This window comes from Streptomyces sp. NPDC057743, from assembly GCF_042798755.1.
In the GTDB taxonomy this organism is placed as follows: domain Bacteria; phylum Actinomycetota; class Actinomycetes; order Streptomycetales; family Streptomycetaceae; genus Streptomyces.
In genome coordinates this window covers 1-55,346 of the sequence record NZ_JBHVJX010000001.1, presented here as the reverse complement: position 1 = coordinate 55,346, position 55,346 = coordinate 1, and the positions used below count along the sequence as shown (strand labels likewise).

Below are 55,346 nucleotides of genomic sequence, written 5' to 3'. Positions count from 1 at the left end.
GTGCCCGGCGCCGACTACGGTGCCGGGCACGGCGCGTTCGCGTGCGCTCACGCACCGCACTGCCTCACGGGCGCCTCAGAACGCGCCAAGTCCGCGTAAATCCCCACACCTTGGCAAAGGTCCCCCGAAGCCCGTCCCGGCACCCACGACCTGGCGAAACCCGGCCATGCGCCCACCAGGCGATCTTCCGGTGCGCACCGGACCGCGTGACCGCGGAATGGAGACACCGGCACGCCACCTTCACCACGCCTCCCCGATCACTTTCCAGTTGCTTTACCAGTTCGAGGGCATGCTGATCGGCACGCTGTCGCCCGGTACGGCGTCTAAGCAGGTGTCCTCACTCACACCTCGACAATTTCGCAAGCAACTAGAGAGATGGATGGCTGGCGGCGTGACTGAAGTAACGCTGTTCCTGCGGGAATACGCGAAGAGCCGTCGGGACGTGGGGGCCATCGCCCCCAGCAGCGCCCGGCTCTGCAGGGCCCTCACCCGGTACATGATCCCCAACCCGGGCCGCTCCCGCGCGGTCCTTGAGGTGGGGCCCGGTACCGGGGCGGTGACGCGGTACATCACCGGCTCGCTCGGCGGCCAGGACACCCTGGACCTGATCGAGGCCAACCCGCGCTTCGCCACCCTGTTGCGGCAGACCTATGCCGACGACCCGCGGCTGCGCATCCGGACGGGCCTGATCCAGGAGCACGAGCTCGGCTCCTACGACACCATCGTGTGCGGCCTGCCGTTCGCCAACTTCGATGCGCGGACGACGGAGGACATCTTCGACCGGCTCCTCGGGTCCCTGCGGCCCGGCGGCACGCTGTCCTTCTTCGGCTACGTAGGCGGCGAAACCATGCGCCGGACGCTCGCCGACGGGGACGACCGCGAGCGCACCCTTGCCGGTCTCGGCGTACTGCGCCGCATCCTGCGCCGGCACACCTTCCGCACGGAGACCGTGTTGGGGAACCTGCCGCCGGCCCGGGTCCATCACCTGGCGCCGATCAGCCCGCCGGCGCAGCCCGAGCGGGTGGGCGCCTGCGACTGCGGCAAGCCCTCGTCCTGAGCGCAGAGCAACTCCCGCCCGCAGTACGGCCCGAGCCCGGCCGCTCCTGCCCCGGGCACCGCGCACCGGAACGTGCGGTCGGTGCTCGGGCCGGGCCTCCAACGGCGGGGCGGTGCCCGTCGGTTCAGGCGGTGGGGAGGGCGAGGGTCGCGAGGGCGCCGCCGTCCGGGGCGTTGGCGAAGGTCAGCGTGGCGCCGAGGGTGCGTGCCTGGCCGAGGGCGATGGTCAGGCCCAGGCCGTGTCCGCTGCGGCCGGCGTGGGTGGTGTTGGTGCGGAAGCGTTGGGGGCCGTGTTCCAGGAGGTAGCCGGGATAGCCGCCGCCGTGGTCGCGCACGGTCACGGTCGGGCCATCGACGGTGAGGGCGACCGGGGTGGCGCCGTGCTTGTGGGCGTTGGCGATCAGGTTGCACAGGACGCGTTCCAGGCGGCGGCGGTCGGTCCTGACGAGCGCCTCGCGCAGGACGGTGACCTCGGTCGCCAACCCCGAGGCGAGGACGGCCCGTTGGGCGATCGGGCCGAGCTCACAGGCGTCCAGGTCGGCCCGTTCGGCGTCGGCGTCCAGGCGGGATATTTCCAACAGGTCCTCGGTGAGGCGGCACAGCGCCCGGACGCGGTCCTGGACGAGTTGGGTGGGGCGGGACGGCGGCAGCAGTTCGGCGGCGGCGTGCAGTCCGGTCAGCGGGGTCCGCAGTTCGTGGGCGACGTCCGCGGTGAAGCGCTGTTCGACCTGGAGGCGGTTCTGGAGGGCGGCGGCCATGGTGTCCAGGGCGTTGGAGACGACGGTGACCTCGTCGTGGGAGCGGGCGGGGCATCCGGCGCGCTGGTCGTCGACGCGGGCGTCGAGGTCGCCGGCGCTGATCCGGCGGGCGACGCGGGCGGTGGAGTGCAGCCGGCGGGTGATGCGGGAGACCGCGAAAAAGCCGATGAGCAGGGTCAGCGCGATGGCCAGGGCGGAGGAGCCCATGATGGAGCGGGTCAGGGCGGTGCTGCTGCGTTCCTGGGCGCTGTAGTCGAGCGCGTAGGCGAGCACCCGGGCGTCGGCGGGGCCGGCCGCCCACATGGTGGGTATGCCGTGGTAGGTGCCGAGTTGGGTGCCGCGGCGGCCGCTGAGGGCGATCCGGCGCAGGGGTTCGGGCAGTTCGGCGGGGTCGATGCGGGCGTCCTTGCCGATCGACTCGCCCGCGACATAGGCGTCGGTGGCGCGGGCGAGGCCGGCGAGGGCCTCCTTCTGGGCCTGTTGGACGGTCTGTCGGGTGACCGAGGTGTGCACCAACAGGCCGAGGACCAGGGCCAGTCCGCAGCACATGACGGTGATGAAGAGCGCGAACTTGCCGTAGAGGGTGGCCGTCCAGCCGGGCAGGCCGGGGCGCACCAGCCGCAGCAGGCGGGTGGCGCGGCGCAGCAGGATGCGGATCATGAGCTGCGGTCCGCGGGGGTGGGGTGGATCTTGCGGATCTCCTGGCGGGCCAGTCGCATGCTGTGCAGGGCCGCGTCCCAGGCCCAGACGTAACGGGTCTCGTAGCCGGCGAGTTGGGCCGGGCTGCGCACGATCAGCTCGCGGCCGGCCACCTCGACCGAGAACGGGATGTCGGAGGTGGCGAGGATGCGGATCAGGTGCCCCTCCGGGTCGAGGGTGTAGGCGCGCAGGCCGACGGAGCCCTCGGCCATGTCGAAGCCCACGATCAGGTCGTCGCGGCCGTTGCCGGTCAGGTCGTGGTACTGCGGGGTCCGCAGCGGGCAACCGGCTCCGGGTGCGGTGCAGTCCAGGATCTTGCGGGCGGTGTCGTCGTCCATCCCGTCGGGGCCGCTGTAGGTGTGCGGCCGCGCCGTGATCTCGGCCTTGACGATGTCGAGGGCGGCGAGCGCGTGGATGTTCCCGTCGGGGTGGGCGGGGATGCCGGGGACGCGTTCGCCGGCCTGCGGGCCCGGTTCGACCGGCGGGGTGGTGGCGGCCTTCTGGCCCGGCCACAGCCGCACCGGGGCGGAGGCGGTCGGGGCGGGGCCGGCGCTGTGGGCCTCGCCGGGGGTGCCGCAGCCGGTGAGCAGCCAGGCGGCGCAGGCGGCCAACGCCGCGACGGTCGCGGTCAGGGCCAGGGCACGGGCGATCGGGTGCGTACGGGTCACTTCACTACCGGGCATGTTCGGGCGCGGGGCACACTGCGGCTCACTTCACGAGGTCGGCGTAGAAGATGATGTTGGCGGAGCGGTGGCCGCCGACGATCTCGCCGCCGCAGGTGAGCAGGCGCAGTTCGGCGCGGTCGGTGTCGCCGTAGACCTTCTGGGTCGGGAAGGCGTCCTTCTTGACCTGCTGGCGTTCGCGGATCTTGAAGGTGGCGGTGGAGCCGTCCTCGCGCTGCACCTTGATCTCGTCGCCGACCTTGATGTTCTTGACGTTGCGCATCAGGGCCGGGCCGTTCTTGGTGTCGTAGTGGGCGACGATGACCGAGGCGCCCTTCTCGCCCGGGGTGGGGCTCTTGGTCCACCAGCCGGGCTGCTCGGCCTTGTTCACCGGCGGCACGCCCAACTCCCCGTCGTCGCCCACCTCCAGCGGTACGAACGGTCCGGCGTTCACGCCCGCGGAGGGGATCTGAAGCCGCTTGGGCTTGGCGGGGGCCATCGGCGGTGCGGTCTCCTTGGCCGGTGTGGTCGCGGCGTTCTTGACGTTGACGTCGGGGCCGGGGGCTCCGCCGCTGCCGCAGGCCGTCAGCCCGCCGGCGACGGCGAGGGCGAGCGCGGCACAGGTCGCGATGCGGCCGAGGCGGGGGGCGGGGGTGGGGTTCACGACGACTCCAGGTGCAGGCGGGACGGACGGTGCGGGGAGTGGGCGGGAGGGCGGTGGCCCGCTCCGGTGAGGGAGGAGCGGGCCACCTCAATTCCCGGGCGTTTCCGGGGTGGTTCAGCCGTTGTCGCCGGAGCGACCGGCGACCCGGCGGCGGTGCAGCACGGTGAAGCCGAGGCCCGCGGCGGCCGCGGCGGCACCGCCACCGGCGGCGAGCAGGGTGTGGTCGGCGGGCTCGACGCCTTCGGCGCCGGCCTTGACGCCGCCCTTGGGAATGACTTTGCCCTGGCTGTTCTTCGTGCCGTTGCCGTTCTTGCCCTTGGCGTCCTTGTGGCCGGACTTGTTGTGGTCGGGCTTCTTGTGGTCCTGCTTCTTCCCGCCCTCGACCCAGGAGCTCATCGAGCCGTCGGGCTGGAGCACGAAGTGGGCGCCGTTGTGCTGGCCGTAGGCGGGCTTACCGCCCTTGGTCTCCAACGTGTCGTACTTGACCAGCTTTCCGGTGTCGGGGGCCTTGGCGTACATGTCGGCCTGGAAGTGGTTCTGGCCCAGCTTGTAGACCTTGGCGGTGAAGCCGCCGGCGAGGTTCTGGGTGCGGATCAGCTTCCGCTCCGCCTTCTTGTCCTTGTCCTGGCCGCTCTTGTCCCGGCCGTTCTTGTCCTTGTCCTGGCCGCTCTTGTCCTGGCTGCCCTTGTCCTGGCCGTCCTTCTCCTGACCGCCCTTGTCCTGGTGCTGGGCGTCGTCCTGCTTCTTGCCCTGCTCGGCATTCGGGATCGTCGAGTTCTCGGGCGCCGGATTGTCGGCGAACGCGGCGGCGGCCGGGAGCAGCAGCGCCGAGCCCGCGACGGCGGCTATTGCGGAAGTACGGACGAGGTTGCGGCGACGCATGGTCGTGCGCGGGGAGGAAGTCATCGGGAGTTCCTTTGCAGGTCCGAGTCGGTGGTCATCCGCCCCGGTGGGCGGCGACGTCTCGGAAGTTATTCATCCCACATCACGGCAATCCGTCGGGTTTGTAACAGCGGATCGAAGAAAGGGGCGCGGTAACACAATCAAGACACTTCGCGGGACTTTGGTCCCGCGCCTTCCCGGAATTCCCTGGGCCAAAAGACGGAGAAACCCAAAGGCGACCTATTATTGAACGCGCAACGATTGATAATTAACCTAATTTGCCTGCGGATTACCGTGCCGGGAGCGCGCCGCCCCGGGAGCGCGCCGCCAGGGCTTTGTCGGCGCTCCGTCAGCGAGTCGACAGCCTGCTCGCCGGAGGCGTCGGTCAGGGCGCGTGGCCCGCGCACGGCAGGGGTGCGCACACCGCCTCCCGCGACGTCAACCCGGCGCATATCGCAGACGGGGGCGCGTAGTTGTGCGCTCGCGCGCTGAACGCAACGACTTGGGGTTTATGACTTCCGGATGCGAAGCCGCCCCCCTTCGCGCCGTACCGAGATGATCTCCAGCCTGTTTCGCTGGTAGCTGCGCACGGCCAACTCCCTTACGGCCGGCCTTCTTTGCTCACTTCTGTTTCATGTCCCGGGAGGGAAAGTGCCCGTGCCGGACAACGCCACCGGTTCCGCTACCGACGAGCCCGACCTCGTGCCGCCCGCAGACAGTGCGCTCACCAGCCTCAGTACCCAGGCCGCGCGGCAGCTCGCGACCACCACCAAGTCCGAGCCCCAGATGCAGGGCATCACCTCGCGCTGGCTGCTCAAGTCGCTGCCGTGGGTGGACGTCAAGGGTGGCACCTACCGGGTCAACCGGCGCCTCACGCTCCGGATCGGTCGCGGCCGGGTCCAGTTCGACCACAACGGCGCGGACGACATCAAGGTGATTCCCGAGACCCTCACCGAACTGCCGGTGCTGCGCGGCTACGACGAGCCCGACGTCCTCCGGGAGCTCGCCGGCCGCTTCACCGTCCGGGAGGTCCGCCCCGGGCAGGTGCTCTTCGAGACCGGTCAGCCCGCCACCGAGGCGTACCTGGTCGTCCACGGGCGGTTCACCCGCTACACCGCCGGCAAGTACGGCGGGGAGGAGGTCACCGGCGTCGTCACCGACGGCGACCAGATCGGGGAGGAGGCGCTCGGCCAGGCCGACCCGAAGTGGCGCAGCTCGGTCCGGGCGGAGACCCCGGGCGTGCTCATGGTGCTGCCCTGGGACGTGCTGAGGGAGTTCACCGACCGCGTGCCGTCCCTGGCCGCGCACCTGACGGCCTACGCGGAGCGCCAGCAGCGCCCGATGAACCGCAAGGGCGAGGCGGACGTACCGGTGCAGGCGGGGCACGTCGGCGAGCCGACGCTGCCCGGCGGCTTCGTCGACTACGACCTCGCCCCGCGCGAGTACCCGCTCTCGCTGACCCAGACCGTGCTGCGGGTGCACAGCCGGGTCGCCGACCTCTACAACCACCCGATGGACCAGACCCAGCAGCAACTCCGGCTCACGGTCGAGGAGATCCGCGAGCGCCAGGAGTGGGAGCTGGTCAACAACCGGGAGTTCGGGCTGCTGCACAGCGCCGACTACGGCCAGCGGATCAGCACCTACACCGGTCCGCCCACCCCCGACGACATGGACGAGCTGCTGTCCATGCGCCGCAAGACGAAGCTCTTCCTCGCCCATCCCAAGGCGATCGCGGCCTTCTTCCGGCAGTGCAACAAGCGTGGCCTGGTGCCCGGTTCGGCCAGCGTCGACGGGCACGAGGTGCCCGCCTGGCGGGGCGTCCCGATCTTCCCGTGCGGCAAGATCCCGATCAGCGACGTGCACACCAGCAGCATCATCGCGCTGCGCACCGGCGAGGCGGACCAGGGCGTCGTCGGCCTGCACCAGACCGGTATCCCCGACGAGTTCCAACCCGGCCTGAACGTCCGCTTCATGGGCATCGACGACGCCGCGATCGTCAAGTACCTCGTCACCGCCTACTACTCGATGGCCATCCTCGTGCCCGACGCCGTCGGCATCCTGGAGAACGTCCAGATCGGCCGGAGCGCTGACTGACCGGTGGCAGCACCTAGGGAGCACCAACCATGAGCACGCCCCCCACCGCCGCCGGGTTCTCGCTGCCCGGCCCGCCGAACCTCGTCAGCTCGCTGCGGGCCCGCCGCACCGGGGCGGTCCCCGGGCTGAGGTATCGTCCCGTCGCGCCGGCCGACCCGGAGAAGGCCGCGGAGATCGACCGCAGACTGGAAGCCTGGGCCCGCCAGTTGGACCTCTTCCCGGCCCAATGGTCCGGGGACTTCGCCCAGTTCCAGTGCGGCCGGGCCGTCGTCCTCCAGCACCCCGCCGCGGCCGACCTCGAACGCCTCACCGTAGCGGGCAAGTTCCTGCTGGCCGAGAACATCGTCGACAGCTGTTACTGCGAGGAGGACGAGGGGCGCGGCGCCGTGCGCGACCGTCTGGGCGGCCGGCTGATCCTGGCGCAGTCGGCGCTCGACCCGTTCCACGGCGCCCCCGCGCAGGAGGCGGAGTGGCGCCGGGGCATGCAGGCCGACGGGCCGCTGCGCTCCTACCACGCGGCGATGCAGGACTTCGCGGCCGTCGCCACGCCCAGCCAGACGGACCGTTTCGTCCACGACATGGCCCGGCTGCACCTGGGCTATCTGGCCGAGGCGTCCTGGGCCCAGACCCGGCATCTGCCGCACGTCTGGGAGTACTTGGTGATGCGGCAGTTCAACAACTTCCGCCCCTGCCTGTCCCTGGTCGACGCCATCGACGGCTACGAACTGCCCGAGGCGCTCTACGCCCGCCCGGAGGTCCAGCGGGTCACGGCACTGGCCTGCAACGCCACCACCATCGTCAACGACCTCTACTCCTTCACCAAGGAGCTGGCCAGCGATCCCAGCCACCTGAACCTCCCGCAGGTGGTGGCCGCCAACGACAAACGCGGCCTGAAGGCCGCCTACTTGAAGAGCGTGGAGATCCACAACGAGGTCATGGAGGCGTTCGAGACCGAGTCAGCACCGCTGGCCGCCGGCTCGCCCCTCCTCGCACAGTACGTCCGGGGCCTGTCCGACTGGGTCGCCGGCAATCACGAGTGGCACGCCACCAACACCGATCGCTACCAGCTGCCCGACTACTGGTAGACCGAACAGCGCACCGCCGCAAGGAGTCAGCCTTGACCATCGCCCACGCCGACACCGCCCGTACGCCGGTGCCGACCCAGTCCACGTACCAGTCCCGGGTCGCGGACTACTGGAACGCCGAGGAGAACCCGGTCAACCTCGAACTGGGGAAGATCGACGACCTGTACCACCACCACTACGGCATCGGGGACGCCGACCGGTCGGTACTGGACGAGCCGGACCTCGCCCTGCGCCGCGAGCGGATCACCGGCGAGCTGCACCGACTGGAGCACACCCAGGCCGAGTTGCTCGCCTCGCACCTCGGTGACCTCTCGCCCACCGACCGGGTCTTCGACGCCGGTTGTGGCCGCGGCGGCGGCAGCGTCACCGCGCACCTGCGCTACGGCTGCCACGCCGACGGGGTCACCATCTCCGCCAAGCAGGCCGAGTTCGCCAATGCGCAGGCCCGCAAGCGCGGGATCGACGACAAGGTGCGCTACCACCACCGCAACATGCTCGACACCGGCTTCGACTCCGGCGCGTTCGCGGCGTCGTGGAACAACGAGTCGACCATGTACGTCGAGCTGGACCTGCTCTTCGCGGAGCACGCCCGGCTGCTGCGGCGCGGGGGCCGGTACGTCACGATCACCGGCTGCTACAACGACGCCTACGGGCGCGCCTCCCGCGAGGTGTCGTTGATCAACGCCCATTACATCTGCGACATCCACCCCCGCTCGGAGTACTTCCGGGCGATGGCCAACAACCGGCTCGTCCCGGTGCACGTCGAGGACCTCACCCAGTCGGCGCTGCCGTACTGGGAACTGCGCCGGGAGGCGGACCACTTGGTCACCGGCATCGAGGACACCTTCCTCAACGCCTACCGCAACGGCAGCTTCCAGTACCTGCTGATCGTCGCCGACCGGGTGTGAGGCGCCGGGGCCGCGTCGTCCCCGGCGCGGCCCCCGCCCGAGGGGCGTAGGGTCCACCGGGGCCGGGGCCGGGGCGTGAGGCGCTGGCGGGTGGAGGAGAATCGCGGCATGCGGGTGTTGATCGTGACCATCGGATCGCGGGGCGATGTCGCGCCGTTCACGGGGCTGGGGCAGTGTCTGCGGGAGGCCGGGCACGAGGTCGTGCTGGCCGCCCATCCGCCGTTCGCCGGGCTCGTCGGCGAAAGCGGGCTGGAGCACCGGCCGTTGCCGGGGGACCCACAGGAGTTGATCCTCGCCAGGGACCGGGCCGGGTCGCCCGAGGAGGCCCGGGCGGTGACCAAGGCGTTCCTGGACGGGTTCGCCGACGGGGTGGCGACGGCCGTGGCGGACGGCGCGGACCTGGTGCTCACCCCGTACGGTGCCGCGCCGTTGAGTCTGACGGCCGGCGCGGCGTTCGGCGTCCCGGTCATCGGCAGCTACCTCGTACCGGCGTTCGCCACCGGGGAGTTCCCGCCGCCGGGGTCGCCGCGCGCCGACGACCTGGGGGCGGCGGGCAATCTGGCCGCGGGCCGGGCGGCGCTCGGGCGCGCGCAGGAGCTCTACGCGGGCGCCGTGGCCCGCATGCGGACCCGCCTCGGGATGCCCGCCGACGCCCCACCGCCCCAACTGTCCGACCTCCGGCCGGTGTTCCACGGCGTCAGCCCGCTGGTGGTGCCGCGCCCCGCCGACTGGCCCGAGCGGGTCGAGATGACCGGCTACTGGTGGCCCGTCCGACCGCGCGGTTGGCGGCCACCGGCCGAGCTCGTCGACTTCCTTCAGGCGGGCCGGCCACCGGTGTTCATCGGGTTCGGCAGCATGGCGCCGGGCCAGGGGGAACGGCTCAGTGCGCTGGTGGCCTCGGCGGTGCGGCGGGCCCGGGTGCGGGCGGTGGTGCAGGCGGGCTGGGCCGGGATGAGCGGCGGGGGCGATCAGATCCTGGCCATCGGTGACGTGCCGCACGACTGGCTGTTCCCGCGCACCGCCGCGGTGGTGCATCACGCCGGCGCGGGCACCACCGCGGCCGGGCTGCGGGCCGGGGTGCCCGCCGTCCCGGTCCCGGTCATGGCCGACCAGCCGTTCTGGGCCGCCCGGTTGCACCGGTTGGGGGTCGCTCCCCGCCCCCTGCGGTTTCGGGAACTGACCGCCGAGGCACTCGGCGCGGCGATCGCGGCCTGCCTGGGCGACGAGAACCACCGCCGCCGCGCGGCCCAACTCGCCCGGGGGCTCGCGGCGGAGGACGGCGCCGCGGCGGTGCTCGCCGGAATCGAGTCGGCGCTGTAGGGGCGTTGCTGGCGAAAAGCCCCCGCCACCAGTGTCACCCCACGTGCGGGAAGGGGCCCGGAGGCGTCGGGACGCCGAGGAAGGGGGCGAGGCGTTCGTAGCCCTCTCCCGCGCAGGGGCGTAGGAGCAGCAGGTCGTCGTCGCGACCGGCGAAGTAGCGGCGCACGGCGTCCACATGGTGGCGGTGCACGGTCCGGAAGCGGTCCTCGTGGAAGTCGTAGCCGCCGTAGACGGCCGCCCGCAGGAAACGCTTGACCTCCAGTTTGATGCGGGCCTTCTCGGTGGTGGGGGTGGTGTCGACGGGGTGTCGCGCCCAGTGTGTGCGGCAGGAGCGCAGCCAGTCGTCCTCGTCGCGGAGGGTGAGGACGAAGCGGCTGCCGGGCCACAGTCGGTCCAGTTGGGGGTAGTACGGCACCACGGTGATGTCGGCCAGGCCGGCGCAGTGGTCGAGGTGGGGGAAGCGCGCGTCGCCGCGGTGCAGGGTGTCGAGGGCGGCGCGGTCGCTGGGGTAGTGCAGGACGTGGTGGCCGAGGGTGCGCAGGGCCTCGGCCACCGAGCGGGTGCCGGTGCGGGAGAGGCCCAGGCAGAAGACCTTGCGGCGCGGCGGGGCGGCGTCGGGCGTCACCGGTGGCCGCCGAGCTGGTGGCTGCGCAGCCAGTCGAGTTGCCGGGCGAGTCCGTCGGCGAGGGCCGTCTTCGGCCGCCAGTTCAGCCGCGAGCGGGCCCGGCCGGTGTCGGCCCAGGTGCCGGGGACGTCGCCGGGCTGGTCCGGGACGGTCCGGGTGGGCACCGGCCGGCCGGTCAGTGCGGCGATGGTGGCGAGCACCTCGGCGACCGAAGCGCTGTGGCCGCCGGCGACGTTGAGGACCTCGGCGGTGCCGGGCGCGGCCGCGGCCCGCAGCGTCGCCCGCACCACGTCGCCGACGTAGGTGAAGTCGCGGCGCTGGTTGCCGTCGCCGTAGACCAGCAGCTTCTCGCCGCCCGCCGCGGCCCGCAGCGCGCGCTGGATGAGCATGTCGGGCCGCTGGCGGGGGCCGTAGACGGTGAAGTAGCGCAGCGCCACGACCGTGGTGCGGGGCTGTGGCAACGTGCCGTAGGCGAGGGCGAGTTGTTCGGCGGCGAGTTTGGTGACGCCGTACGGCGAGGCGGGGTGGGTGGGGGCGTCCTCGGTGACGGGGCGGTCGCCGACCGGTCCGTAGACGCTGGAGGACGAGGCCACCACCAGGCGGGGGACGCCGAGTTGGTGGCAGGCGGCGGCGATCCGGTGGGTGGCGAGGATGTTGCCGGCCACATAGTCGGGGAAGCGGGTGCCCCAGGAGGCCCGGACGCCGGGGATGCCGGCGAGGTGGAAGACGACGTCGGCGGCGTCGAGCAGCGGGGCGAGCGGGCAGTCGAGGAGGTCGGCGCGGGCCAGGGTGAATCCGGGCCGGTCCAGGCAGCCGGCCAGGTTGGTGGCGGCGTCGGCGTCGGTCTCGGGGGATCGTCGGTCCACGCCGGTGACGCGGGTACCGCGGTCCAGCAGGGCCTGGGCGAGGTGTGAGGCGATGAAGCCGGCGACGCCGGTGACCAGGGCGGTGCGCGGCAACGGCACGGTCATCGGGCCCCCTTGTGGTCGCCGGCGGGCTGCGGGGCGGGGTGGTCGAGGTGGCGCCGGAACCAGTCGATGGTGCGTCGCAGGCCCCGGTCGAGCTCGACCGTCGGCTCCCAGCGCAGCACGGTGCGGGCGAGGGTGATGTCCGGGCAGCGGACCCGGGGGTCGTCGATCGGGCGGGGCACCAGGGTGACCGTGGAGGGCGAGCCGGTCAGTGCGATGATGCGCCGGGCCAGGTCGACGATGGGTAGTTCGTGCGGGTTGCCCAGGTTCATCGGCCCAGGGTGGTCGGAGCCGAGCAGCCGGAACACCCCCTCGATCAGGTCGTCGACGTAGCACATGGAGCGGGTCTGTCGGCCGTCCCCGGCGACGGTCAACGGCTCACCGCGGAGCGCCTGTTGCACGAAGGCGGGGACGGCGCGGCCGTCGTCCGGGCGCATCCGGGGCCCGAAGGTGTTGAACAGCCGCGCCACGGCGGTGTCGACGCCGTACCGCTGCCGGTAGGCGACGGTCAGCGCCTCGGCGAACCGCTTGGCCTCGTCGTAGACGCCGCGCGGTCCGACCTGGTTGACGTGCCCCCAGTAGCTCTCGGGCTGCGGGTTGACGAGGGGGTCGCCGTACACCTCCGAGGTGGAGGCCAGCACGAACCGCGCCCGGTGCTCCCGGGCCAACTCCAGGGCGTGCAGCGTGCCGAGGGAGCCGACCTTGAGCGTCTCGACGGGCAGTCGGCCGTAGTCGGCGGGCGCGGCGGGCGAGGCGAGGTGCAGCACCGCGTCGACCTCGCCGGCGACCGGGACGCCGGTCGTGGCGTCGGCTTGGGCGAACTCGAAGGGGCCGAGCCGCGGGAGGTGGGCGACGTTGTCGGCCCGGCCGGTCGAGAGGTTGTCCAGGCACACCACCGCGAACCCCTCGGTCAGCAGCCGTTCGCACAGGTGGGAGCCGAGGAATCCGGCACCGCCGGTGACCACCGCCCGTCGTCTGCGCCTCATCGTCGGCCTCCTGTACGCCGTCGTGGCCGCGCCGCGTGCCGGCACAGTGTCCCTTCGGTCCCGGGGGCCTCGGGCGGCAGTTCCGGGGGCCGGAACCGCTCGGTGGGGCCCTCGTGGCGGAGCAGCGCCGCGTACAGGGCACGCTGGCCGGGGGTGGGCGGCGCCTCGTCGGGCGGTGTGGTCTCGTGGTGCAGCGCCGGGTCGACGAACGCACGGAGTTCTTCCGGCAGTTCGGGGCGCCAGGTGATCCGGGCGCCGAGCGGGGCGAGGAAGCCCTCGGCCGTCCGCGCCCACTTCACCGGGTCGGCCAGCAGCGTCTCGTACCGGGTGACCAGCACGGGCCGGCCGGCCGCCGCCGCGAGGGCGTGCCGCAGGTACCGCTCCCACATGCACAACGCCACCTTCCACGGGGTGCCGTCCCGTCGCCGGAGCGATGCGGCCACCTCCAGCGGGTCCCGGACGCACAGCACCAGGGCGAGGGGCAGGTCGTGCAGGGCGGCCAGCCAGAAGGGCAGGGTGAGGCTGGTGCGGGGGTCCTTCCACACCCACTGGGGGGTGGGGTGGAGGCGTTCGAGGAGGCGGCGGGCGCGTTCCGGCGGCAGGTCGGGGAGGTGCGGGCCTCCGGCCCAGGCGTCGAGCGGGGGCGGGCACCAGGAGCTGCGGCCAAGGGCGTTGAGGAGGGCGTTGTTGAACTGGACCAGCGAGCGGCTCTCCCAGTGGCCGCGCTGGTTGCCCAGCCCCGCCGGGGTCAGGTCGGAGGGCACGCAGGTGGGCACGCCGAGCAGGTTCACCGCGCGGGTCACCGCCGAGGTGCCGCTGCGGTGCATGCCGAGGACGAGGACGCCCAGCCGCTGGGTCATGACGGGTCCTCCCTGGTCGGTCGGCCGCCGCGGTGCGGGAACGGCCGGGCGGGCGCCGGTACGCCGAGGAACGCGGCGAGTTCGGGGTAGCCCTGACCGCGGGCGAGGTCCAGTACCAGCAGGTCGTCGGGGCGGTCGGCGAAGTACGCCGCGGTGCGCCGCACATGGTCGGGGCGCTCCGGCGCCCGCACGGTCAGCACGAATCTGCTGCCGGGCCAGGTCCGGTCCAGCTCCTGCACGCGGGCGGCGGCGCTCGCGCCGGTCAGCCCGTCGTAGTGGGGCAGCGCCGGGATGTCGGCGAGCGGGCGGGGGGTGGCGTGCGGATCGTGCAGCGCGCTGAAGCCCAGCGCGTGCAGGGCGCGGTTGAGCGACCGGGTGCCGGTGCCGGGCAGGCCGACGCCGAAGACCCTGAACGGGGCGGTGGGCGGGGCGAGTTTGACGGGGTCGGCGGCGAGCGCGGCGGTCACGTCCGCGAGGTCGGCCTCGCCGTCGCGTTCGGTCAGGCCGAGCGCCGCCACCTCGCCCGGGGCGATCAGCGGCAGGCGGCGGAGGTAGCGGGCGATCTCGTCCGCCCCGGCGCCCTCGCCGATCGTCGTCGCCGCGTGCCGCACCGCGTGCCGGACGACGGTGAACTCCGGTCCCGGGCCCCATCGGGCCAGGGATTCGGCGAGCAGCTGTCTGCGGTCGCCCTCGCGGCTGCGCAGCTGGCACAGGGCGTACTTCACGAACAGGTCGCGATAGCGCTGGAAGTGGTCGTGCAGGATGTGGAAGTCCTTGTACTGCCAGTCCAGTCCGAGGTCCCGCAGGACCGCGCCGACCAGATAGCCCTCGGGCCACAGCGTCACCCCCCGGGCGTCGGACGGCGGTTGGCGGGCGGCCATCGCCCGGACCACGTCGATCCGGCTGATCCGGGCACCGCCGTGGATGCGCCCGCGGAACCGGTCGTGCCCGTAGGCGTCGACGCACGGCAGGTCGTTGGCGTCCAGGAAGGGCCGGAGGTCTTCGAGGATCAGGCAGTCGGCGTCCACGAAGACCACGTGCGAGCAGGAGTGGTCCAGCTCGTCGAGCATCCGGCGGACGGCACGGGCGAACGGCTTGACGTTACGGACGACATGGGCGCGCTGCGGCCTCACGTGCCGGAGCGCGAGGTCGAGCGCGAGGGCGCTGGTGCGCTCCCCCACGGTCCGGAAGACCAGTTCCACGGGGCGGGAGCCGGGCGGGGCCCAGGTGCCGGGGAGGGTGGTGATCTGCTCTTCCTGAACGGCCTGATGCATGGTGTGCGGTCCTCACGGCTCCGGGTGCACGACGACGCCGAGCTGGTCGGCGAGCGGAACGCAGATCTCGGCGATGGCCTTGCGGTCGTGGGCGTTCAGCACCCCGCGGTCGCGGACGGGCGCGCGCCGCGGTGGGTCGGCGGGCGGGCGCCCGGCGTCCAGCCCCGCCAGGACCGGGGCGAGCGCGGCCCGCGGAGCGGTCAGCAGCTGCTCGTGGTCGACCAGCACGGTGTTCGTGGGCCGCTTGAGGAGGTAACGGGCCCACCAGGCCCACCGCAGCGCCAGGCGTTCGGCCCGGTCGGGGGCGGCGTCGATGCGGTGCAGTGCCGCCCGTTCCGCCTCCGGTAGCAGGGGATTGGGCGGTGGGGGGCGTTCGGCGGTGCGCTTCCAGTCGGCGATGGTGTCGTACGGATCGCGGACGCAGAGCGCGACCCGGGTGTGCGGGAGCACCGCGCGGACCGCGTCGGCGCGGGCGAGGACGGCGCCGTCGCGGTTGGCCACGGCGAACAGGAAGTCGGGGGACGCGGGCCGGAAGTCGGTACGACCGTCGGCGATGTACCCCCTGTTCTCCCGTAGGAACACCGGGATGCCCCAGGGTCGTTGGTGCTCCGACAGCGAGGTGTGGACCGCCGGCGGGTCGGTCAGCGCGACGGCGTCGTCGTAGCCGTTGAGCAGCTCGGCGAGCGTGCCCGCGCCGGCGCCCGGGATGCCGGAGATCAGCAAGTCCGGTACCGGTGCCGGCCGTTCGCTCCGGGCGCCGGTGACGAACGGCGCCCACGCGGGGTGCGCCCGCAGCACCCGGGCGACCTCCGGGTGGCGCGCCGCGCAGTCGGCGACGACGCCGCGCAGCACCGGGTCGATGCGGATCACCCGCGGGCGGTGGTAGTGGCACAGCAGCGGCGGCGCGCCCTCGGGCAACGTCCGTACGTGGGCCGGGTAGTTGAGCCGTTCGGTGGCCGGCTCGACGGTGAAGCCGCCCTTGTGGACCGCGACGGCGAAGGCCGGCTGGTCGTCCCAGCGGTGGGCGGCGAACGGCAGTCCTTCGGTGGCGGCGAGGGCGCGTGCGCAGCCCTCCCAGACGTCGGCCAGTTCGCGCGGGCGGCGGGTGATCACCATGCCGGAGTTGAAGAACGGCGGGCCGTGGTGCCCGGAGACGGTGCTGGCGATCCGGTGCGACGGGACGTCGGCGTCGCAGGCGGCATAGGTGCGCGCCCAGTCGGCGGGGTCCCGGGTGTAAGTCTGGAAGTCGGCGGGTTTGGCCACCACATCGGCGGTCGAGCGGAGCAACGGGTCGTCCAGCAGCGGTCCGAGGACCAGGATGTCGCTGTCCAGCAGCGCCAGTCGGTCCGCGGCCACCGGGACGCGCAGCGCCCCGATCTTGTTGGTGAGCGGCCGGTCCCGGCCGAACGGGACCTCGACGGGGGCCACGTCGATGCCGAAGCGGGCGAACGCGGCGAGGGTGTGCTCGGCCGGCGCGCCCCAGGTGGCCTCCGGCTGCGGCACGGCGACGACGGCGGGGACGTTTGGCGCGTACCGGCGGAGCGAGGCGGCCAGGAGGACCGCCTGTGGTTCCAGCGGGCCCGCGTGGCAGACGAAGGTGAACGCCAGGGGTGTGGTCGCCATGGGCACTCCCTAAGGTGTCGGGGATCCCTTGCTGTTGGTCAGGATGGGGCCGGTCACCGTGCCGTTGGCCTTCTGGAGCAGTTGGCGCAGGATCCGGAAGAGCACCACGTCGAACCACTGGACGACGGCGAGCAGCGGCAGCAGGCGCTTCCCCGCCGCCGGCAGACCGGGATCCGCGCGCAGCCGGCGGCGGACCCGACATCGGCGGGACCAGACGGAGAAGAGCGAACGCTGCCGGGAACTGCGCGAGTCGGGCGTGGCGAGGTAGCTGCGCCCGGGGTGGTGGGTCAGCACGATCCGCCCGCGGAAGGCCAGTGCGCTGGTGAGCGCCCAGTCCTCGCCGCCGTCGTCGGTGTCGTCGTAGCCACCGACCTCGCGGACGACGGCGGTGCGCATCAGCACGCTGCCCAGGCCGGGGTAGAGCGGGCGGACCGTGTGACAGAGGGCGAACAACCGGGGCCGTGGGGCGAGTCGGTAGGCCCAGCGGGGCGGGAAGGGATAGCGCTTGCCGGTCAGCGGGTGGTGCATGGCGGTGGCCGCGGCCACCGTGTCGTCGGCCCGGCCCATCGCCTGGTGGAGGTCGTGCAGGGTGCCGGGCGGCATGACGTCGTCGGAGTCCCAGAAGACGACATAGGGCGTGGTGACCGCGCGCAGGCCGAAGTTGCGCGAGGCGCCGAGGGTGAGCCGGTGCGGCGCGCTGACCTGGCGGGTGTCGGGGAACGGTGGCAGCGGGACGGTGGAGGCGTTGTCGACAAGGATGATGTCGACGGGCCAGCCCTGATCCTGGATGCTGCGGACGGCGGTGTCCAACCGGGCGTCCACGTAGGCGTCCCACACCGGAATGACCACGCTGGTGTCCACGCTGGTGTCGCTCCCCACGGCCACTCTCCTCAACTCTCGCCCCTCGTCCCTCATCTCCCGCCTCCCGTCCGCGCGTTCATCCGGCGGCCGGTCGGCGGTCGGGCGCGCGGGGGCCGCGGCACGACGCGCCAAGGGTGTTCGTCATCGACGCGCAGGCTCCTGAGAAGGTGGTGGCGGACGACCCGCGACTCGGCGCCCCATGCCCCCGCGCATGCGATCAGGCGACTCCCGGAGAAAGGAAACGACCATGGTCGGCGGCCTCACACAAAGGCATCAACAGCGGTAATCTCGCGCGCCGTTCAATTGGCGGCGCAATCACCTGGAGAGCGAAGATCTCCGGATGTGGTGATCGGTGGTTACGTAACTGCGCACGTGCGGAGGCCAGATGAGCGGCGCGCTCGTCATGGCTTTCCTGCCGTCCACCTCGGAAGACGGTAGCGGTACCGAGTTGCCGTCGGCCAGCGTATCCACCCCCGGGAAAAGGCGAAAGGGGGCCCTTTCCGGCCAGTTGAGCGGCGCGGGACTTCCCGTGGACATTCCGGAAGCGGCCCGTACTCTGGGGTTCGAGATCCCGTTCTGTACGGTAATTCGCGGCGGCCGGATCAAGGGCGCGTCATGGATTCCCGCTGCGCTCAGGCGTTCCCCGCGCGCCCCGCTGGTGGTACGCGCGCCGTCGCCGGGTCTTCCCCCGTCGCCGGTGTTTGACGCCGACTCCGTTAGCTCGAAGGGGGGTTGCTCCTCCCACGTCGTGTCGTTTCTCCGCCTTGGTGGTTGATCCGTACGGAGGAACCATGAACACGCCACGATCCCACGGCATCCCGCCGCACCCGGAATCCCGGGACGACACTCCCCGGGCGCTGTCGACGGTGCTGGACGCCGATCTGGCGGCGACCTTCGCGACGGACGTCGCCACCGAGGCCGCCGGCCTGCGCACCTGGCAGATAGTGCGGCGGCTGCCCCGGCTGCTGCGGCGGATCGCCGCGCTGTGCTGGGCCGCGCACCCACGGGCGACCGCCGGCGTGCTGCTGGCCGAGGCGGGCGCCGGCTGTGCCACCGCGCTCGGGCTGCTCGCCACCCGCGGCATCCTGTCCCACCTCTTCGCCGAGGCCCCCACCCCGGACCGGGTCCACGGCGCGTTGCCCGCCCTGCTGGCCGTGGCGCTCTGGTACACGGTGCGCGGCGCCCTGGTGTCCGCGGCGGCGCACTTCCGTGCGGTGCTGGTCCCCGCCGTGCAGCGCTTTCTGGAGGAGCGGCTGTGCCGGAGCGCGGTGGAGGTCGAGTTGGCGGCCTTCGAGGACGCCGGCTGGCACGATCTGCTGAACCGGGTCAAGGACCGCGGGATGCGCTTCGTGCCGGCCGCCGCCGAGCAGTTCTGCGCCTGGGTGGGCTCGGCGGTGACGCTGCTGGGCGCGGCGGCGGTGCTCGGCGCCCTGGATCCGCTGCTGCTGCCGCTGCTCACGCTGTCGCTCCTGCCGCAGGCGTGGGGCATGTTGAGCGCGGCCCGGCTGGAGTACGCCAACGGTCTGGCGGTGTGGCTGCTGCGCCGCCGGCTGCGGATGTCCACCGAGCCGCTCACCGACCCCGACTTCGCCGCCGAGATCCGGGCCTGCACCGCGCGCGAGGCCCTGCTGGCCGAGTACCGGCGGCTCGCCGCGACCGTCGAGCGCGAGGAGGCCCGGGTGGGGCTGGCGCAGGCCCGCCGCTCCGCCGTCGGCCGCGCGCTCGGCGGTATCGGCACCGCCGCCTCCTACACCGCCCTCGGCGGCCTCCTGGCCACCGGTGCGCTGCCGCTCTCCTTGGCCGGCGCGGCGGTGCTGGCGACCAAGTCGGCCCAGGCCGCGCTGATCGGCGTCATCGAGGGCACCCGGGAGCTGTTCACACTCGGCCTGCACGTCGAGGAGTTCACCGCCTTCCTCCGCGACTCCGACGGCCGCAGCTATCTCCGCCCGGGGCTGCCCTGTCCGCCCGCGTTCGCCGAGATCCAGGTCCGCGACCTCACCTTCGCCTACCCCGGGACGAGCACGCCGGCCCTGCGGGAGGTGTCGTTCACCATCCGTCGCGGCGAGGTCGTCGCCCTGGTCGGGGAGAACGGGTCCGGCAAGAGCACGCTGGCGAAGCTGCTGGCCGGCCTGTACCGGCCGACGCAGGGCACGATCTGCTGGGACGGCCAGGACATCGCCGGCTTCGCCCCACAGTCCCTGCACGAACGCGTCGCCTTCGTCATGCAGAGCCCGGCCCGCTGGCCGAGCACCGCCCGGGACAACATCACCATCGGCCGGCACGACCGCACCGACCCGGCCCATGAGCTCTCCACGCAGGCCGCCATCACGGCGGGCGCGGACCGGGCCATCGCGTCGCTGTCGGACGGCTACCGGACCCTGCTGTCGAAGAAGTTCGCCCAGGGTTGCGAGCTGTCGGGCGGTGAGTGGCAGCGCATCGCGGTCGCCCGCGGGTACTTCCGCGACGCCCCGCTGCTCTTCTTCGACGAGCCCACCTCCGCGATGGACGCCCGCGCGGAGGCCCGGGTGATCGACCAGATCCGCCGGCTCGCCGACGACCGCACCGTGTTGATCATCACCCACCGGCTCGCCAACGCCCGGCACTGCGACCGGATTCTGGTCCTGCACCGCGGCCGCCTGGTCGAACAGGGCACCCACGACGAGCTCCTGACCTTCAATCAAAGGTACGCAGCAGCCTACGAGTTGCAGCGCTCCGCGCACAGTTGAACGCCGCCGCGACCCACGGAGAAGCGATGATCCCCGCGCACGGCCTCCCCCGCATCGCCGTCCAGTGCGCGGCGACGCTCGCGCTCTACCGCTGCCTGCTCGCGCCCGCGGCCCGCTGGTGCGCCGGGCGCCTGGGCGCGGGCGTCTTCCCGGCAAAGGCGCTGAACGGCACCCACCCCGAACGCCCCGCGCGCCCCGCGGACGTCCTGTGGGTCTGCCTGCTGCTCGCCCCGCTCACCGCCCTCGCGTGCGGCTACGCCCACACCCCCGCCGGCGGCGTCGCGCTGCTGCCGCCGGCCGCCCTGGCGATCCTCCTCTGGAAGCACCTCACGGCCGACTACGACGCGGCCCGCGAGCTGGGGTGGCAGCGGGCGGACCGGATCGCGGGCGGCCTGCTGGGCGTTGCCGCGCTCGTCTGGCCGGCGCTGTCGTACGCGGCCGTGATCGCGCTCTGCGGCCGGCTGGGCGGTTGGACGCACCACTCCAAGGCGTGCGTGCGCGTCGTCAAGGTGGCCTTCGGCTGGTCGCTGGTCGGCGCCGGGTACGACGCGCTGGCCGGCCCGCAACCGACGGACGACACGGCCGGGTTGCTGATGCTGCTCGGCCTGGTGCATCTGTCGCACTACGTGGTGCCCGCGCGGACCAAGGTCCGATTGGGCCCGCGGCCCTGGTCCTGGGTCACCCGCAACCGCACCGAGATGCTGATCGCCGCGGCCTACGCCCGCGGCTGGGCCCGCCTCCTGCCCGAACCGACCGCGGCCCGCCTCATCGGCGCGCTGGCGCCCTTCACCGTCGGGCTCAACGCCGCCACCCTCGTCGTCGAGGGCATGGGCCTGGTGGCCTACGCCCACCGCTGGCTGCTGCTGGCGGCCGTCGTCGGCGCGGTGCTGTTCAACCTCACCGTCGCGCTGACCTCGGGGCTGCTGTTCTGGGAGCACATCGCCCTCGGCGCGCTGCTGGCCGTGCTGATCGTCCGGGCCCCGGCGCCCGTGCGGGCCGAGCTGTGCGGGCCCGGGCCGTGGCTGCTCAGCGTCGCGGTGCTGGCCCTGGTGCTGTGCGGGGTGGCCTGGCGGCCGACCGAACTGGGCTGGTGGGACACGCCGTTCACCGCCCGGGTGTACTGGTGCGCCCGGACCCGGCTCGGCCACACCGTCGGCCTCTACAACGACTTCATGCGCCCCTTCGACCGGGAGTACGGCAGGTCCGTCGGCAACCCGTTGGCGACCGAGCCGCTGGTCACCTTCGCCATGGGGGGCGTCCGCGACCCCGGGCTGCGCGATCGCCTGCTCGCCCTGGGCCCCGACGCCGAGGCCCTGCACCGCCTCAAGTCCCGCTACGGTACGCGGCGTTGGGACCCGGACTACCAGGCCCGGCACGGCCAGTACCTGACCCGCCTGGTCGCCCGGATCAACGCCGGCGTGGCCAAGAGCCCCCTGCCGCGGGCGCTGCGCTGGCTCCGGGCGCCGGGCAGCCACTACTACTACTGGGGCGACCTGCCCGGCTACCGACCGCACCACGGCCCCCTCACCGCCGTCCAGGTGCGCTATCGGGAGGTCTACTTCCACGCCGCATCCGGCACCTTCGTCCGCCTGCGCGACGAGGCGCTGCTCGACCTCCCCATCCCGCCGGCCGACGGCGCACCACCCGCCGGCCTGGACCGCCCCGAGCCCGAAGGCCGTTGAAGCAGACGTCTGTTCCGCGCCCCAGGCACCCGCTCCCCGCTCCCTCACGAGAGATCTCGGAGCCACGGGAACATCGGGAACATTCCGGCCGGCGGCCACGTTGGCCCAGGGCCCGACCACCTCACGACCCCGGGAGAACCGTGCCCCACACCGCATCCGTCGCCACCTTCTCCCCCGCCCTTCCCGCCCTCGACGCCCAGGCCGAGCGGCTGATCGAGCTGGGGGTACACGAGAGCGCCGGGCTGGTGGCCGCCGAGGTCCACGCGTTCGCCGCGACCGCCGCCGCCCAGGTGGGCGACGGGGGCGCGCTGCTCGCCGTCCACCCGGACCGCGCCCCCGCCTCCGCCCTCGCGCCGCTGCTCCGCCACGGCGGCAAGCCCGGCTTCGTCGTCGTCGACATGCCCGACGTCGACCACTTCGCCCCGCTCGACACCCTCCCCCTGCCCGACGCCCCGCTCTACCTCCTCACCGACCCCGACCGCGGCGACCACCTGGCCAACTGGAGCCCGAACGAGGCGCTGCCCGCGCTCACCGCCAACGCCCGCACCCCGCTGCTGCTCACCGAGGGCATCCACTGGGTCCTCCAGCAGCCCACCGTCCTTGAGCGCAACCACTGCTTCATGACCATCGGCTCCCGACTCCCCAAGCCCAACGGCACCCTGGACGCCCGCACCCCGGCCCTCTGGATCAGCAACGGCACCGGACGGGACGGCCGCGAGCGCCGCAACGCCCCCAAGGTCGGCTGGTGTTGGGCGGGCAACCGCCACACCTGGCTGGGCTTCGCCTCCGCGACGGGCCGAAGGACCCAGGAGGCGTAACGGGGGGCATCGCGTAGCGGGGAGTCGCGGCGGAACCCGGCGGTGTCCGCTGCGGCTCCCCTACAACTTCAGCCCGTTTCGGGTGAGGTACCAGTTGTGGAAGGTGAGCAGCCCGCCGAGCAGCGCCAGCCACAGCACGGTGCTCACGAGCGGGAAGGAGTCCACCGGGATCGTGTAGGCCAGCGCCACCCGCAGCACCGCGTCGAGCAGGAAGACCGCGCCCCACACCGCCGTGACCAGCCGCAGGTGGTGACGGAACGTCGGCTCCGCGTCCCAGCGCGCCTCCCATGCGACCAGCCCGGCCTCGCCGACCTTGGCGATCACGATGCCGCGCGAGGCGGTCATGATGAACGGGCGCCGGGTGAGCAGCGTGCCCAGCACCCAGCACCCGATCGCGGCGGTCAGCCAGCTGTCCCGGACCATCAACACCCGTGGGCTGCCGGTGATCGACGAGAGCAGGGCGCCGACCACCACCAGGCAGAGCGCGAACACCGCCATCGCCTCCACGCGCCGCTGCCGCACGATGCCGTAGCCGATCCACGGCAGCGTCAGCAGGCCGCCGGCGACCATCGAGAGCCACTGGCCGGCGCCGAGCGCGCGCAGCCCGTAGTAGGAGCCGAGCGGGACGACGAGCTCGAAGAGCAGCTGCGCGGCGAGCCGTCGGCGCAGCCTGGCCGTGCGGTGTAAGGCGGCCGCCGCGGCGTCCGGATCGGTCCCTGGTGCCGGGCCGGGGCCCGTGGCGGGTGAGTGCGCATCCGTTGCGGTCATGGCGTCCTCCGGGTGGCGCGGTCGAAGAGGTCCGCCAACTCCCGGCCGGCGGCCCGGACATCGAGCTCGGGATCGCGGGTGGCGCGGCGCACCACGTCGTCGATGGCGGCGCGGATCGCCCGGATCATCACCCACGGGTCGAAGTCGCGGAACTCGCCGGCGCGCTGCGCCTTGCGGAGCTGCTCGACCTGAAGGGCGAGGAGCGACTCCGCGTGGTCGAGGAAGGCGACCACGCCGGGGTCGTCGCCGCGCAGGTGGGTCAGGACCTCGACCATCGCGGCGAGGTGGTGGGGGTACTCGGCGAGCAGGTCGAGGTTGCCCTCGATGGAGGCGCGCAGGCGATCCGCATACGCCTCGTGCGCCTCGATGCGGGGGCGGATGTACGCCTCGCCGAGCCGCATCACCTCGGTGACGACCTCGCGCATCAGGTCGTCCCGCCCGTCGAAGTGGTAGGAGATCATCCCGGTGCTGCTCAGCCCGGCCCGCCTCGCGATCTTTGCGAACGAGGCGCCGTGGTAACCGACTTCGGCGATCACCTCGATCGCCGCGGCGACGATCTGGGCCCGGCGACCGGTCTCCGTGAAGGACGGCTTGGGCTTGCTCCCGGCATCGTTTTGCTTATCCGCGCTATTTCTTGCTTGCATGAGCAAGACAGTAGAGCGGTTTGCTCACCCGAGCAAGAGGGTGCGCGGCGCGACGGTCCCCACTCCCGCCCGGTGCGCACCCCAACACGACGTTGCCGAGCGCGCCGCAACCGACGCGTATCCAGCGGAAGTTGGTTTGATGGCGGAGTACGGGACGACACGTGCCGGGGTCAGATCGCTCCCGGTGCGCCAGGGTGGGGAGGGATCCGTGGACGAGGACGCGCTCTGCTGGCTCGACGGGACCGGGTTGGCGGGGTTGATCCGCGCCAGGCGGGTGTCCGCGGCGGATGTGATGCGGGCCCACCTGGAACGCATCGCGGCGATCGACCCGAAGGTCACGGCGATGGTGACGGTGCTCGCCGAGCGCGGGCTCGCGGCGGCCCGCGCCGCGGACGCGGCGGTGGCGGCGGGCCAGTCGGTGGGCCCGCTGCACGGCGTGCCGTTCACCGTCAAGGATTCGCTGGATGTGGCGGGCGCGGTGACCACCCGCGGCTCGCTGCTCTTCCGGGACCGGGTGCCCGTCGCGGACGCGACCGCGGTGGCCCGACTGCGGCGCGCCGGCGGCATCGTGCTCGGCAAGACGAACCTGCCGGAGTTCTCCTACTGGACCGAGACCGACAACCTGCTGGTCGGCAGGTCGCGCAACCCGTGGGACGGCGAGCGGACCCCGGGCGGGTCCAGCGGCGGCGAATCGGCCGCGATCGCCGCCGGGTTGTCACCGTTGGGGCTCGGCAGCGACGTGGCCATCTCGGTGCGCGGCCCGGCCCACGACACCGGCATCGTCGCGCTGAAGGCCACCCGGGGACGGATTCCGCTCACCGGGCACTGGCCCGAAGTGCCGCACCGCTTCTGGCACGTCGGCCCGATGGCCCGCAGCGTGCGGGACATCGCCACCGCACTGCGGATACTCGCCGGGCCCGACGGCGTCGACGGTCAGGTGCGGCACTCCCCTCCCCTGGACGACCGGTCCCCGGGCCAACGGCCGCGCGACCTGGCCGGGTTGCGGGTGGGCTGGGCCTGCGAGCCCGCGTTCGGCCCGGTGGACGGTGCGGTGGCCGACACCGTCGCGGCCGCCGCCGACGCGCTGCGCGAGCTGGGCTGCACGGTCGAGGCCGCCGCTCCGGACGGGCTGGCGGAGATCGACGCGACCGAGCTGAGCACGGTGCTGTTCACCGCCGAGGTGGTGCCGTACTTCCGGCGGGCGGCCGCCGGCCGCGAGCACGAACTGCACCGGGTCATCCAACGGGCCCTCGACGCGCCCGACATCGCACTGGCCGACTACCTCGCCGCCCAACGGCAGGTCGAGGCGCTCGACGCCCTGTTCGCCGGCTACTTCGAACGGTACGACGCCCTGCTCTGCCCGGTGTGCCCGGTCCCCGCGCCCCCGCACGCCCGCGCCACCCTCCGCATCGGCGAGGCCACCGTCCCGGCGCGCGGCATCATGCGGGCGACCGTGCCGTTCAACCTCACCGGTCTCCCGGCCCTCTCGCTGCCGTTCGGCACCACCCCCGACGGCCTGCCCATCGGCGTCCAACTCGTCTCCCGCTGGTACGCCGAGGCCACCGTCCTGCGCCTGGGCGCCGCCCTGGAAGCCGTCAGCCCGGTCCGCAACCGCCACCCCGAGCTGACGTGAGCCGGGCCTGGGCGAACTGGGCCGCCGCGGCGTCGAGCGGGCGGAAGGCGCGGGCGGTGGCGTCCCAGGTGCGCAGCTCGGCGGTGCGGTCGTCGTAGTGCCAGGCGTGCAGGCGGAGTCGGCGGGTGGCGAGGCGGCGGGTGACGCAGGGGTAGGTGCGCAGGTGGTGGAGCTGGGTGAGCAGGTGCCGCTCTTCCGGGGTACGGCCGCCGGTGACGGTGGGGCGGGCGTCGGGGTCGGGCTGGTGGGCGGCGCGGGTGAACCAGTTGCGGGCCAGCGGGAGTTCGGGCGGTGCCGGGTCGGCCCGGAGGGCGCTCAGGGCCGCGCAGTCGGTGTGGCCGCACAGGATGACGTCGGGCACCCGGAGGGCGCCGAGGGCGAATTCGAGGGTGGCGGCGATCGGGCACTGGGCGTCGGGGCGGTATCGGGGGACGACATGGGCCGCGGTGCGGAGTTCGTGGAGCTCGCCGGGGGCGGTGCCGGTGAGGAGGGTCGGCACGACGCGGGAGTCGGAGCAGGTGAGGAACAGCGCCCGGGGAGCGGGGCGGGCGGCCGCGTGCTGCACGGAAAAGGGCATGACTGCACTCCAGTGGGGTGGGGGTGAGGGGGTGGCTCGTCGGGTCCCCTAGGGGACAAGAAACAGTGCGGGTCAGGGAGTTGGCGTCGCGCCGGGCAGGGTGACCGTGAAGCGCGCGCCGCCGCGCTCCGCCTCACCGACCTCGATATGGCCGCCGTGCCGCAGGACGACATCGCGGACGATCGCCAGGCCCAGGCCGGCGCCGCCCTCGTCGCGGGTGCGGGCGTCGTCGAGGCGGATGAAGCGGGTGAAGATGCGCTCGCGGTCGTCGGGCGGGACGCCGGGGCCGTCGTCGGTGACCTCCAGGGCGACGGTGCCGGCCGCGCCGAGCCGGACCGCGACACGGACCGTGGAGTGGGCGTGGCGCTGGGCGTTGTCGAGCACATTGCCGAGCACGCGGGCGAGTTGGGTCCGGCTGGCGTCGACCGGTGCGGCCGCGTCGGGCAGGGTCACGGCGATCGGCAGCCGGTCGCCGATCCGGTGCGCCAGCTCGTCCCGGACGAGTTCGGCCAGGTCCAACCGCTCGGTGCGGGGCCGTTCGCCGGCGTCCAGGCGGGCCAGCAGCAGCAGGTCGGAGGCGACGCGTTCCAGGCGGACGGTGTCCTCGATCAGGCCGTCCAGCTCCAGCAGTTCCGGGTGGGCGCGGGCGACCTCCAGTTGGGTGCGGAGGCTGGCGATCGGGCTGCGCAGCTCGTGGGAGGCGTCGGCGACGAACTGCCGCTGTCGCTCCACCGAGGTCTCCAGGGCGGCGAGGGTGGCGTTGGTGGTCCGGGCGAGGCGGGCGACCTCGTCGCGCGAGGCGGGTTGGGGGACCCGGCGGGAGAGGTCGCCGCCCATGATCTCGGCGAGTTCGGCCCGGATGCCCTCAACGGGGCGCAGCGCGCGGCGGGTTACCAACCACGTCACCAGCGCCACCACCAACAGCAGCGCCGGCAGCCCGAGCAGCATGGCGTCGCGCACCCCGCCCACCGCCTGCCGTTCGGTGTCGAGGGAGGAGCCGGCGTAGACGGTGACGGTCCGGCCCTCCGGGGTGGTGGCGCGCAGCCCGGCCACCCGGAACTCCTGGCCGGGGTGGTCGTGGTGCAGCCGCAAAGTGACCGTGCGGAACCCCGCGTGGCCGGCGACGGACCCGCGGGCCGGGGCGTCGTCCTCGTCATCGTCGTGGTCGTCGCCGGACCTGCCCTCGGGGTGCGGGGCGCGGGCGAAGTCGGCCATGGGCGGGGCGTGGTGGAGGTCGTCGTCGGCGGAGAGCACCTTGCGGTCGGCGTCGACCACCTGCACCGGTCGGTCGTCCTCGTCGGGCAGGTCGAGGTGGTCGACGGGCGTGCCGACCGCGACCTGGGTGGCGACCTCGCGGGCGGCCACCTCCGCCTGGAGGCCCGCGCTGTTGACGAGGTTGCGCTGGAGCACGGCGAGCAGGACGACGCCGGCGGCGACCAGGGCGAGCGCCACCACGAGTGTGGACGCCAGGGTCGTGCGGGCCCGGACCGAACCCCACCAGCGGGGCGGGCGTGCGTCGGCCGGCGGGGCGGCGGGGTGGTCCGTCGCGGAACCGGCCGGCTCCGCGGTGTCGGCCGCCGGCTCCGCCGTGCGCTCAGCCACGGTCGGCCGCCAGCCGGTAACCGGCGCCGCGCACCGTGGTGATCGAGCGCCGGCCGAACGGCGCGTCGATCTTCCGCCGCAGCGCGCTGATGTAGACCTCGATGATGTTCGGGTCGCCGTCGTACGCGAAGTCCCAGACGTGCTCCAGTATTTCCGCCTTGGAGACCACATGGCCGGAGCGCGACGCCAGGTACTCCAGGACCGCGAACTCCTTGGCGGTGAGGGTGATTTCGGCCTCGCCGCGGGTGCAGCAGTGGCGGTTCGGGTCCAGGGCGAGGTCGCCGATCCGGATCACCGGGCTGCCGCCGCGGGTCCGGCGGCGCAGCAACGCGCGGACGCGGGCCAGCAGGACCACGTAGGAGAACGGCTTGGTGAGGTAGTCGTCGGCGCCGGTGTCCAGGCCCTCCGCCTCGTCGTACTCGCCGTCCTTGGCGGTCAGCATCAGGATCGGCGTCTCGTCACCGGCCGCCCGCAGCGCCGCGCAGAGGCGGTAGCCGTTCATCCCGGGCAGCATGATGTCCAGGATGAGCAGGTCGTAGCCCTGGTTGGTGGCCAGGTGCAGCCCCTCGCGGCCGTCGTGTGCCACGTCCACGGCGAAGCCCTCGGCGGCCAACCCCTTGGCCAGGGTGGTGGCGAGGCGCCTCTCGTCCTCCACGATCAACAAGCGCATGCCGTCAGCCTGCCAGACGCTTCCTGAAGCGGTCTTCAGGAACCTTCAGGCCCGCTTCAGGCTCCGGACGGCACGGTGGTGGACGTTCCGGCCCCACCGCCCGGCCGGCCCCAACCGGCCGCCGTACTCAGGAGGTTCCCATGGCTCCCACCCGCTTCCACCGCGCGCTCACCGGCCGCCGCCGCTGGCTCGCGGCCGGCGCCGCCGTGGCCGTGCTCGCCGCGGGCGGCACCGCGGTCGCGGTCGCCGCCACCGACGGCGCGACCGCCCCCACCACCCAGAACGCGTCCGACACGGCGGCCAGTTCGGCGACCGGCAACACCGCCGACACCCCGGCCGGCACCGGCTCCGATACGGCATCCACCGCCCCGGACGACGGCCAGCAGCGGGCCGTCGACGTCGCGCGCCGCACCGTACCGGGCGCCCGCGTCGTCTCGGTGGAGCCGGACCACGAGCACGGCGTCCGCGTCTGGGAGGTGGAGCTCCGCACCGCCAACGGCTTCGAGCACGAAGTGGACGTCAGCCGCGCCAACGGCACGGTGGTCAGCCACTCCATCGACCACGACGACGACCACGACCACGGCCCTGACGCCCGGCACGACGACGACTGACGGCGCAACGGAGACCACCACCGGGACAACGGCTGCATGACGACCGAACGGCGGCCGGAATGACCGCCCGGCCGGCGCACCATGGGCGCGGTGCGCCGGCCGGGCCCCGCCCCGCGCGCTCAGCCGAGGAGCGGGAAGCGGGCCAAGTCCGGGCCCAGGACGCGGCGTTCGGCGTCCGTCAGCGGTGCCCGGCCGGTGGCGGCCCGCGCGTAGTGCGCATCGTCCCAGTCCACCGGCACCGGCCGGCCGAGCAGACCGTCGAGCGTGGTCCGCACCGCCGCGAGGCCGGCAGCGGCCGGCCCCGGCGCGTCCGGCAGCGCGACGACGAGGTCGAGGTGGTGGATCGCCGCCTCGACCGCCAGGGTGGCGAGCATGTCGCGGGTGGTCAGCACATGCCCCTGGGTGCCGACCCGTCGCTCCGGGTCGGCCTCCGTCGCCGCCACCACGACGGCCGCGGCCGTCTCCACATAGCTCTCCCGCAGCGGGCCGAAGTCCGGGAACATGCTCGCGCCGACCCGGGCCCACCGCCGCTCGTGCGCAGCTCCGGCACGGTCCGGCCGCCAGTCCCGCCAGTACGTCACCGCGTCCCGGTCCGGCGGCCCGTCGGCCGGGGTGTGCAGCGCCACCAAGCCGCGCTGCACATCGCTCAGGCAGTGGAACACCAGGTCCCGCACCGCCCACCCGGCGCACCCCGTGGGCAGCCACGACTCCTCGTCCCCCAACCCGGCCACCACCCCCGCCAGCCCCTCGCACGCGGCCCGCAGCGTCACCACCGGATCTTCGCCGCTGGCTTCCCGCGCCTCTTCCCTCGTCAACGAAGCGTCGTCCTTCATGCCGCCACAGGCTAGGGCCCGTCCGATGGGTCACGGCCGGGGCTGCGACGCCTGGCACGGCCTACCCGACCCTGACCCATCGGACAGACCCTAGGGCCGCCGGTCGATCACCGACAGGGGCGGCGGGCGGCCGTTCGGCGCGGGCTCCGGAGCCAACCTCGGTCGCCCCGTTCAGAGTTGGCGGAAGACCGCGATCGAGGCCCGTCGGCGGCGATCGTCTCGCCTGGACGGGCCACACCCTCCGTGTGTTAAGAAAGCGTCAAGAGCGTCAAGAAGGGCGCCGGAAGAACACACCGAGGGGTGGAGAACGCGTGACGGGGCGAAAGCTGCCCGAGGAGTTTGTGGACGGGTATGCGGGGGTCCTCTCCGATGTCGCGCGGACCGGGCGGCGACTGAACCGCGATGAGCTCCAGGCGCGTCGCGCCGCCGGTGAGCGGGCCGCCGAGGCCGGGCACAGCCTGCGGGCCCTGGTCAATGCGCACCTCGCGGTGACCCGGACGGCCTGGCCGCGGTCCGCGTCGGCGCCGACCGACAGCGTGCTGGCCGCGCTCGCCCAGGCCGTGGACGCGCTGGCCGGCGGCTATGAGCGGGCGCAGCACCTCGCGGTGCGGCACGAGGAGGCCACGCGCCGGGAGTTCATCGACGACCTGCTCTACGGAGGCAGCGATCTGGGGCGGCTGGCAGAGCGGGCGGAACGTTTCGGGCTGCGGCTGTCGCACGCCCATGCCGTCGCGGTGGCCGAGGGCTCCGAGGCGTACGCGGAGGCGGACCCGGTGGCCCGGCGGGTGCAGCAGGCCCTGGTGGGGCGGTTCGGGGACCGGCAGTTGCTGCTCACCACCAAGGAGGGCCGGCTGATCTGCATCGCGCCGGGCGATGCGGCCGAGGTGCTGGAGTGCTTCGCCCGCGAGGCGCAGCAGGCCATCGGCGGGGTGCGGGTGGCGGTGGGCCGGACGCACGGCGGCGCCGGGGGCATCGTGCAGTCCTACGAGGAGGCGCTCAACGCGCTGGAACTGGCCGAGCGGATGGGGCTGGGCGACCCCGTGCTGTACGCCGCGGACCTGCTGGTCTATCCGGTGCTCACGCGGGACCGGCAGGCCATGGCCGACCTGGTGCGCAGCGCGCTGGGCCCGCTGCGGGAGGCGCGCGGCGGGGCCGGGCCGCTGCTGGAGACGCTGGCGGTGTACTTCGACTCCGGGTGCATAGCGGCGGAGGCCGCGCGACGACTGTCGCTGAGCGTGCGGGCGTTGACGTACCGGCTGGCGCGGGTGCACCAGCTCACCGGGGCCGATCCGGCCGATCCGGTGCACCGCTACACCCTGCACACCGCCGTGATCGGCGCCCGGCTGTTGGACTGGCCGGCCCAGGAGTTGTGACCTCGGCGGCCGCCGAGGTGCTCGGGGCGGTCAGTGGAGGAGGTCGAGGACCACGAGGGCGGCGCCGACCAGGGCGGCGAGGCCGCTGCCGACGCCGTAGCCGAGCACCCGGTGGTTCTCGGCGCGCAGCAGTTCCTCCTCGGACTTGGCGGCGAGGACGAAGACGCCGCCCTCTGCGGGGGCGCCCAGCGCCAGTCGGCCGCCGGCGTCACTGGCCTCGCCGTGCACGTAGGTGCGGCTGCCGGGGCGGACGATCCACTCCTCCCGGCGGTAGCCGAGGGTGCCGTTGCCGCCGCCGAGGTCGAGGCTGACCGGGCCGAGGGTGAGGCGGGTGCCGTTGCCGGTGTGCGGTTCGAACCGGTCCAGGACCTTCTCCGCGCCGATGAACTCCTCGTTGCCGGGGCGGACCACCATCCGGCCGGTGCCGTCCTCGACGAAGAACGCGGTGGTGCTGGAGTTCTGGGCGACCACCTCGGTGCCGGTGCGGCGCCTGCGGCTGCTGCCGGTGCCGTTCCGGTAGCTCTCCTCGTACTTGCGGGTGATCCGGTGCCGGTGCCAGACGCACTCCTGGTTCTCCAACTCGGAGCGGAGCACGCCGTTCTTGTGCGGGAGCGCCTGGCCGGCCACCTCACAGCGGTAGCGGAAGTGTCCCGGGCCGGCCGCCTCCGCGGCGGCCTCGTGGAGCGCCTTGAGCTCGCGGACCGGGAGGGTTTCGGTGCTCTCCATGGCGCGGGCCCGGGCGTTCGCCGTCCGGGCCAGGTACGCGCAGCACACCGCCACCACCAGACCGGCCAAACCCACCCAGATCATGACACTGACCCTCCGCCCCGCGCTCCACTCGACCGCGCGACCCTACCCGGGACGACCGAGGGGCGAGCAACGCGGGGACGGGCCGGCGGCGTTCTCGTACGCTCCTGGCATGTTCACTGCAACGTTATGGTTCGCCGGGGTCGCCGCGCTCATCAACATCACACCGGGACTGGACACCATGGTCGTCCTGCGCACCGCCGTGGCGCACGGCCGGCCGGGCGGGCGGGCCGCCGCGCTCGGCATCCTGGCCGGCTGTCTGGCGTGGGGCCTGGCCACCGCGGTCGGCCTGACCGCACTGCTGACCGCGTCCCGGCTGGCCTTCGACGCGCTGCGGATCGGCGGGGCGGTCTACCTGGTGTGGCTGGGCGCATCGGCGCTCCGGCAGGCCCGACGGCGGCCCTCGACGGATGAGGCGGCGGTCGCCGCGACCGGCGAGGATGCCGCGCCGGTGCCGGTGGGGGACCCCAGACAGGGGCGGCGGGCCGCCTTCCGGGCCGGGCTCGGCACCAATCTGCTCAACCCGAAGGCGGGCCTCTTCTATATGAGCCTGATCCCGCAGTTCATCCCGCACGGCACCCCGGTGTTCGGCGCCACCCTGCTGCTCACCGCGGTCGACGTGCTCGAACTGGCGCTGTGGTACTGGGTGGTGTGCTCCGCCGCCTCCGCCCTGGGCGAACGGTTCCGGCGCCCGGCCTTCCGGCGCCGCATGGAGCAGCTCAGCGGCGTCACCTTCCTGGGCTTCGCCGCCAACCTGCTCCTCGTGGAGCAGAGCTAGGGTCCGTCCGATGGGGCATGGCCCTCGGACAGACCGCCGCGCCCGGTCGGGCCGCCACAGGAGGCGGTCCGACCGGGCGCGTCAACGGGCCCTGGCGGGCGGGCTGTTCAGAGTGGGGTCAGCCCGGGGTTCAGGCCGCGCCGTGCTCCTTGCGGCGCCGGAGGGCGAAGAAGGTGCCGGTGGCGCCGGCCGCGACGGCGGCCGCGGCGATCCCGACGGGCAGCACGGGGAAGCCGGAACCGCCGTCCACGGATGCGGTGTTCTGCATCGCCGGGCCGGGCGTGATGCTGGTGGTGACCGGCTTGACCGGGCGGATCGGGCCGACCGACCTGACCGAGCCGTCGGCGTTGAGCAGCACCTGCTTGCCGTTGGGGTGCCGGAAGTCGAACATCCCGCTCAGCGCGCCGGCGCGGGCGTCGAAGGAGGCGTCCCCGACCCGGCCGAGGCGCCAGTTGTCCTCGACGAACTTGATGATCGAGGTCTGCTCGGTGGCGGTGTGGTCGATGTGGTTGGCCTTGCTGTACGGGGAGATGACGAGCAGCGGCTGGCGGGTGCCCGGGCCGCAGCGGTCCTGGTAGCCGCCGGCGGCCGGCGGGCCCGACTGGCAGGCCGGGCCGTCGGTGGGCTTGCCGTTGGACCCGGTCGTGGTGTCCTTGGAGCCGTTGCGGGGCTTGGCGAAGGCGTGGTCGTACCAGCCGTCGGAGTCGTCGTAGGCGACGACGACGGCGGTGTCCTTCCACTGCGGCGCCTGCTGGATGCGGTTGATCTGGTCGACGAGGAAGTGCTGTTCGTCGATCGGGTCGGAGTTGCCGGCGTGGCCGTCCTGGTAGGCCGGGGCCTTGAGGAAGCTGACGGCCGGCAGCTTGCCGGCGCGCAGCGCGGCGTCGAAGTCGGTCAGGTCGTAGTTGTGGTTGGCCGGTCCGGCGTGGCCGATCTCGTCGACGCTCTTGGGCGGCAGGTGGTGCGGGTTGGCCGTCGACTTGTAGTACTGGAACGGGGCGTGGTGCGGGCTGTAGTCGACCACCGCCGCTCCCCCGACGTTGGCGTGGGTGGTGCCGCCGCACTTGGCGTAGTGGCCCTGCTGGCCGTCCCAGGCGGCGCTGGGGCGGAAGCCGCCCTGGAACCAACCCCAGCTCACGTTGTGGGAGTTGAGCAGGTCGCCGATGTTGCGGCCCTGCATGGCGCCGAGCGCGTTCTTGCCGGTGTGGTCCTTGTTGGAGCAGTCGTCGTAGGCCGGGTCCGGGTCGCTGATCATCGTGCCGACGCCCTTGGCGTTGGGCGAGTGGACGACGGAACCGTCCGGCTTGGGCGTCTGCTTGGGGTTCTCGGTGCTCGACGTCGGGTCGGTGGAGATCACGCCGTGGGTGTTGCCGGAGGCCAGGTTGATCGCGCCGGGCGTGGAGGGGCCGTAGACCGAGCCGAACGAGCGGTCGTTGAGGGCGTAGTGCTGGGCGTAGTTCCACAGGCCGGTGACGGTGTTGCCGTCGTAGTAGTCCATCACCAGTCCGGGCTCGCCGAAGAGGCCGCCGGAGCACTTGCCGGAGTCGGTGTTCTGGACGAACTTGTCGGCCTTGCCGGCGTTGTAGGCGTACTGCTCGGGGCCGTACTCGTGGTTCTGGTCGCAGGTCATGGCCTGCTGCGGGGTGAGCCGCTTGGGGAGGTACTGGTTGGGGTTGTGCTTGAGCAGCCCGGCGGTGCGCAGGTTGTCGATGTCCCGCGGGGTCTTCGGGGAGGGGGTGAACTTCGTCCCGTCGGCGTTGGTGGCCTGGGGGTAGGTGGCGAAGTAGTGGTCGAACGAGATGTTCTCGTCGAAGAGGACCACCACGTGCTTGATGGGGGTGGCGGTTCCGGTGGGTCCGGGGTGCGGGCCGCCGGCGGCCAGGGCGGGTGCTCCCCCGCCGAGCGCGGCGAGCGCCATGGCACCGGTGACGGCCCCCAGGGTCCGTATCACTCTCGTCTTTCCCCTCATGGCCATCTGGTCCTCATCCTCCGGGCTGTTCGTGGTCGCTGCGTACGGCCGGATGGTGTGCCGGGCGGACGGCGGCGGGGCAGAGCCATGATGACGCGGGGGTGAACACCGGGTCAGGTATCCCGGGGCAAAGCTTGACCGTGTGTTGACCGTTGGCCTGGGCTCTGTCGGTGCTCAGTTGTACGCGAGCGGCGGGTGGTTGGCCAGGTGGCGGGGCCGGGCTACGGCGCGAGGAGAGCCCGGCCGTACCAGTCGTCGCGGTCCCGCACGCCCGGCAGCGCGAAGAAGTAGCCGCCGCCGAACGGCGTGACGTAGTCGACCAGCGGCTCCCCCGCCAGCCGGCGCTGGACGGTCTCGAACTGGCGGGCCAGGTCCTGTTGGTAGCAGCAGAAGAGCAGGCCCATGTCGAGGTTGCCGTTGGCGTCCATGCCGCGGTCGTAGTTGTAGGCGCGGCGCAACAGGCGCTGGTCGGCGGTGTCGGTGGTGCGGGGGTTGGCCTTGCGGATATGGCTGTCCAGGGGGATGACGTCGCCCTTGGGGTCGCCCGGGTAATTGGGGGCGTCGTGCTCGTCGTTGCCGTCGAGCGGGGCGCCGGTCTCCCGGGCGCGGCCGAACATCCGCTCCTGTTCGGTCAGCGAGACCCGGTCCCAGAACTCCACCAGCATCCGGATCAGCCGGACGACCTGGTAGCTGCCGCCGACCGCCCAGTCCGGCTCGCCGCCGCCCTTGCCGACCCAGACCAGGTCCCGCATCTCGCGGGCCGAGCCGGGGTCGGGGTTGGCGGTGCCGTCCTTGAAGCCGAAGAGGTTGCGGGGGGTGCCGGTGGGGCGGGGCGGGCTGGCGAAGCCGTCCAGCCGCCAACGGGCCTGGAGGGCGCCGCGGGTGTGCCGGGTGAGGTCGCGCAGCGCGTGCAGCACGGTGTCGGTGTCGTCGGCGCAGAGTTGGAGGCTGAGGTCGCCGTGGCACCAGTCCGGCCGGAGGTCGTCGTCGGGGAAGGTGGGCATGGTGGCCAGGCGGCGGGGGGCGCGGGGGCGCAGCCCGAACCGGTCGTCGAAGAGCGAGGCGCCGACGCCGACGGTCACCGCCAGTGCGCCGGGCGGGAGTTGGGGGCCGAGGATGCCGGAGTCGGCGGGCGGTCCGGTGACGCCGAGCGGCTCGGGGGTGCCGCCGCCGGTCAGGAAGCGGGCCCGTTCGGTGAGGGTGCGCAGCAGGTCGGCGAGGTCCCGGTGGCCCTCGGCGGTGACGTCGAGGGCGAGGAACGCGGTCACCCGGCGGGGCGGGGTGAGGACGGCGGCCTGGTGCGGGCCGTGGAAGGGGACGGGGGGCGCGGCGCCCAGGAGTTGGCCGGCGCCCGGTGGCGGCGGCTGCGGGACGGGGCCTTCGGCGTACGGGGCGCGGGCCGATGCGGCGCCGCCGGCGCCGAGTGACGCCCCGCCGGCCACGAGTCCCCCGGCGCCGGCCAGGGCGGCCCCGCGCAGGAAGCCGCGCCGGCCGACGCGGGGCCGCCGCGCGTCCTGCGTACCGTCGTCGCCCGTGCCGTGGGCTCCGTTGGCACCGTGTCCGGCCTTGCTCACACTGTCCTCCGCGGATCGCACAGGGTGGCCACCGGGGCCAGCCGTTCCACCAGGTCGCCCAACGCCGCGTTGGTCCGCTGCCGCTCGGGGCGGCTCAGGCCGTCGAGCGGGGTCCAGCGGCCGCCTCGGTGGAAGCCGTCGAGGAGTCGCCCGGTGCGGTCCAGCGCGGCCTGAAGGCCCGGGAGTTCGGGATCGCGCGAGGCGAGCAGGGGGCGCAGCCGGGCGAGCACCGCGCGGGTGCCGTCGAGGTTGGCGCGGGCGGTGGCGAGGTTGCTGCCGCTGCCGTAGTCGGTGCGGCCGGTCAGCTCGAACTGCGCGGTGTTCTCCAGGATCTCGTGGGCGCGCAGGCCGAGGGCCGCCGGGTCCATCCGGGCCTGGGCCCAGTCGTCGCGCAGCGCGCGCACCGCGTCGGCGAGCGCGGCGGCCGGGGCCCGCAGTGCGGTGGCGGACTCGCCGTGCCACAGGCCGTATTCGAGGCGGTGGAAGCCGGCGAAGGCGGGGTCGTGGACGCCGCCGGCCAGCCCGGCGGTGGTCCCGTTGATCTTCTTGTCCGCGTCGCCGAACTCCCCGTAGGCGGCGCCCAGTCGCTCGTAGGTCAGATGGGCGGGCAGCCAGGCGGCGCGGGCCGCAGCCGGGTCGCCGGCGGCGACGGCGGTGCGGAGGGCGGCGGTCTGCCGGACGAGGGTGCCGAGGCCGCCGGCGACCCACTTCTGGTAGTCCAACGCCGGGCCGATCAGGTCGTGTTGGGTGATCGGCGCCGCGGCCGGACCGCCGCGGCCGGGGCCGGCGACGCGGACGGTGGGGCCGGTGACCGCGCTGGCGTCGTCGGGCAGGCAGCTGAACGCGTAGGCGCCCGGGCCGAGTCGGACCCGTAGCTGGCGGGTGGTGCCGGGGCCGATGCCCTCCACCTCACCGAAGACGGGTCCGCCGCCGGCGCCGCGGAGGTAGCTCTCGGCCGGCTGGCTGGAGCCGTTGTGGAGGTCGAAGACCTGGAGGCCGGGGCGGGGGTGTTGCCAACCGCGGCCGCAGGAGCCGGGAGCGACCTCGATGGTGGTGTGCGGGAGGCCGTCGGCGGTGGCCGTGCCACCGTCCGGGGCGGCGCCGGTGGTGAGTGCGACCGCGGTGACCGCACCGGCGATCAACAGCGCGCCACCGGGGGCCCAGACGCGCGGCGACCGCAGCCGCCGCAGGTCGGCTCGTGGCACGGGGCCTCCTGGGGCGTTCGGGAGCGGTGGCTGCGGTGGGAGGGCCGGCGGCCGCTCCGCCCCACATGCTAGGCAGCCGCGGCAGCCCCGAACATCCTTCCGGTGGGCCGTAAACCAAGAGTTTCCGCCACCTTCACCGTCTCGTAGGGCGGGGCGGCCTTAACGGGATTCCCACCACCGGGCAGTGAACCTCTCCCTCCGCATCATCGTCTACAGTCCTGTAGACATTCGCTGGTCAGGGAATGCGCGCCGAGCGCGCCGGAAGGGCGGAACATGACGATCGGACAGCCGAACGGCACGGCGGTGGCGGCGCCGGAGGCCACCGGACGGTACCGCGGCGGCACCCCGCTCCGTACCAAGGTGCCCGAAGTCACCGCGCTGTTCTGGGTGGTGAAGATCCTCACCACCGGCATGGGCGAGACCGCCTCGGACTACCTGGGCCGGACGCTCGGGCCGATACCGGCCGGCGCCCTGGGGTTCGCCCTGTTCACCGTCCTGTTGGTGGCGCAGTTCCGCGCGAGCCGCTACCGGGCCGCGCTCTACTGGTCCGCGATCGTCATGGTGAGCGTCTTCGGCACGATGGCCGCCGACGTCGTCCACGTCATCCTCGGGGTCCCGTACCTGGTCTCCACGATCGGCTTCGCGCTGGCCCTGGCCGCCATCCTGACCGCCTGGTACGCCAGCGAGGGCACGCTCTCCCTGCACAGCGTCCGCACCCGCCGCCGGGAGACGTTCTACTGGGCCACCGTGCTGGCCACCTTCGCCCTGGGCACCGCCGTCGGCGACCTCACCGCCGGCGCCCTGGGCCTCGGCTATCTGACCTCGGGCCTCATCTTCGGCGCGCTCATCCTGGTGCCCGCGCTCGGCGGGCGGTTCCTCGGCCTCAACGCGGTCGCCGCCTTCTGGGGCGCCTACATCCTGACCCGCCCGCTGGGCGCATCCTTCGCCGACTGGATGGGCGTCCCGGCCACCCGCGGCGGCCTCGACTGGGGCACCGGGCCGGTCACGCTGGCCCTGACCGTGCCCATCGCCCTGCTCATCGGCTACCTCGCGGTGAGCCACAGGGACACCCCCACGGACGCGCGCCACCCCTAGGGCGCTTCTGACGGATCTCCGTGGAGGAAGGAGCGGCGTCTGGTGCGTGCGATCGCAAGGCGCCGGGATGGCTTCATAGCGGAGCTATGGGGGCATTTCGGCAACGCCGCGAGCGTGCGTGCCAGGCGTCGCGACGCCGCGGAGATCCGTCAGAAGCACCCTAGGGCCTCTCCGCGCACTCCGGCCGGAGTTCGGCGTCAGCGGATGCCCACCAGCACACAGCTGTCGCCGAACTGCCAGACGGGGACGACATGGGCGAAGCCGGCCTCGCGCAGCAGTGCCGTGTGATCGGTCACCGACAGCCCGTTGCCCGCGGCACCGTCCCCGTCGCCGGCGACCGGCGCGCTCAGCCGACGGCGGCGCTCGGCCAGCGGCTCGGCCAGCTCCGGCTCGGCCGCCACCGCCGCCCACCACGACTCCCAGTCCTCATGGTCGCCGTCCCGCAACCGCCGCGCCCGACACCGGCCGACGTGGGCGGCGAGCGCACCGGCGACCGCCCCGGACTGCGGCAGGTGGTCCCCGTTGACGAGCGCGCCGCCCGGCCGCAGCAGAGCGGCGAGTTGGGCGTAGGTGCGGCGCAGCGCGGGCACCGGGAGGTAGTGCAGCGCGGTGGTGGAGACCGCGGCGTCCAGCGGGCGCCCCAGGGACAGCGCCTCGACCCAGCCGTCCGCGCCGATCACCGCGTCGACGTAGCGGGCGGCGGAGGAGTGGTGAGTGCGGGCCAACTCCAGCAGCAGCGGGTCCATGTCGACCCCGACGACCTCGGCGCCCGGCAGCCGCTCCACGAGCCGGGCGGCCAACGAGCCCGGGCCGCAGCCGAGATCGACCACCAGCGGCCGCCGCTGACCGACCGTCACATGCTCGACGACATCGGCGATCACCGTGAACCGCTCCTCGCGGTCGATGGCGTAGCGCCGCTGTTGGCGCTCCCAACGCTCCACCCACCACTCCGCGACGGCCATGCTCAGCCCCATCTGGTCGCACCACCCCTACCGTTTTCCGCTGCGCCGCACGATCACCATGAGGCTACAGGTGGAAACGGTTTCCATTAGCCGTAGGGTCCCCCTTTCACTCCGGAGGGGCACCGGCCGGCAGGGAACGGCCGTACAACGGTACGGAACGGACGCGGATCAGCGGTCATGTCAGGGAGGCGAGCACGGCCAGCAACCGGTCGATCTCCTCGGGGGTGTTGTAGACGTGCAGGCTCACCCGCACCGAACTGGCGCGCTCCCCCACGCCCGCCTGACAGTGCCCGTCCGTCCGCACCATGAAGCCGTGGTCGAAGAGGATGAAGCCGAGGTCGCTCGCGCCGATGTCGCGGTGCCGGAACGTGACGATCCCGCAGCGCTGTTGGACCGGCGAGACGACGGCCAGGCTGCGTTGGCACCCCACGACCTCGTAGGCGTCCAGCTGGCTCAGCCCCTCGGTCAGCCGGGCGGCCAGCGCGACCGTCCAGCGCCCGATCCGCTCGGTGCCCGCGGCGTCCAGCCAGTCCAACGCGGCCGCCAGGCCGGCGATCCCGGTGGTGTTGGGACTGCCGGACCAACCGCCGGGGCGCAACGCGGGACCACGGGTCTGCCGGGCCCAGACCGCGCCCGAACCGGGCAGCGCCAGCGCCTTGTGACCGGAGAACGCCACGAAATCCACGTCGAGTTCGGCGACCGAGACCGGCAGATGACCGACGCTCTGCGCGGCGTCCAGGCAGATCGGCACGTCCGGCCCGACCGCCCGGCGCAGCAGGTGGACGTTCATGTTGCCGCCGTAGACGTGGTGGACGTGGGTGGCGGCCACGAAACGGGTGCGGGGGCCGACCAGTTGGGCCAGCGCCGCCGGATCGTAGTCCCCGGACGAGGTCTGGTACGGCAGCTCCCGCACCCGGATCCGCACGCCCTGCCGGTCCAGCAGTTGCTGCGCCTCCAGCCACGGCGCGAGGTTGGCCTCGTGGTCGGCGAACGGGACGACGATCTCGTCCCCGTCGGCGAGGAGTTCGGGCAGCCAGTCCCGGGCGACCATCCGCAGCCCCTCGGTGGTCCCGCTGGTGAAGTGGACCGCCGAGCGCTCCGGGTCCGGATCGCCGAGGAACGTCTTGATCCGGTCGCGGACGCCGGCCACCAGGGCGGTTGCGGCATTGGCCCACGGGTAGGAGCCGCGGCCTGCGTTGGCGTTGGCCGTGGTCAACTGGGCCTGTACGGCGTCCAGTACGGCCTGCGGCTTCTGCGTGGTGGCGGCGCTGTCCAGGTACGTCAGCTCCGGGTTGCCGGTGACGATGGGGAACTGGGCGCGCAGCCCGCGCTGCCACGGCCCCAGCTCCACCAGGGCGGCGTCCGGTCCGTGCGCGGTGATCGGGGCCATCGCGTCAGTCCCTGACCAGCGGCGCGCCGGCGTCCCGCCAGGCGATGACGCCCCCGGTGAGGCTGCGCACGTCGGGGTGGCCCATCCGCGTCAGCAGCGCCGCGTAACGGGCGGACTGCTCGCCGACCGGGCAGACCAGCAGCACGGGCTGCCGGGTGCTGAACGGCAGCCCGCCCCGCACCAGTTCGTCGAAGAGCTGGTCCACGATGTTGATCGCCCCCTCGATGTGCAGCGCGGCATAGGCGAACGGGCTGCGCAGATCCACGACGAGCGGCCGGTCCCGCGCCAGCCACTTCTGCGCCTCCTGGGTGTCGATCACGGGCGCCGCGGCGATCTCGGCGTCCGTCAGGTCGGCCGGATCGTTGCGGCGCACCGGCTGCCGGAACAGATCGGGCCGGCGCCGCTTGGTGTAACTGAGATAACTCTCGATCCGGTCACAGACGATGAACACCGCCGATCTCCGCACCACTTCCCCGCCATCGGCCTGTTCCGCCGCCAACTGCGCGTCGATCTCCCGAAGATGACGCACCGTCCCGTAATACGCGGCGCCGCCGGTGGGGCCGGCCAGGATGCCGCAGCGCCGGGCCAGCGCCAGCATTCCCTCGATGGCCTCGTCGGAGCCGACCGACTCCACGGTGTCGTAGGTCGCCGGGTCGAACAGGCCCACCTCGTGGACCTCGTCGAGGGTGCGGATGCCGGGGATGAAGTCGGACTTGGCGGCGACCAGTCCCACCACCCGCACCCGGGGGTCGTGCTCGCGCAGCACCCGGGCCACCCCGGTGGACGAGCCGGCGGTGCCCACACAGGCAACGAAGTAGTCGGGCGCCCGGCCGTCCAGGTCCTTGACGATCTCCGGGCCGGTGCCGGTGGCGTGCGCCTCGGTGTTGCGGGAGTTGAAGTACTGGTCGGTGTGGAGGTAGCTGGTACCGGGGTCGGACAGCTCCCGGTGGAAGAGGGTGAGCGGGTCCTCGGTGTTGGTCGGGTCCAGGCACTCGCTCTGCCCGGGCAGCTCCTCGATCTCCGCGCCCAGCAGCAGCAGCAGGTCCTTGATCTCCGGTATCCGCATGCGGTTGGTCACGCTCTTGAACGGGAGCCCGTGCATCCCCGCGATCACCGCCAGCGCCTTGGCGGTGTTGCCGCTGGAGAGTTCCACGACCTGACTGCCGTGCTCCACCGCCTCGGCCAGGCCCGGCCGGGCCATGTTCCAGGCCGCGCGGTCCTTCACCGATCCGAAGGGGTTGAGCAGTTCCAGCTTCGCGTACAGGTCGATGTGGCGCAGACCGTGCACGGCCGGATCGATCCGTACCAGCGGGGTGTTCCCGATGGCCTCGGTGATGCTCTCGTACCTCATCGCTCTCCCCCTGGACGTGTGATCGGCCAGAACTGCTCGTCGAGACACCAGCGCCAGGACCCGTCCTCCTCCCATGCGGCGACCTTGCGCGCGACCGGCTGGTGCTGCGCGCGGCTGGTCTGGAAGTCCATGCAGTAGCCGGCGGTGTTGGCGAACGCCAACAGCTCGCCGGGGCGGGGCAGTCGGGGCAGGAACACCATCCGACGGGTGATCAGGTCGGCCTCCAGGCACAGGCTGCCCGCCAGGTAGACCCCCGCCGCGGGGCCGTCCTCGCCCCGGGGGACGCGGGCGCCGTCCCGCCCGAGCAGCACCGGGTCCAGCACCACCCCGTGCTCCTCCAGCGCGGCGTCGTCGGCCTTCATCGCCAGCCGCACCAGCGGCTCGCCGCTGTCCGTGCGGCGCACCTCCAGCACCCGGGCGAGCACCAGCCCGCACTGGTCCACCAGCGCCCGGCCCGGCTCGGTGTAGAGGTCGTAGAGGTTCTCCAGCAGCAGGGTGGCCAGCGAGCGGCCGCCGAACGAGGGGGCCGGCATGGCCAGCAGCTCGTCGAGGTAGCGGGCGCCGGCGACCGGGCGGTGGGCCGGGTAGAGGCCGAGCGCGCCGCGCAGGGTGCCGCCGTCGTTGCGCAACCCGTAGCCGTGGCCGCGCCAGGTCAGCGGGGGCCGCTGGCCGAGCACGGCGGCGGTCAGCTCGGAGGTGTAGCGCTCCCATTCGGCCGCGTGCGCAAGGTAGTTGACGCCGAAGCCGCCGCCGATGTCCACCGCCCGCGGGCGCAGCCCTCGGCCCCGGCAGGCGTCCATGGCCCGGACGCAGCCCTCCAGGGCGCGCGCCTTCTCCTCCGGGCTGGTGGTGTCGAGGTGGTAGCCGACGCCGATCAGCTCCAGCGCGTCGGCGTGCCGCTCGACGGTGTCGAGCAGGGCGTCCAACTCCCCCGCCGGGGTGCCGAAGCGGCTGGGCCGGGACAACACCCGCACGCCGGGCCCGTCGAACGCGGACAGCCGCAGCACCACCGGTATGCGGGCCAGGCGATGGGTGCGCACCAGCGCGGCCAGCTCGTCCAACTCGCCGCCGGAGTCGGCGTTGACGGTGACGCCGGTGCGGGCCGCCAGCCACAGGAACTCGCGGTTCTTCGGCCCGGTCGCCATGATGCGATCCGGGGTGAACCCGGCACCGAGGGCGTGCTGCAACTCGCCCAACGACGCCACGTCCACCGCCGCGTCGGTCGCCGCGAGCCGCCGCAGCAGCGCGCTGGAGCGGTTCGCCTTGTGCGCGAAGTAGACCCGGCCGCCCAGCCGGTGGGTGCCGTACGCGGCGCGGAACCGCTCGGCGTTCTCCGCGATCTGCTCCGGCAGCACCACGCTCAACGGCGAGCCCAGCGCGTCGACGAGCGAGGGGAGGAAGCCGCCCGCGCCGAGCAGCGACGCCAGGCGCCGCTCCAGGCGCGGTTCCAGAGTCAGTGGCTCCAAAGACGATGGCACAGCGGCCGCCAAGGGACCCCCCTCGCAGTGGCACGAACTCGACCCGCTCGGTTCGCCGTTAACCACTTCCCGCTCCCGGCGACCTTTACGCCCGCCCGCCGTCCCCGGCCGACGGCGCCCCCGCGCCCCGGGGGCCCCTGACGCTACTCAGAGGCGCACCAGGCAGTTCGGATCGAGATCGGCGAGGGTCGGATAGCCGTCCACCGCCATCAGCAGATCGGCCTCGGCGAGCAGCGACCGCAGGACGTGCACCACGCCGTCGGTGCCGCCGAGCGCCAACCCGTAGGCGTAGGGCCGGCCGACCGCGACCGCGGCGGCGCCGAGGGCGAGCGCCTTGACCACGTCGGTGCCGGAGCGCACCCCGGAGTCGAAGAACACCGGCAGGCCGTCGGCGGCGGCCACCACACCCGGCAGTGCATCGAGCGCGGGCAGACCACCGTCGGCCTGCCGGCCGCCGTGGTTCGAGCAGTAGATGCCGTCCGCGCCGCCGTCCCGGGCCCGGCGCACGTCCTCCGGGTGGCTCAACCCCTTGAGGATCAGCGGCAGTTCGGTCAGCGACCGTAACCAAGCCAAATCGTCCCAGGTCAGCGGATTGCTGAAGACGCTGGCGTAGAGTTCGATGGCGGCGGCCGGGTCCTCCTCCGGCGGCTTGCGCAACCGGGCCCTGAAGACCGGGTCGGAGGTGTAGTTGGCCAGCAAGTGACCGTGCGCCTGGGGTAAGTGGGCCAACGCCAGATCACGCGGGCGCCAGCCGAGGGTCCAGGTGTCCAGGGTCACCACGATGCCCTGGAAGCCGGCCGCCTCCGCGCGGCGCACCAGGCTCTCCGCGAACTCCCGGTCCGTCGGGGCGTAGAGCTGGAAGTAGCCGGGGTTGTCCCCGCACTCGGCCGCGACCGCCTCCATCGGGTCGGCGGCGAAGGTCGACGCGATCATCGGCACACCGGCGCGGGCCGCGGCCCGCGCCGCGGCCAGATCCCCGTGCCCGTCCTGCGTACAGAGGCTCAACGCCCCGACCGGCGCCATCAGCAGCGGCGACGGCAGCGTCCGGCCGAACAGCTCGACGGTCAGGTCCCGTTGGGCGGCACCCACCAGCATCCGCGGCATCAGCCCCCACCGCGCGAACGCCTCGACGTTGGCCCGCTGCGTCCGCCCGTCCCCGGCCCCGCCCTCCACATACGACCAGACGGCCGGCGACAGCGCCGCCTCGGCCCGCGCCGCCAGCTCCTCGAACGTCATGGGCAACGAGGGCAGTTCGCCCTCCAGGCCGGCCGCGTAGATCTCGTGCTGGTAGTCGCCAAAGTGCGGCATGTTTTTGCCTCCCACGTTGTTGGCTTTCCCGCCGTGCGGGTTGCTGTTGTTTGCGCCTGCGGCGCGGGCTGAGTTGTCCGCTGCGCGGGGCTGTTGGGTGCGGTGACGGGCCTCCGGGGGCGGTATGCCAGACTGCTTCGCTTTACGTCTGGCATACCGCCCCCTCCGACCCGTCCCCTCCCGTTGAAGGGTGGAATTTCTGTGCGTGGTGGCTACTCATGGTGGTCGCCTGACGGTCACCACTCAACCCACCGGCCCGAGTTGGCCCACCGGCAGGACGTGGCAACCACCGTTTTTCCCCACCCCCCACGGGAGGGGACGGGCCGGAGGGGTGGGGTGTTCGGACGTAAAGCGAAGCAGTCCGAACACCCCACCCCGGAGGACCGTCACCGCACCCCGACAGCCCCGCGCAGCGGACAAGACCACTCGCCCCGCCCCGCGCCGCAGGCGCGATCGGCACCCCGCACGGCGGGAAAGCCAACCACGTGGGGGGCATTTTGGCGGTGAGCCATTTTTCTCCGTACGATCCGGCGATGATCATCACAACGATCACCAAACGGATCACCAGGAGAAGGCTGGCGACCGGGGTGTGCGGACTGCTTGCCGCGATGGCGGTGGGGCTGTTGCCCACGCCGGCCGTCGCCGGCGAGCCCACCGGGGAGCCCGCCGCATCGGCGCCCAAGGCATCCGCTCCGAAGGTGGAGCTGACGCTCGACGTCAGCGGCTCGATGCGGGCCCGGGACATCGACGGGCAGAGCCGCATGGCCGCGGCGAAGCAGGCGTTCAACGAGGTGCTGGACGCCGTCCCCAAGGACGTCCAGCTCGGCATACGGACGCTCGGCGCCAACTACCCGGGCAACGACCGCCAAGTCGGCTGCAAGGACACCAAGCTCCTCTACCCGGTCGGGCCGCTCGACCGGACCGAGGCCAAGACCGCGGTGGCCACGCTCGTGCCCACCGGGTGGACGCCGATCGGCCCGGCCCTTCAGGCCGCGGCCAAGGACCTCAAGGGCGGTGACGGGCAGCGCCGGATCGTGCTGATCACCGACGGCGAGGACACCTGCCAGCCGCTCGACCCCTGTCAGGTCGCCCGGGACATCGCCGCCGAGGGCATCCACCTCACCGTCGACACCCTCGGGCTGCTGCCGGACGCCAAGACCCGCAGCCAGTTGAGCTGCATCGCCGAGGCGACCGGCGGTACGTACACCTCGGTGCAGCACACCGACCAACTCCGGGACCGTGTGCACCAGTTGGTGGATCGGACGGCCCGGCCCGTGGCCACTCCGGTGGCGACCAAGGGCTCCGCACAGTGCGCCACCGCCCCGGAGCTCAAGCCGGGCCTGTTCACCGACCGGGAGAAGTTCGCCGAGCACCGCTGGTACCGGGTGAACGTCAAGCCGGGCCAGGAGCTGCGCGCTTCGGTGAGCGTCGGCGCGGACCGCGCGGTCAACAACGACTACGGGGTGCTGCTGCGCGCCTCGACGGTGCACGGTCGGGAGATCGTCCGCGGCGCGGAGGCCGGCGACGGCCGGACCGATGTGATCTCCACCGGGCTGCGCTACGCCAAGGCCGATGACGCCGCGGCCGGGGGCGCCCCCGAGACGGTCTGCCTCCAGGTCAGCAACTCCTTCTCGGCCGGGCCCTCGGTCAAGACCGACCCGGGCCTGCCGGTGGAGCTGGCCGTGGACCTCGTCGACGGGCCGCACGACGCCTCCGACGTCGCCTCCTTCGGCCTCGGCCGAGGCTGGTGGCTGCTCGGCGCCCTGGCGCTCACCGGTCTGGTGGGCGGCCTGGTGTGGGGCTGGATCTCCCGTTGGCGCATCACCGTCTGGAGGACCAACTGATGCGTACCGTACGCAAGATGACGGCGCGGGCCGCTGGGGTGTTGGTGAGCGGCGCCGCGGTGGCGTTCGTCGGCGGTGTGGCGGGGGCCGACGCGGCCGTAGCCGACAGCCCGAGCCCGAGCGTCAGCGCCACCGGTGAGGGGGACGCCGCCAAGGGGCCCACGGAGGCCGGCACGTCCTTCCGTACCGCGACGCCGATCGCCCTGGACCAGCGGGCCACCGCCAGCGCCTCCACCGGCGACTACCTGTACTGGGTGCTGCCGGCCGACGTCGGGCAGCGGGTCACCGTCAAGGCGAAGGTCACGCTGCCGAAGGCGGCCCGACACGGCGCGACCACCTGGCAGTTGGACGTGTACGACGGGCTGCGGCGCCGGCAGGCGTGCCGCTACGGCGTGCAGACCAAGGCGGCGGGCGAGAACGCCGACGCGGTCGAGCTGTCCTGCGCGCTGCGCACGGTGCGCGGCTGGGCCGAGCAGTGGTCCAACGACCCGCTGCCCGGCAACTACTACGTCCGGTTGACCGCCGTCGACCTGCCGCAGGAGGAGCTGGGGCAGCCGGTGCAGACGGAGGTCGAGGCGTCCGCGGCCGACGCGGGCGGCGCCCAGGCGGTGGACGGGAAGCTGTCCGCCCCGCTGGTGCCGGGCGCCGGGGCCGCGTCGCCGAAGCCACAACAGAGCGGCGCGACGCAGCAGCCCGCCGCGGACGGCACGCCGGACGGCGGCTGGTCCTCGGGCTGGTGGTCGGACCGCTGGGTGTGGACCGCGATCGGCGGCGTGCTGGCGGCGCTGGCCGGCATCGGCGGCTACCGCCTGACCCGTGGTTCGGGCCGGCCGACGCACCTGCCGCCGGGGGTCTGACCGACCGGAGGCGCCCGTCCCCGTCGGCGGCCGGCGGGGACGCCCTACGGGCGCGGGGGCCGGCCCAGGTGTAGAGAAGAGGTATGCGCGTCCGGCACCGTCGTCATCGCAGCGGCCGGCCCTGGCGGCTCAGCCACGGGTTGATCGCCCTGCCGCTCGCCCTGATCGCGGCGGTCACGGTGCTGGACCTCACCACGCCCACCAACGTCCACCTGGGACCGTTCCTGGTGGCGGCGCCGGCGCTCACCGCCTCGTTCGCCGGCCCCGTCCTCACCGGCGCCATCGGGGCCCTGGCGGTGGCCGCGCAGGTCCTCATCGGCTTCCTGCACGGCGGGATCACGACCTCGAACCACGAGGCGCAGATCGCCGCGCTGGTCGTCATCTCGGTGCTGGTCACCGTCTTCCGCTACGCCCGCGACCGGCACCAGCGGCAGCTGAGCCAGGTCCGGACGGTGGCGGTGGCCGCCCAGCAGGTGCTGCTGTGGCCGTTGCCGCGCCGGAGCGGGGCGCTGCGGATCGAGTCGGCGTACATCTCGGCGGAGGCCGAGGCCGAGATCGGCGGCGACCTCTACGCGGCGGTGCCGGTGCCGGGCGGGACCCGGCTGGTCATCGGGGACGTCCGCGGCAAGGGCCTGACCGCGATCGGGGAGGCCGCGGCGCTGGTCGGGGCGTTCCGGGGCGCGGCGTACCAGCATCTCTCGCTTCCGGCGGCCGTCGCGCACCTGGGCAACGCGGTGCACTGGAACATGGCGCACGCCCCGGAGGAGGACCCGGAGTCCTTCGTGACCGCCCTGGTCCTGGACGTCTACGACGACGGCCCGTGCGTCGAGCTGGTCAACTGCGGGCACCCCCCGCCGCTGGTCCTGGGGAGCGGGGAGATCCGGTCGCTGGAGGTCGCCGAGCCGGCGGTGCCACTGGGGCTGACGGCCCCGGCGGAGGGCGACTACAAGGTGGAGAGCTTCGCGTTCGGGCCGGACGAGGTACTGCTGCTCTACACGGACGGGGTGATCGAGACCCGGGACCGCTCGGGCGCGTTCTACCCGTTGACCGAGCGGCTGGCCGAGTGGAACGAGCCCGATCCGGCGGCGCTGATCGGGCGGCTGCGCGACGATCTGTTGCGGTACGCGGATGGCAATCTTGGCGACGACGTCGCCATGGTCGCGATCACCCGCTGAGTGGCCTTCGGCCGGCTGCTTCCCACGTTGTCGGCTGTCCCGCCGTGGGCCTGCGGCCGGCTGTGCCCCACGTTGTTGGCTTTCCCGCCGTGCGGGGTGCTGTTGTTTGCGCCTGCGGCGCGGGCGTTGTTGTCCGCTGCGCGGGGCTGTTGGGTGCGGTGACGGTCCTGCGGGGTGGGGGTGCCAGACTGCTTCGCTTTACGTCTGGCACCCCCACCCCTCCGGCCCGTCCCCTCCCGTGGGGGGTGGGTGAAAACGGTGGTTGCCACGTCCGCCCGGTGGGCCAACTCGGGCCGCTGGGTTGAGTGGTGACCGTCAGCGGACGGGCGGCCTCAGCTACCGGGCGGTGACCGTCAGGGGACCACAAGGATCAGCCCCCGCCCAGGGAAATCCACCCACCCACGGGAGGGGGAGTAGAGAGAGAACCAGATTCTTGTCCGATGGTTGAGTCTGTCAACCATTCCTGCGCTCCCGGGCATGCGAACGGCCACCCTCCGTGACGTTGGAGGGTGGCCGTGGGGCTTAGGGCGGGGTGTGAGTTCACCTGAAGCTGTGCCAACACGGCAACGGCCCCCGCCAGTGACGGGGGCCGATCACAGTTCCCCTGTATCCCACCAGGGGTACCGTTCTGGTGTCGATGCAGAACGGAGAGACCAGTATGCCCCCGCACATTGAAGAGCACACGGGCGCACGCGTCGCACACGCTCGCAAACTCCGCCAACTGACGCAACGCGAGCTGTCTGATCTATCCCATGTCTCGTACAGCACGCTGACCAAGTTGGAGCAGGGCGTCTTGCCCGCTAGTCCATCGGTCGTTGGTGCGCTGGCACGAGCCCTGTCGGTACCGGTCACAGAGTTGACCGGACAGCCCTACCTCGAAGAACTGCGACAAGACCAACTCGACGGCCTGATCAACCCGATTCGCGAAGCGCTCAACGTCTATGACCTCGGCCCCGATCCGGACGTGACCCCACGCTCGATCGAGGCGCTGGAGGCTCACTCGGAGAAGCTGTGCGCCATGGTCCGAGCAACGAACATCAAGCAGGTGGCGGCCGAACTCCCTGGTCTGATCCATGAGGCTACGACGACAGCGCATACAGCTCCGGTTGACCGCAACTGGCAGTTGCTCGCCAGCACGTACCGGACCGCCTACGACGTCACGACGAAGCTTGGGTTCGCTGACTTGTGCACAGTGGCGCTGGATCGCATGGACTGGGCCGCACAGCGTGCTTCTGACCCCGTGCTGAGCGGGATGCGCCAGTACCTAAGGGCACTTGCCTACCTCCGGGCGAGTGACTACCGGACGGGTAATCGGCTCATCCGGTTGGGCATGGCCACGCTGGAACAGGCGGAACCAGGGCGTGTACTCGACGCCGTCACCGGACAGTTGCACCTAGGTGCCGCTGTGCTGGCGGGGCGTGACAAAGACAAGGCCGCAGCCGAGGGACACCTCAACGAAGCTGAGCGCATTGCGAAGCGGACGGGCCCGGCGGAGCAGATTCACTGGCTGTCGTTTGGACCGACCAACGTCGGGGCGCACCGAGTCAGTGTCTTGGCGGAACTTGACCTGTACCCCGAAGCCGTTCACGCCGCTCAAGACATCACGGTTCCGGATGGGTGGCCCCCGTCTCGCCTTGCTCACCACCACACCGAGGTGGCACGAGCGCAGATGTGGACAGGACGCACGGATGCAGCGTTCAAAAGCCTGTTGAAGGCACGCAAGTTGGCCCCCCAACAGACTCGGTATCACCCCACGGTGCGCGAAACGTATGCGGGACTGGAGGCGGCAAAGCGCAGGATGCCGGACAGCTTCAGCAACTACGGTTCATGGCTTGGAAGGTGACTTAGCGTCAAGCAATGGCCGGGACTATCAGTAATGACTGATAGTCCCGGCCTTTGTCTGTCGGCACGATGCCGGGGTTAGAAGACCCCCGCGACCGTGGCGACGGCCCGGGGGCATGGCCTCAACCCACAGGAGGTTGAAAGCGTGCTCCACACTATCCGAACGATCTTCGAATCGCTGTTTCGGGTGTTATTGCCCGCCCATGGGCGTCACCGTTCGACCGACGCGGCGCCCACCCCCGAACGCGACACCCCCACGCTCACCATCCCCCGTGTCCCCGTCGAACAGCGGTTGCTGCGGGGTGAGGACGTGGCGTTGCTCCGTCCGTACGTCCTCACCCCCGCGGAGCGTCGCGAGCGGCGGTTGCAGCGTTCCCGGCGGCGGGCGGTGTGGCTGGCGACGGTCGGAGTCGATGCCGGGCCGCGTTGGATTCACGGGGTGGAGGTGGCTGGCTAATGCCCAGTCTGAGCGACCCCGTGCACCTGGCGGACCCGTTCCCGGAACCGAAGCCGGTTGAGGGGTGCGACGTGTGCGCGGAACTGGTGAAGCAGCGAGCTGCCCACAGGAGGAACGGGAAGCGTGCTCTCGCCGCCATGTGCACGGTGGAGTTGGAGAAGCACGCCCGCAAGCATCAGGCGAAGCGTTGATGCCCAGGACGAAACGCATCGTCAAAGCCTGTTGGGCGGTTGAGGAGTGGTGGAACCGTCACGTCAGGTATCGGGAGTTGCACCGCCAACTCGATGCCTGGCGGGACGACTTCAAAGCCCGTACCGCATGGGTCGATGAACTGACCGACGAAGAGTTGGAAGAGATGCAGCGTGCTCTCGACGCCTGCATCAACGCCATACAAGGCACGGCCGACGACGCGTCGGAACCTCCGGGCGGTGCGTCATGACGGTGTCGGGCAAGCTTCTTCGATGGACGCTCCGAGCCAAATCACGCCCCGGGTACGTGGGGAAGTGCTGGGAGTGCTCGGCGTTCAGTCTCGACGCTCCCTCCGAAGATGAAGCCCGGGATTGGTGTCTCCGGCACGTGGAAGCCACCGGCCACATCTATTTCGAGGTGACGAGGGAAGCGTCCTTCGTCGCCGTGCTCGGGAGCCATCCGGCGACATAGACCAGGGCGGGGCGCCGTGGCTGGTTGCTCCGCCTCCATAACTGTCCCGCCCGTTCCCGGAGTTGCCAGGAACGGGCGGGGTCACCCCGTAATGGGGAACGTGTGATCACCAAGTCAAGGAGGTTGACGGCGCGATGTGTCCCGCTTACCCCAACGGACAACACAGTTACGAAGTTCGGGGAAACCAGATGGTGTGTGCTTGTGGACACACTGTCAATGTTCAGTGGTAGCTAGGGAGAAGACTTCACGATGTGTCCTAACAGTCCCAACGGGCAGCACGATCTGCAAAGGCAGGGTGACCAACTGGTGTGCACGCACTGCGGGCAAACCACGTCGCCTAGCTGGTAGTTTGGCTTAGTGGGACCCGCCAGTGTGGGGCTGGCGGGTCCTTTGCTGTCCGCGTTTGATGTGGTGCCAGGTTTGCAGTACGTGGAGAGGGTCGAGATTCAGGACTGAGTCTGCGTGTTCCTTTCTCAGGTCTCGCCATGCGTAGAGTGCGCATGCTTGGATGATGGACTTCATTTTGTTGGGTTTGGGTGCGGCGCCCCGCCGATAGCGGCGCATTTGCCGTTCGGAGACGACCCGATCAGTTATGCATTGTGTCTCAAAGGGCATGATGAGGGGGAGCCAGTCGTCCCAGGTCTTCCCGAATAGGACCGGCGTGATTCCTTCGGCATCGAGTAGTTCGGTCCCTTCCAAGCTGTTGGATTCCTTGCCCACCGTCGTGGCACTGGGGGCGTGTATCCATTGGCGCCGTAGGATTCCTCGGGTCGGCGGAATGCAATACTGACCGTTCAGGTCTTCGAATTTCCATTCTGGGTGAACGGCGTAGTCGTCAATTACGTCCTGGAAGACAACGAGCGGCGGGCGTTTGATCGGCTTGACGGGATCGTTCCTGTCCACCCATGTCACGCGCCCCCATTTGCTGCTGTCGGCCTCATAGGGAGCAATGAGCAATCCGCCTTTAGGGTCGCGGTACATGGGATCCACCTGCCCGATCATCATGAAGTTAAAAGGCTTCATTTGCTGCGGGTAGGGCTTTTTCGCATTGAGAGTGCGGAAGGCGTTGTAAAGCCCCCAGGATGAGACGCTGTGCGGCATGAGGGCGGGGAGTGTTCCCCAGTCGGGTTCTTCGTCATCGAGAATGGCCCGCCACAGCTTTTCAATCCACGCTTTGTGCTGCCCCCTCTCCGGCGCCATGAGATAGCCCAAACCGTGTTCCGAACTCTTGACGATGTTCCCGGCCGCGTCGGTGAGAACGTAGCGTTTGGCGCTGATGACGTAGGCGTATCCGTCGAACTCTCTCTTTAGCATGTGGGGCACGAGGTCACGGCCATACGGGTTCAGTGCGTCGAAACGCTCAATAATGGAATCGGGATCGGCGCCGGTTACCGCACAGGAATCAGTGTCCATGAACGGGGGATTCACGTGCTGTCTGAAATTCCGATCGAAACCGTGCCGGAGAACGAGGTACCCACCGGCCGGGGACGCCCCGGTCCCTGCCTTCCCACCTGGCTACTGGAGAGCATCTCCGCCAGCGCCAAAAACGGTGTGTGGCTTTCCGCGAAGTTCGATACGTCCGAGAAGGCTGAAGAACTCGCGAAGCTACTCCAGTACGTCAACCGCTCCGCACGGTTCCCCTACCACGTGTCAACGCGTCGGGAGGAAACCGAAGAAGGAACCTGCGTCCTTTTCAAGGCGGTCAACAATGACTGATGCGACCTTGATCATGCGTGCGGAGTTGTACCGCGAGGCTGACGACACGTTCAGCGTCGAAATCATCGATCCAAACAACGGAACCGCGGAACGCCAACCGATTCCCGCTCAGTATGCCGCGATGCTCCCCCAGGTAATCGCCATGCTCAAGTAAGCACGTGCGCAACCAACGCCCCGACCCCGCGTCGGGTCGTTCCGCATTTCCGGGCCAATAATGAAGGAATATCGTGCCTAGTCTTTCGCCTATCACCGAGCAAGGCTCACTAGTGGACGGAACCGCATTCGGCGCACCCGGACAACAGGTCTGGGCGATCCAATTTCCACCCGACAACCGCCCCCGATCCTTCTACCGAATAGCGATCAACCCACCCAGCGGGATTCCGCCAAACACCACACTCGAACTCCGCAACGATAGCGTGATGATCTCGGGTGCACCGAGTGCCACCACGCGGGAATTTGAGCCCTACCACAAGGTGACCATCCCGCCGGGTACCCGCCTTTATCTCGTGTGGCTCACTGACGCGGGTGTCAATCCCCCCGTTGCGACGCTCTTCACCGAACTTGATGGGCTGATCTGATGCCATGGGGCGAAGGGACTCAACGCGCTTTTGACTCCCTGCACGTCTACGACGCCGGCGGGAAGTTGGTGGCGCACATCGACGGGGAAGGCAATGCCACCTTCGAAACGGTCACCGTGAGGGCAGGGAGGTTGCGGCGCATGTGGCGACGATTGCGGGGAAAGAAGCGTCCCCAAGTTGGGTAAAACGCTTCGAAGTTGGGGGCACGGTCGATAGAATTAGAGCATGACGGATGCTGAAATCCCCGAACTGGCCGAGATTTTCGCTCCCCGCACCATCGGACCCGCCCTTGTAGTCGAAGGCTTCGGCGCCAAACTCACCGTAGAACGCGGACAGTTGGTCATCCACGATGGCTTCGGTCCTCACCGTCACACCGATCAACTCTCCCGAATAGAACGGAGAGTGAAGCGCATCATCATCAAAGCCGTTGACGGATACGTGACCATCGACGCGATGAAGTGGTGCAAGAACGTCGGAATCAGCGTCGTCATGCTCGATCCAGCCGGAGATGTCCTCATGACCTCTCCGGCTGACACCTACTACGAAGGCCGGTTGCACCGGGCACAAGCACTCGGCAGCACCGCGGCCGTGCGGTACATCATGGATCGCAAAATCACCGGCCAGTACGAGGTCAGCGGACACCCCAAGATCAAAGATCACCTGATCCGGCTGCAACACGACGTAGACACCATCCCCGAAATCACCGCGATCGAAGCCAAGACCAGTCGCCTCTACTGGGGCAGCATCCGGGGCACCCAGGTCAAGTTCCGGGGCGACGTACCCGACCACTGGACGACGCTCCAAACGCGATCCTCCGCCTTGCAGTACGCCGGGAAGACACCACGTAAGGCCACGACGCCGTTCAACGCGAGTCTCAACTTGGGCTACTCCATTGGCTACGCCGAAGCCCGCCTAGCCTGCCACGCCCTAGTGTCCTGAGTCGGGTTTTCGTCGTTGGTTGTATGTGACTCAACGAGGACCGAAGATCCCGCCGGTGACGGTAACTGACGTTCAGCGGAAAGTGCTTGAGGGTTGGGT

At 71.9% G+C, this 55,346-nt stretch carries 50 protein-coding genes; 23 read left to right on the top strand and 27 right to left on the bottom strand.

Annotated features, from left to right (window positions below):
• Nucleotides 1–391: 391 nt before the first annotated feature.
• Nucleotides 392–1,057 (top strand): class I SAM-dependent methyltransferase, encoded by a 666-nt coding sequence (locus ACFVFQ_RS00250; protein WP_383405936.1) that lies wholly within the window; start codon nt 392–394, stop codon nt 1,055–1,057.
• Between the two features lie 124 nt (nt 1,058–1,181).
• Here the strand turns inward: ACFVFQ_RS00250 and ACFVFQ_RS00245 are convergent, their stop codons facing one another.
• The 4 genes from ACFVFQ_RS00245 to ACFVFQ_RS00230 all read right to left on the bottom strand — a co-directional run bounded on the left by ACFVFQ_RS00245 (nt 1,182) and on the right by ACFVFQ_RS00230 (nt 4,745).
• Nucleotides 1,182–2,474, bottom strand: a complete 1,293-nt coding sequence (locus ACFVFQ_RS00245; RefSeq protein ID WP_383405933.1) for an ATP-binding protein — start codon at nt 2,472–2,474, stop codon at nt 1,182–1,184.
• A complete protein-coding gene (locus tag ACFVFQ_RS00240; RefSeq protein WP_383405931.1) occupies nt 2,471–3,181 on the bottom strand; it encodes a hypothetical protein in 711 nt (236 codons plus the stop codon). The genes ACFVFQ_RS00245 and ACFVFQ_RS00240 overlap by 4 nt, the downstream gene beginning before the upstream one ends.
• 40 nt (nt 3,182–3,221) lie before the next feature.
• Nucleotides 3,222–3,839: a class F sortase gene (locus tag ACFVFQ_RS00235; protein WP_383405928.1), complete on the bottom strand. Its 618-nt coding sequence runs from the start codon at nt 3,837–3,839 to the stop codon at nt 3,222–3,224.
• A 114-nt stretch (nt 3,840–3,953) separates the two neighbouring features.
• A complete protein-coding gene (locus tag ACFVFQ_RS00230; protein WP_383405925.1) occupies nt 3,954–4,745 on the bottom strand; it encodes a hypothetical protein in 792 nt (263 codons plus the stop codon).
• 627 nt (nt 4,746–5,372) lie between these two features.
• Between ACFVFQ_RS00230 and ACFVFQ_RS00225 the strand changes: the two genes are divergently transcribed.
• The 4 genes from ACFVFQ_RS00225 (at nt 5,373) to ACFVFQ_RS00210 (ending at nt 10,128) form a co-directional block, all read left to right on the top strand.
• On the top strand, nt 5,373–6,815 hold the full coding sequence (locus ACFVFQ_RS00225) for a family 2B encapsulin nanocompartment shell protein (protein WP_383405922.1): 1,443 nt from the start codon (nt 5,373–5,375) through the stop codon (nt 6,813–6,815).
• Nucleotides 6,816–6,844: 29 nt separating this feature from the next.
• Nucleotides 6,845–7,900: a family 2 encapsulin nanocompartment cargo protein terpene cyclase gene (locus tag ACFVFQ_RS00220; protein WP_383405919.1), complete on the top strand. Its 1,056-nt coding sequence runs from the start codon at nt 6,845–6,847 to the stop codon at nt 7,898–7,900.
• 32 nt (nt 7,901–7,932) lie between these two features.
• Nucleotides 7,933–8,808 carry a geranyl diphosphate 2-C-methyltransferase gene (locus ACFVFQ_RS00215; RefSeq protein ID WP_383405916.1) on the top strand — a complete coding sequence of 292 codons (876 nt, stop codon included), beginning with the start codon at nt 7,933–7,935 and terminating at the stop codon, nt 8,806–8,808.
• A 108-nt stretch (nt 8,809–8,916) separates the two neighbouring features.
• On the top strand, nt 8,917–10,128 hold the full coding sequence (locus tag ACFVFQ_RS00210; protein WP_383405913.1) for a glycosyltransferase: 1,212 nt from the start codon (nt 8,917–8,919) through the stop codon (nt 10,126–10,128).
• A 34-nt stretch (nt 10,129–10,162) separates the two neighbouring features.
• On the opposite strand, the gene ACFVFQ_RS00205 is transcribed toward ACFVFQ_RS00210, so the two are convergent.
• From ACFVFQ_RS00205 to ACFVFQ_RS00175, 7 genes are read right to left on the bottom strand one after another with little or no spacing between them, the layout of a single operon-like run.
• Nucleotides 10,163–10,753 carry a sulfotransferase family protein gene (locus ACFVFQ_RS00205; RefSeq protein WP_383405910.1) on the bottom strand — a complete coding sequence of 197 codons (591 nt, stop codon included), beginning with the start codon at nt 10,751–10,753 and terminating at the stop codon, nt 10,163–10,165.
• Nucleotides 10,750–11,724 carry an NAD-dependent epimerase/dehydratase family protein gene (locus ACFVFQ_RS00200; RefSeq protein WP_383405907.1) on the bottom strand — a complete coding sequence of 325 codons (975 nt, stop codon included), beginning with the start codon at nt 11,722–11,724 and terminating at the stop codon, nt 10,750–10,752. Before ACFVFQ_RS00200 ends, ACFVFQ_RS00205 begins: the two co-directional genes overlap by 4 nt.
• A complete protein-coding gene (locus tag ACFVFQ_RS00195) occupies nt 11,721–12,707 on the bottom strand; it encodes a UDP-glucuronic acid decarboxylase family protein (RefSeq protein ID WP_383405904.1) in 987 nt (328 codons plus the stop codon). Before ACFVFQ_RS00195 ends, ACFVFQ_RS00200 begins: the two co-directional genes overlap by 4 nt.
• A complete protein-coding gene (locus ACFVFQ_RS00190; protein ID WP_383405901.1) occupies nt 12,704–13,567 on the bottom strand; it encodes a sulfotransferase family protein in 864 nt (287 codons plus the stop codon). Before ACFVFQ_RS00190 ends, ACFVFQ_RS00195 begins: the two co-directional genes overlap by 4 nt.
• Entirely contained in the window at nt 13,564–14,841 is a 1,278-nt protein-coding gene (locus ACFVFQ_RS00185) for a hypothetical protein (protein ID WP_383405898.1), read from the bottom strand. Before ACFVFQ_RS00185 ends, ACFVFQ_RS00190 begins: the two co-directional genes overlap by 4 nt.
• 12 nt (nt 14,842–14,853) lie before the next feature.
• On the bottom strand, nt 14,854–16,464 hold the full coding sequence (locus ACFVFQ_RS00180) for a hypothetical protein (protein ID WP_383405894.1): 1,611 nt from the start codon (nt 16,462–16,464) through the stop codon (nt 14,854–14,856).
• A gap of 9 nt (nt 16,465–16,473) precedes the next feature.
• Nucleotides 16,474–17,343 carry a glycosyltransferase family 2 protein gene (locus ACFVFQ_RS00175; RefSeq protein ID WP_383405891.1) on the bottom strand — a complete coding sequence of 290 codons (870 nt, stop codon included), beginning with the start codon at nt 17,341–17,343 and terminating at the stop codon, nt 16,474–16,476.
• Between the two features lie 773 nt (nt 17,344–18,116).
• On the opposite strand from ACFVFQ_RS00175, the gene ACFVFQ_RS00170 reads away from it, so the two are divergent.
• From ACFVFQ_RS00170 to ACFVFQ_RS00160, 3 genes are all read left to right on the top strand, one after another.
• Complete coding sequence (locus ACFVFQ_RS00170; RefSeq protein ID WP_383405887.1) at nt 18,117–20,051, top strand: ABC transporter ATP-binding protein; 1,935 nt, start codon at nt 18,117–18,119, stop codon at nt 20,049–20,051.
• Between the two features lie 26 nt (nt 20,052–20,077).
• Entirely contained in the window at nt 20,078–21,733 is a 1,656-nt protein-coding gene (locus ACFVFQ_RS00165; protein ID WP_383405884.1) for a hypothetical protein, read from the top strand.
• A 140-nt stretch (nt 21,734–21,873) separates the two neighbouring features.
• Complete coding sequence (locus tag ACFVFQ_RS00160; RefSeq protein ID WP_383405881.1) at nt 21,874–22,551, top strand: DUF5701 family protein; 678 nt, start codon at nt 21,874–21,876, stop codon at nt 22,549–22,551.
• Between the two features lie 60 nt (nt 22,552–22,611).
• On the opposite strand, the gene ACFVFQ_RS00155 is transcribed toward ACFVFQ_RS00160, so the two are convergent.
• Nucleotides 22,612–23,319, bottom strand: a complete 708-nt coding sequence (locus ACFVFQ_RS00155; protein ID WP_383405878.1) for a VC0807 family protein — start codon at nt 23,317–23,319, stop codon at nt 22,612–22,614.
• Complete coding sequence (locus ACFVFQ_RS00150) at nt 23,316–23,963, bottom strand: TetR/AcrR family transcriptional regulator (protein WP_383405875.1); 648 nt, start codon at nt 23,961–23,963, stop codon at nt 23,316–23,318. Before ACFVFQ_RS00150 ends, ACFVFQ_RS00155 begins: the two co-directional genes overlap by 4 nt.
• Nucleotides 23,964–24,171: 208 nt before the next feature.
• On the opposite strand from ACFVFQ_RS00150, the gene ACFVFQ_RS00145 reads away from it, so the two are divergent.
• The gene (locus tag ACFVFQ_RS00145; RefSeq protein ID WP_383405872.1) at nt 24,172–25,596 is read left to right on the top strand and encodes an amidase; all 1,425 of its coding nucleotides are present in this window, start codon (nt 24,172–24,174) and stop codon (nt 25,594–25,596) included.
• Here the strand turns inward: ACFVFQ_RS00145 and ACFVFQ_RS00140 are convergent.
• The 3 genes from ACFVFQ_RS00140 to ACFVFQ_RS00130 form a co-directional block, all read right to left on the bottom strand.
• Complete coding sequence (locus ACFVFQ_RS00140; RefSeq protein ID WP_383405868.1) at nt 25,559–26,173, bottom strand: carbonic anhydrase; 615 nt, start codon at nt 26,171–26,173, stop codon at nt 25,559–25,561. The two genes, ACFVFQ_RS00145 and ACFVFQ_RS00140, sit on opposite strands and share 38 nt — an antisense overlap.
• Before the next feature lie 72 nt (nt 26,174–26,245).
• Nucleotides 26,246–27,628: a sensor histidine kinase gene (locus ACFVFQ_RS00135; protein ID WP_383406975.1), complete on the bottom strand. Its 1,383-nt coding sequence runs from the start codon at nt 27,626–27,628 to the stop codon at nt 26,246–26,248.
• A 139-nt stretch (nt 27,629–27,767) separates the two neighbouring features.
• Nucleotides 27,768–28,445, bottom strand: a complete 678-nt coding sequence (locus ACFVFQ_RS00130) for a response regulator (protein WP_383405864.1) — start codon at nt 28,443–28,445, stop codon at nt 27,768–27,770.
• 140 nt (nt 28,446–28,585) lie between these two features.
• On the opposite strand from ACFVFQ_RS00130, the gene ACFVFQ_RS00125 reads away from it, so the two are divergent.
• On the top strand, nt 28,586–29,056 hold the full coding sequence (locus ACFVFQ_RS00125) for a PepSY domain-containing protein (RefSeq protein ID WP_383405861.1): 471 nt from the start codon (nt 28,586–28,588) through the stop codon (nt 29,054–29,056).
• A gap of 119 nt (nt 29,057–29,175) precedes the next feature.
• On the opposite strand, the gene ACFVFQ_RS00120 is transcribed toward ACFVFQ_RS00125, so the two are convergent.
• Nucleotides 29,176–29,889, bottom strand: a complete 714-nt coding sequence (locus tag ACFVFQ_RS00120; RefSeq protein WP_383405858.1) for a maleylpyruvate isomerase N-terminal domain-containing protein — start codon at nt 29,887–29,889, stop codon at nt 29,176–29,178.
• A 311-nt stretch (nt 29,890–30,200) separates the two neighbouring features.
• On the opposite strand from ACFVFQ_RS00120, the gene ACFVFQ_RS00115 reads away from it, so the two are divergent.
• Entirely contained in the window at nt 30,201–31,262 is a 1,062-nt protein-coding gene (locus tag ACFVFQ_RS00115) for a PucR family transcriptional regulator (RefSeq protein WP_383405855.1), read from the top strand.
• A 30-nt stretch (nt 31,263–31,292) separates the two neighbouring features.
• Here the strand turns inward: ACFVFQ_RS00115 and ACFVFQ_RS00110 are convergent, their stop codons facing one another.
• Nucleotides 31,293–32,072: an E3 ubiquitin ligase family protein gene (locus tag ACFVFQ_RS00110; protein ID WP_383405852.1), complete on the bottom strand. Its 780-nt coding sequence runs from the start codon at nt 32,070–32,072 to the stop codon at nt 31,293–31,295.
• A 109-nt stretch (nt 32,073–32,181) separates the two neighbouring features.
• Here ACFVFQ_RS00110 and ACFVFQ_RS00105 point away from each other — a divergent pair, with 109 nt between their 5' ends.
• A complete protein-coding gene (locus ACFVFQ_RS00105; RefSeq protein ID WP_383405849.1) occupies nt 32,182–32,847 on the top strand; it encodes a LysE family translocator in 666 nt (221 codons plus the stop codon).
• Between the two features lie 130 nt (nt 32,848–32,977).
• Here ACFVFQ_RS00105 and ACFVFQ_RS00100 read toward each other — a convergent pair whose 3' ends face one another.
• From ACFVFQ_RS00100 to ACFVFQ_RS00090, 3 genes are all read right to left on the bottom strand, one after another.
• On the bottom strand, nt 32,978–34,822 hold the full coding sequence (locus tag ACFVFQ_RS00100; protein ID WP_383405846.1) for a phospholipase C: 1,845 nt from the start codon (nt 34,820–34,822) through the stop codon (nt 32,978–32,980).
• 215 nt (nt 34,823–35,037) lie between these two features.
• On the bottom strand, nt 35,038–36,390 hold the full coding sequence (gene efeB, locus ACFVFQ_RS00095) for an iron uptake transporter deferrochelatase/peroxidase subunit (protein ID WP_383405842.1): 1,353 nt from the start codon (nt 36,388–36,390) through the stop codon (nt 35,038–35,040).
• Entirely contained in the window at nt 36,387–37,595 is a 1,209-nt protein-coding gene (locus ACFVFQ_RS00090) for an imelysin family protein (protein ID WP_383405838.1), read from the bottom strand. The genes efeB and ACFVFQ_RS00090 overlap by 4 nt, the downstream gene beginning before the upstream one ends.
• 273 nt (nt 37,596–37,868) lie before the next feature.
• On the opposite strand from ACFVFQ_RS00090, the gene ACFVFQ_RS00085 reads away from it, so the two are divergent.
• Entirely contained in the window at nt 37,869–38,690 is an 822-nt protein-coding gene (locus ACFVFQ_RS00085; protein ID WP_383405835.1) for a hypothetical protein, read from the top strand.
• A 197-nt stretch (nt 38,691–38,887) separates the two neighbouring features.
• On the opposite strand, the gene ACFVFQ_RS00080 is transcribed toward ACFVFQ_RS00085, so the two are convergent.
• From ACFVFQ_RS00080 to ACFVFQ_RS00060, 5 genes are all read right to left on the bottom strand, one after another.
• On the bottom strand, nt 38,888–39,664 hold the full coding sequence (locus ACFVFQ_RS00080; RefSeq protein WP_383405832.1) for a class I SAM-dependent methyltransferase: 777 nt from the start codon (nt 39,662–39,664) through the stop codon (nt 38,888–38,890).
• Nucleotides 39,665–39,827: 163 nt separating this feature from the next.
• Nucleotides 39,828–41,042: an aminotransferase class V-fold PLP-dependent enzyme gene (locus tag ACFVFQ_RS00075; RefSeq protein ID WP_383405829.1), complete on the bottom strand. Its 1,215-nt coding sequence runs from the start codon at nt 41,040–41,042 to the stop codon at nt 39,828–39,830.
• Nucleotides 41,043–41,046: 4 nt separating this feature from the next.
• Nucleotides 41,047–42,393, bottom strand: a complete 1,347-nt coding sequence (locus tag ACFVFQ_RS00070) for a pyridoxal-phosphate dependent enzyme (protein WP_383405826.1) — start codon at nt 42,391–42,393, stop codon at nt 41,047–41,049.
• On the bottom strand, nt 42,390–43,871 hold the full coding sequence (locus tag ACFVFQ_RS00065) for a Y4yA family PLP-dependent enzyme (protein WP_383406972.1): 1,482 nt from the start codon (nt 43,869–43,871) through the stop codon (nt 42,390–42,392). Before ACFVFQ_RS00065 ends, ACFVFQ_RS00070 begins: the two co-directional genes overlap by 4 nt.
• A gap of 147 nt (nt 43,872–44,018) precedes the next feature.
• Complete coding sequence (locus ACFVFQ_RS00060) at nt 44,019–45,179, bottom strand: alpha-hydroxy-acid oxidizing protein (protein WP_383405823.1); 1,161 nt, start codon at nt 45,177–45,179, stop codon at nt 44,019–44,021.
• Between the two features lie 533 nt (nt 45,180–45,712).
• On the opposite strand from ACFVFQ_RS00060, the gene ACFVFQ_RS00055 reads away from it, so the two are divergent.
• From ACFVFQ_RS00055 to ACFVFQ_RS00030, 6 genes are all read left to right on the top strand, one after another.
• Nucleotides 45,713–47,023, top strand: coding sequence for a VWA domain-containing protein (locus tag ACFVFQ_RS00055; RefSeq protein ID WP_383405820.1), 1,311 nt, complete (start codon nt 45,713–45,715; stop codon nt 47,021–47,023).
• Nucleotides 47,023–47,880: a hypothetical protein gene (locus ACFVFQ_RS00050; RefSeq protein ID WP_383405817.1), complete on the top strand. Its 858-nt coding sequence runs from the start codon at nt 47,023–47,025 to the stop codon at nt 47,878–47,880. The genes ACFVFQ_RS00055 and ACFVFQ_RS00050 overlap by 1 nt, the downstream gene beginning before the upstream one ends.
• A gap of 83 nt (nt 47,881–47,963) precedes the next feature.
• Nucleotides 47,964–49,055: a PP2C family protein-serine/threonine phosphatase gene (locus tag ACFVFQ_RS00045; protein ID WP_383405814.1), complete on the top strand. Its 1,092-nt coding sequence runs from the start codon at nt 47,964–47,966 to the stop codon at nt 49,053–49,055.
• 637 nt (nt 49,056–49,692) lie between these two features.
• Nucleotides 49,693–50,898, top strand: coding sequence for a helix-turn-helix domain-containing protein (locus ACFVFQ_RS00040; protein WP_383406969.1), 1,206 nt, complete (start codon nt 49,693–49,695; stop codon nt 50,896–50,898).
• A 144-nt stretch (nt 50,899–51,042) separates the two neighbouring features.
• The gene (locus tag ACFVFQ_RS00035; RefSeq protein ID WP_383405811.1) at nt 51,043–51,354 is read left to right on the top strand and encodes a hypothetical protein; all 312 of its coding nucleotides are present in this window, start codon (nt 51,043–51,045) and stop codon (nt 51,352–51,354) included.
• A 190-nt stretch (nt 51,355–51,544) separates the two neighbouring features.
• On the top strand, nt 51,545–51,793 hold the full coding sequence (locus ACFVFQ_RS00030) for a hypothetical protein (RefSeq protein WP_383405808.1): 249 nt from the start codon (nt 51,545–51,547) through the stop codon (nt 51,791–51,793).
• 575 nt (nt 51,794–52,368) lie between these two features.
• Here the strand turns inward: ACFVFQ_RS00030 and ACFVFQ_RS00025 are convergent.
• Entirely contained in the window at nt 52,369–53,427 is a 1,059-nt protein-coding gene (locus tag ACFVFQ_RS00025; protein WP_383405805.1) for a hypothetical protein, read from the bottom strand.
• Nucleotides 53,428–53,442: 15 nt separating this feature from the next.
• Here ACFVFQ_RS00025 and ACFVFQ_RS00020 point away from each other — a divergent pair, with 15 nt between their 5' ends.
• The 4 genes from ACFVFQ_RS00020 (at nt 53,443) to ACFVFQ_RS00005 (ending at nt 55,247) form a co-directional block, all read left to right on the top strand.
• Nucleotides 53,443–53,730: a hypothetical protein gene (locus tag ACFVFQ_RS00020; RefSeq protein ID WP_383405802.1), complete on the top strand. Its 288-nt coding sequence runs from the start codon at nt 53,443–53,445 to the stop codon at nt 53,728–53,730.
• Complete coding sequence (locus tag ACFVFQ_RS00015) at nt 53,723–53,884, top strand: hypothetical protein (protein ID WP_383405800.1); 162 nt, start codon at nt 53,723–53,725, stop codon at nt 53,882–53,884. Before ACFVFQ_RS00020 ends, ACFVFQ_RS00015 begins: the two co-directional genes overlap by 8 nt.
• A 112-nt stretch (nt 53,885–53,996) precedes the next feature.
• Nucleotides 53,997–54,308 carry a hypothetical protein gene (locus ACFVFQ_RS00010; RefSeq protein ID WP_383405797.1) on the top strand — a complete coding sequence of 104 codons (312 nt, stop codon included), beginning with the start codon at nt 53,997–53,999 and terminating at the stop codon, nt 54,306–54,308.
• A 225-nt stretch (nt 54,309–54,533) separates the two neighbouring features.
• Nucleotides 54,534–55,247, top strand: a complete 714-nt coding sequence (locus ACFVFQ_RS00005; RefSeq protein ID WP_383405794.1) for a CRISPR-associated endonuclease Cas1 — start codon at nt 54,534–54,536, stop codon at nt 55,245–55,247.
• Nucleotides 55,248–55,346: the final 99 nt, after the last annotated feature.

What these genes read in the sequence shown, in the direction of transcription:
- ACFVFQ_RS00155 (WP_383405878.1), bottom strand. Translation starts at nt 23,319, where the DNA reads ATGACCGCAACGGATGCGCACTCACCCGCCACGGGCCCCGGCCCGGCA.
- ACFVFQ_RS00165 (WP_383405884.1), top strand. Translation starts at nt 20,078, where the DNA reads ATGATCCCCGCGCACGGCCTCCCCCGCATCGCCGTCCAGTGCGCGGCG.
- ACFVFQ_RS00220 (WP_383405919.1), top strand. Translation starts at nt 6,845, where the DNA reads ATGAGCACGCCCCCCACCGCCGCCGGGTTCTCGCTGCCCGGCCCGCCG.
- ACFVFQ_RS00130 (WP_383405864.1), bottom strand. Translation starts at nt 28,445, where the DNA reads ATGCGCTTGTTGATCGTGGAGGACGAGAGGCGCCTCGCCACCACCCTG.
- ACFVFQ_RS00190 (WP_383405901.1), bottom strand. Translation starts at nt 13,567, where the DNA reads ATGACCCAGCGGCTGGGCGTCCTCGTCCTCGGCATGCACCGCAGCGGC.
- ACFVFQ_RS00120 (WP_383405858.1), bottom strand. Translation starts at nt 29,889, where the DNA reads ATGAAGGACGACGCTTCGTTGACGAGGGAAGAGGCGCGGGAAGCCAGC.
- ACFVFQ_RS00030 (WP_383405808.1), top strand. Translation starts at nt 51,545, where the DNA reads ATGCCCAGGACGAAACGCATCGTCAAAGCCTGTTGGGCGGTTGAGGAG.
- ACFVFQ_RS00015 (WP_383405800.1), top strand. Translation starts at nt 53,723, where the DNA reads ATGACTGATGCGACCTTGATCATGCGTGCGGAGTTGTACCGCGAGGCT.
- ACFVFQ_RS00180 (WP_383405894.1), bottom strand. Translation starts at nt 16,464, where the DNA reads ATGGCGACCACACCCCTGGCGTTCACCTTCGTCTGCCACGCGGGCCCG.
- ACFVFQ_RS00200 (WP_383405907.1), bottom strand. Translation starts at nt 11,724, where the DNA reads ATGACCGTGCCGTTGCCGCGCACCGCCCTGGTCACCGGCGTCGCCGGC.
- ACFVFQ_RS00070 (WP_383405826.1), bottom strand. Translation starts at nt 42,393, where the DNA reads ATGAGGTACGAGAGCATCACCGAGGCCATCGGGAACACCCCGCTGGTA.
- ACFVFQ_RS00055 (WP_383405820.1), top strand. Translation starts at nt 45,713, where the DNA reads ATGATCATCACAACGATCACCAAACGGATCACCAGGAGAAGGCTGGCG.
- ACFVFQ_RS00100 (WP_383405846.1), bottom strand. Translation starts at nt 34,822, where the DNA reads ATGGCCATGAGGGGAAAGACGAGAGTGATACGGACCCTGGGGGCCGTC.
- ACFVFQ_RS00185 (WP_383405898.1), bottom strand. Translation starts at nt 14,841, where the DNA reads ATGCATCAGGCCGTTCAGGAAGAGCAGATCACCACCCTCCCCGGCACC.
- ACFVFQ_RS00105 (WP_383405849.1), top strand. Translation starts at nt 32,182, where the DNA reads ATGTTCACTGCAACGTTATGGTTCGCCGGGGTCGCCGCGCTCATCAAC.
- ACFVFQ_RS00005 (WP_383405794.1), top strand. Translation starts at nt 54,534, where the DNA reads ATGACGGATGCTGAAATCCCCGAACTGGCCGAGATTTTCGCTCCCCGC.
- ACFVFQ_RS00040 (WP_383406969.1), top strand. Translation starts at nt 49,693, where the DNA reads ATGCAGAACGGAGAGACCAGTATGCCCCCGCACATTGAAGAGCACACG.
- ACFVFQ_RS00045 (WP_383405814.1), top strand. Translation starts at nt 47,964, where the DNA reads ATGCGCGTCCGGCACCGTCGTCATCGCAGCGGCCGGCCCTGGCGGCTC.
- ACFVFQ_RS00080 (WP_383405832.1), bottom strand. Translation starts at nt 39,664, where the DNA reads ATGGGGCTGAGCATGGCCGTCGCGGAGTGGTGGGTGGAGCGTTGGGAG.
- ACFVFQ_RS00085 (WP_383405835.1), top strand. Translation starts at nt 37,869, where the DNA reads ATGACGATCGGACAGCCGAACGGCACGGCGGTGGCGGCGCCGGAGGCC.
- ACFVFQ_RS00110 (WP_383405852.1), bottom strand. Translation starts at nt 32,072, where the DNA reads ATGATCTGGGTGGGTTTGGCCGGTCTGGTGGTGGCGGTGTGCTGCGCG.
- ACFVFQ_RS00210 (WP_383405913.1), top strand. Translation starts at nt 8,917, where the DNA reads ATGCGGGTGTTGATCGTGACCATCGGATCGCGGGGCGATGTCGCGCCG.
- ACFVFQ_RS00245 (WP_383405933.1), bottom strand. Translation starts at nt 2,474, where the DNA reads ATGATCCGCATCCTGCTGCGCCGCGCCACCCGCCTGCTGCGGCTGGTG.
- ACFVFQ_RS00140 (WP_383405868.1), bottom strand. Translation starts at nt 26,173, where the DNA reads ATGCCCTTTTCCGTGCAGCACGCGGCCGCCCGCCCCGCTCCCCGGGCG.
- ACFVFQ_RS00150 (WP_383405875.1), bottom strand. Translation starts at nt 23,963, where the DNA reads ATGCAAGCAAGAAATAGCGCGGATAAGCAAAACGATGCCGGGAGCAAG.
- ACFVFQ_RS00025 (WP_383405805.1), bottom strand. Translation starts at nt 53,427, where the DNA reads ATGGACACTGATTCCTGTGCGGTAACCGGCGCCGATCCCGATTCCATT.
- ACFVFQ_RS00050 (WP_383405817.1), top strand. Translation starts at nt 47,023, where the DNA reads ATGCGTACCGTACGCAAGATGACGGCGCGGGCCGCTGGGGTGTTGGTG.
- ACFVFQ_RS00075 (WP_383405829.1), bottom strand. Translation starts at nt 41,042, where the DNA reads ATGGCCCCGATCACCGCGCACGGACCGGACGCCGCCCTGGTGGAGCTG.
- ACFVFQ_RS00060 (WP_383405823.1), bottom strand. Translation starts at nt 45,179, where the DNA reads ATGCCGCACTTTGGCGACTACCAGCACGAGATCTACGCGGCCGGCCTG.
- ACFVFQ_RS00170 (WP_383405887.1), top strand. Translation starts at nt 18,117, where the DNA reads ATGAACACGCCACGATCCCACGGCATCCCGCCGCACCCGGAATCCCGG.
- ACFVFQ_RS00125 (WP_383405861.1), top strand. Translation starts at nt 28,586, where the DNA reads ATGGCTCCCACCCGCTTCCACCGCGCGCTCACCGGCCGCCGCCGCTGG.
- ACFVFQ_RS00230 (WP_383405925.1), bottom strand. Translation starts at nt 4,745, where the DNA reads ATGACTTCCTCCCCGCGCACGACCATGCGTCGCCGCAACCTCGTCCGT.
- ACFVFQ_RS00195 (WP_383405904.1), bottom strand. Translation starts at nt 12,707, where the DNA reads ATGAGGCGCAGACGACGGGCGGTGGTCACCGGCGGTGCCGGATTCCTC.